Raw genomic sequence first — 57,671 nt, 5'->3', positions numbered from 1 at the left:
TATAAAAAAGGGTGTTTCCAGGTTTTTTATCAGGAAGTGCCCTTTTTTTTGATGCAAGTTACCACTGATCAGGAAACCAATGAAAAAAACATTATCCATAGTTCTTCAAATATCCCTTCTTGCAATTATTCTTGCAAATATTTACGGGTGCGGCAAAAAAGAAGAGGAGCCGGAAGCAGAGCCAGAATCTCCTGTGCACGAACTTCTTGTTGGAAGCTGGAACCGTTACAGCAACAGGGTTTACACCCTTTTGATTCTTAGAAACAATGGCAGCTGGACATCTGATCTGAGAATAGAGGGAGGTAACTCCAAAATAGTTGAAAGAAAGGGAAATGCAACGGGAACATGGGATGTTGACGGAAACACACTTACATTCACTGTTGTTGATTCCCAGATAGAAAATATATGGGGCAAAGGTCAAACTTATATCCTTGAGATTGTTGAAATTGATAAGCTCAAGGTGGTTTTGCGATATCCCAACGCACGACTTATTACCTGGAAACGTTCCCGAATTGAAAAAAATACCCAGACTGAAGGAATCCTGAATCCGGTTTTACCCATGAAACCCCTTGTGGTTAATATTAACAAACTAAGCTCCCATGACAAGGACAGATACTTGTGCCTTGCACTTGATCTTCATCTTGATGAAATACCCGCTGATGCCCCTCCAATAAAACTTCACCCAAGGGCATGGGATGCAGCGATTTTGTACTTGAGCTCACTGATTTACAATGATGTCAAGACATTTGACGAGATGAAAATCGTAAATGAAAAGCTTATTAATCTCCTTAACCCATATCTGGAAGGAAAGCTTTTCAGCATTGAGGTAAACCATGTTATGATCTCCTCCAGTATGGAGAAAGTAGAAGAATTTATTATTGAACACTCCCCGCCCCCACCACTTGAAACAACCGGGGAAGAGGGAGAAAACACCGGAGAAGAGGAAAAAAAATAATGGGTAAAACAGTTGCTGAAAAAATTTTTGATGCCCACCATGTTGACAATCCATCTGGAGATATCCAGGTAATAAGCTTAGATGCTGTTTTCTGTCACGAAATTACAACCCCCATTGCAATCAACGATCTTGTTGCCAGAGGTAAGGACAGGGTATTTGATGCATCAAAAATAAAGGCTGTAATTGACCATGTCACTCCTGCCAAGGACTCCAAAACAGCCATGCAGGGAAAAATTTTAAGAGACTGGGCAATAAGACATGGAATCATTGATTTTTTTGACATAGGCAGAAATGGTGTCTGTCATGCAATCTTTCCGGAAAAGGGCTTTGTAAGACCAGGTTATACAATTATCATGGGTGACTCCCACACATGTACACATGGAGCTTTTGGAGCCTTTGCAGCAGGTGTCGGCACCACTGATCTTGAAGTTGGAATATTGAAAGGTGTTTGCGCATTTAAAAAACCTGAATCCATAAAGGTAGAGATCTCTGGCAATCTTCCAGGGGGTGTTTATGCCAAAGATGTAATTCTATCACTTATTGGCCAAATAGGTGTAAATGGTGCAACAAACAAGGTTCTGGAGTTCTGCGGCACTGTTGTTGAATCAATGACAATGGATCAAAGGATGACACTTTGCAATATGGCAGTGGAAGCTGGTGCCACAAGTGGCATATGTGCTCCTGATATTGTTACAGTGGATTATCTGTGGCCATTTATTGAAGATGAATTCAAGACAAAAGATGCTGCAATGGAGGCATACAGTAAATTTACTCCTGATGCAGATGCTGTTTACAGTAACACAATCCAGATGGATGTTACCAATCTTCAACCAATGGTGACCTATGGATACAAACCAGATCAGGTAAAACCTGTTGCAGAGATGATTGAAACAAAAGTGGACCAGGTTTATATTGGCTCCTGCACCAATGGTCGCTTAGAAGATCTTGAGATTGCAGCATCAATTCTGAGGGATAAAAAGATTGCAGATTCTGTACGAGGCATTGTATCTCCGGCCACACCGCAAATATATTCAAAAGCTCTTGACAGAGGTTTTATTAAAATTTTCATGGATTCAGGTTTTTGTGTCACAAATCCTACATGCGGCGCATGTCTTGGCATGAGTAACGGAGTTCTTGCTGATGGAGAGGTGTGTGCAGCTACCACCAACCGCAACTTCAATGGCCGCATGGGAAAAGGCGGAATGGTACATCTTATGAGTCCGGCCACGGCTGCGGCCACGGCCATAACAGGCAAAATCACCAACTCAAGACTCTTTGAAGGATAATAATACAGATGAAATATTTTAGTGGAAAAATACTTTTTCTTGACAGATCAGACATCAATACAGATGAAATCATACCAGCAAAATACCTGACTGAGAACACCAAGGATGCCTTGAAACCATATCTGCTTGAAGATCTTGTTCTTAAGGGATTTGATGCTTCCCGTGACATAAAAGAAAAATCTGTTGTCATTACAAGGGACAATTTTGGATGTGGCTCATCCAGAGAACATGCCCCGTGGGCATTTGAGGTTAATGGAATAAACCTTGTCATTGCATCTGGGTTTGCAAGGATATTCAGACAGAATATGTTCAATTGTGGAATGATGGCTGTGGAAATGTCTCCAGAAACCATAGACTCCATCTTTGACACATTCAGCCACAGCGAAACCTCCCTTGAAACCGACATGGAAAAAATGACCTTTACAATAAAGTCAGAAAAAGATTCTCAAACCATCCCTTTTTCCATCAGTGACTTTGATATTTCGCTTGTAAAAGCTGGTGGATGGGTGGATTTTGCCGATCAAAACTATTAAACGGTCATGGCCGGCATTCAGCCACCCCCGAATATGGAAATTTGCATCTATTTCCACGGTAAAGAAGCGGCGATGTAGTAGCCTACTTTTTTGTAAATCTAGTACTGTAATTAGTAATTATTATTTTTTGTGTTTTTAGATACAATACAAATAGCAATAATGATGAACATAGTGAAAGAGAGGATCGCTGGATCACTTTTGGAACAGATGAAAACGGAATACTTCTTGTTATTTCACACACTGCACACAAAATGCCCTTAAACCAATGGAATATACGGCTCATATCAGCACGCAAGGCCACAAAGGCAGAATCAAGTCAATATGAGGAATGAGTCATATGAAAAAAGAATACGACTTTTCAAAAGGTGAACGCGGTAAGTTTTATCATCCAGATGCAGAATTTGATATACCGATTTATCTGGAATCAGATATATCTGAATATATGAAAAAAATAGCTTTAAAGAAAAATATTGATATAACTGAGGTTGTTAACGATTGGCTTAGAAAAAATATTGCATTAATACAAAGTGCTAATTAAAATTATTATTTACACTTATTGCCAAAATAGTGCTTTGTAAAAGCTAAAAATCAGGGAAAACAGCTCACTGCACAGTGAGCTGTTTAAATAGGTTGTAGCTATTCGCCACAGCAGCGAAATGGCCTTTTTTGAGATATATTTAATCTCAAAAAAGATAAAGTTAATGAGGCATCCTTCATTTGCCAGTTTACACTTTCTGGAGCCACATTCCCATTTTTAGGGAATTATCTCAAAAAAAGTGTCAACTACTTTTGATGGATTCTGAAGGATGCCGTTAATGATATATATTTCCAGAAAAATATTTTGGTATTCTCAATTCTGAAGGTCAACCACAAGGGATTGCCCCTACACTGCTTGCCAATTTAATTATCTGGATCAGTATAGTACTGTTTATGTTGTAATAATTCCAAAAGAACACTCCTTGCTTTTTAATTTCCTGTAACGCAATGTTATTTATATTTACAAATAAATAAATTATACTATTAATTCCAAAAGGGCTTGATAATGAAGATCATACAACCCTGTTTTGAAATTCTTCACATGGCTGATACAGATGAGATTTACCGTCATCTCGAACTTGCTGCACGAACCTGTTATAAATCTGAGGACAAAATAAGCTCTGGTACTGCTGCCCAGTTCTTAAAGAGAATTGTGAAATCAGGCCATGAAAGTGTGATTGAGCACATATCAATAAGTGCAAGAATTGTGTGTGATAGAGGTGTCACACATGAACTTGTAAGACACAGATTGTGCTCTTTCAGCCAGGAGAGTACTCGTTATGCAAACTACTCCAAAGAGAAATTCGGCAATGAAATCACCGTTATAAAACCATTCTTCTGGAAAGAGGATTCACAGGCTTATGAAACATGGAAGGAAGCCATGAAAGCATGTGAAAAAGCATACCTTGCTCTTATTGAAAACGGCGCAAAGGCACAGGAAGCAAGAAGTGTTTTACCCAACAGCCTTAAAACGGATATTATCATAACAGCCAATATCAGAGAGTGGAGACATATCTTTAAACTCCGCTGTTCAAAGGCATCCCATCCCCAGATGCGGGAGATAATGTTGCCGATGCTTGAAGAATTCTACAAAAGAGTTCCTGTTTTGTTTGAAACTCTTTACGAAACATACAAAACAGATATCGACAGCTTTAAATATTAACTCTTCAGCCAGAAGCTACAAAAGTGCTACCACCCATAGTATTATCAAGGCAACTAAAAACATAATTTCAATAGATTTTTTTTAAAAAACCCCAAAAATATCAGGAGTTTATAAGTAGATTTATGGATAAAATCCTGAAATGTGCAATTATAGCCAATGGAATTATTAATAATGACGTAAAGTTAATGAACATTGTTAAAGAAGCTGACATTGTTGTCTGTGCAGACGGAGGGGCAAAGCACCTTGTAAGACTTGGTCTTTTTCCTGATATTCTTATGGGTGATTTTGATTCAATTGATAAAACTATCTTGGAAAACTGCATAAAAAACAGGGTAGAGTTAATACAATACCCCACCAGCAAGGATTTTAGCGATACAGAGCTTTCTGTTATGTGGGCAATTGATCATGGTGCTTCGGAAATTATCCTTACAGGCGTAACAGGACAACGCATGGATCACACCCTTTCCAACGTTTTTTTACTTAAAAAAATACTCAAAAACGGGATTAAGGGCTATATTGTTGATGATAATAACGAGATATATCTGTTATCAAAGAGATGCTTCTCCTACGCTCCGGAGATATCTAAAGATATATGCATCAAGGGAAAGCCAGGTGATTTACTCTCCATAATACCGCTTTCAGAAACTGTAACAGGAATTACCCTGAAAGGGCTTAAGTATCCAATTGAAAATGCTTGTATGGAGATGGGAACATCAAAGGGGATAAGCAACGTTTTTACAGAAAAAAATGCCATGATATCTATTAAAGAAGGTTCTGTTCTGATTACAAAATCAATTGATTGATTTTTCGGCATGTTTCATTTCCAGCTTTACTTCTTTTAAGATTGACATGGCCTTTTTCAAAGGATTGACATCTGAAAATAGGCATCTTTCATTTGTCGTTTACACTTTTTTTGAACCATGATTTTCATGATTAAGGGATTACCTTGATTTTTAATCGTGTTAATCCTTAAATCCTTTAATCATGGTTCAGAATTTCTCGAAAAGTGTAAACTAATTTTGAACTGATATGAAGGATGTCTTATTTTGACAAGAGAATCAGAAAAACTCTTTGGCTCTGGCTTGTCCAGGTTAGGCGTTAAAAGAATGATTCCACAAGAAAAAATCAAAATGACACCGGATGAATATCTTGAACTTGAAGAGAATTCAGATACTAAGCATGAATATTTTCATGGCGAAGTGTTTGCAATGGTTGGAGCAAGAAAAAACCATAATATAATCAGCTTCAACATATCAAGGGAATTAGGAAACCAAATAAAAAAAACTCCATGTATGGGTTTTGGAAATGACCAACGCGTTAAGATAGATGCTGATAAGTATGTTTATCCTGATATTGTCGTGGCCTGTGATGAAATTATTTTTTTAGAGGATGAACTCGACTCCCTGATTAACCCTGTTCTTATAATGGAAATCCTCTCAAATTCTACCGAAATATTTGATAGAGGGGACAAGTTCCAATACTATCAATCTATTGATTCACTTAAAGAATATATCCTTGTTTCACAACATAAATGTCTCGTAGAACAATTTGTACGTAACAAAGAGAATCACACCTGGACTTACACAGCTTACCCAAATATTGACCAAACCTTAAGCCTTGAGTCTGTCAAGTGTGATTTGCCTTTGTCAGAAATATACTATAGAGTCGATTTTGATACTTTATGAAGAATTTCAGGCATCTTTCATTTGTCGGTTTACACTTTTTTTGAACCATGATTTTCATGATTAAGGGATTACCTTGATTTTTAATCGTGTTAATCCTTAAATCCTTTAATCATGGTTCAGCATTTCTCGAAAAGTGTATTTAAACAACCGGACGCGGCAACACCCCTGCCCTCTCGGCAATTTCAGGCACCATATGCTCCCACTCAATCGCCATCAGATGCACTCCGGCAATACCCTCCATCTCCTTGAACTCCTCGATCTGTTCCAGGGCAAACTTAATACCTTCCTCTGCCTGTTTACCTTTTTCTGCTCCTTTCAGGCGATCAATCAATGAATCTGGCACATCCATTCCAGGCACAAACTTTGACATAAAGTTTGCCATTCTTGCATTTTTCATTGGGGTTACCCCTGCAAGGATATAGCATTTTTCGTGAAGCCCCATATCCACAACCTGTTTCATGAATGTCCTGAATTTCTCCATATTATATATGCATTGGGTCTGAATAAAGTCTGCCCCTGCCGCAATTTTGTTGGCAAGGCGATAGACACGGTATTCAAAGGGATCTGCAAAGGGATTGCAGGCAGCTCCCACAAAAAGTTTGGGGGCAACATCAATTTTTTCGCCATTTATGAACTCCTCCTTGTCACGCATGGTGGTAACAAGGTTGATGAGCTGCATTGAATCTATGTCATGGACATTTTTGGCCTGGGGATGGTTGCCAAAGGATTGATGGTCGCCGGAAAGGCATAGCATGTTACGGATTCCAAGTGCATGTGCGCCAAGTATATCTGCTGTAATGGCAAGGCGATTTCTGTCACGGCAAACCATCTGAAAGTTTGGTTCAAGACCTTCATGGATCATGATATGCGATGCTGCAAGGCTTGACATTCTCACCACAGCGGTCTGGTTATCCGTCATGTTGACAGCGTCAACATTGCCTTTGAGATGCTTAAACTTTCCCACAAGATGCTCCACATTTGCCCCTTTTGGGGGGCCGCACTCCCCTGTGAATGCAAAGTGTCCCGCCTTAAGGACTTTTTCAAGATTGCTGCCTGATTTGAGTTCACTCATTGTTCACTCTCCTTATATATCATGTTTCATACGAATTTTTGATAAAGAATCAAAGGATAAGCTTATATTTGGTACAATAATCTATATATGCAATAAGCAGGATATTTTTAAGTAACAAGATTTAACGGGTAAGCTCCTCCCTGATACTGCGTCTCGGGCCACCGTCCCTTGCTGTTCTCCAATCCTTGGCAGGTCGTACCTTGAGAAGATCCTCAAGCCTTCCCTGCTCTATTTTTTTGGCAACAATGGCATCCCAGATGCATATGGTCTCCTTTGATATTTCGCACAATCCATTAGATGAGCCGCCACATGGTCCGTGAAGAAGACTTTTGGCACACCTTGCTATGGGGCATATTCCATCAAAATCGTGGATGATACATGTACCACATCCGGCGCATCTCTCCTCCCAGATACCATGGGATACAGCTCCCCCGAAAAAGGTGGTATTCACTGCTGGATAAAATTTTTGCTCCCTGTAGTATTCCGACAAAAACTGGGGCCCCACACCACAGGCCATGGATAAAACGGCATCGTAGTTACCTACTGTCTCTTTGAGTTGGGAGACATACTCATTATCGCACTGCCGTTCAATGGTGGTGGTATCAATTTCGATCTCGTTATTCTCTTTTTTTCTGGCAATGGTAAGGGCTGAGGCCAGAATTTCAACCTCTTTTGAGCCTCCCACATTGCAGACGGTTACACACCCCTTGCATCCCACAATCAGGAGCTTGCGATGGGGTTTTATCATTTCTTGTATTTCTTCAAGAGATTTACGGTCTGCTACTATCATGATTCACCTCTTATATATTTTATGATATCATTATGAGCATATTTCATTAATCAGTTTACAATTTCCCTATCATAAACACTATCTATATTAATATTTGTATCAATATCTCGATCTTCAGGAATTTCCATTAAACGATCATGGCTGATGATCAGCCACCCCCGACCATGGAAATTGTATCCATTTCCACGGTAAACAGAACATAAACTACTTTTATTCTAATATGAAACATGCCTCATTATGCAGCTTTTTTTTCACTTACAGGATCATTCATCCTTACAGGAGAAGGGCCAAGTTCCCTGATTTTCGCGGTCATTTCCCGGGCAATTTCTGCAAATCTTGCCCCCTGTGCCGATGATAGATTGTACATCTCCACCCTTTCAGGCTCAATGCCGATCTCCCCCAGTATTTTTTTGACATATTCAACTTTTTTTCTTGTTTTTATATTTCCTGTAAGATAGTGGCACTCTCCTTCAAGGCAACCTGCCACATAAACACCGTCAGCACCCTTTTCAACGGCATTTAACAGATGAATTATATCCACCCTTCCGGTGCAGGGCACCTGAATCACCTTTACCTCTGATGGATAGTTCAGTCTCATGGAACCTGCCAGGTCCCCGGCTGCATATGCTCAATACTGGCAGCAGAAGGCGATGATTCTGGGTTCAAAATTATCAATCATGATTTACCTCCGTATCTTTAACGCTTCATGTTCAAACTCAGGCAACCTTGAAAAGTGCATTGGTCTTTGCAATGATCTGTTCATCGGTAAAGTTATTGAGTTTAATGGCCTTGCCCGGGCATTCAGAAACGCACAGGCCGCAACCATGACACTCTGCCGCATCAATCACCGCATATCCATCCTCGTGGATATATGGAATTTCATAGGGACAGGTTCTGACACATGTAAGACACACTGCACACTTTTCAGGCTCAACAACGGCAACAACACCTCCCACCATGATTGAATCCCTGGACACAATTCTCATGGCCCTTGATACAGTGGCCTTTGCCTGGGCAATACACTCCTCAAGGGGTTTTGGATAGTGGGCACTGCCTGCCACAAAAAGCCCGTCAGATGAAAAGTCAACCGGCCTAAGTTTTGCATGTGCTTCCACAAGAAAGCCATCCTCATTTACAGGTATCTTGAATGCCTCAAACAGCTTTTTGTTGGAACTTGGTTTTATTCCGGTTGCAAGCACCAGCAGATCTGGTGCAAGGTTCACAGGCATCCTCAAAACATGATCCGTAACGATAAGTTTCAATCTGTTGCCATCTTTGACTTCAGCCTTTACAACAGGTGGGTTTTCAAGATCATAACGTATGAATATTATACCCTTTTGCCTGGCTTCCTGGTAAAGCTCTTCCCTGAAACCATATGAACGTATATCTCTGTATATGATAAAAACCTTTGATCTTGGGTTTCTTGTCTTGACCTCAATTGCACTTTTCAGGCTGTGGGTACAGCAGATCTTGCTGCAATAGGGTTTTTCACTGTTTCTGGAACCCACGCACTGTATAAAGACCACGGTTTTTGCCTTTGAAATCCTGGTGTTTCTTTTCTGCCTTCTGTCGCTAACTTTTGTATCCTCATCCTCTTGGAGAAGAGCATCCATCTCAAGATGGGTCAATACATCAGGATGGGTGCCATGGAGATACTCCCTTGGCTGATCTTCCTTTCCTCCTGTTGCAATTATGGTAGCTCCATGCTCAATGGTTACACTTCCCACAGATCTATCTGCAACTTTTTCCGGTGCATTGTCAGGAATGGCAGGAGATATGGTGGTGACAAAATTACCAAGACTTCCGGTTGTGGCTGTAACCTCTGAAGTAAGATAAACATCAATGTTTTCATGGGTTTCTACCCTGCTTATACGCTGGGCAAGCCAGGGAGTTACAGCTTCACCCTGCCAGGTTGCCCTCAAATTAAGTGCATTGCCTCCAAGAACACCGCTTTTTTCCACAAGAACAGCCTTAAATCCCTGATCTGCTATACCAAGGGCAGCTTCTATACCTGATACTCCTCCTCCCACCACAAGGACAGATTTTTTAATGGAGAGTTTCACCTGATGCAAAGGCTCAGAATATGCAGCCCTGGCAACAGCCATGCGGACAAGATCCATTGCCTTTTGTGTTGCTTTTTCAGGCTGGTTCATGTGTACCCATGTATTCTGGTCACGGATATTGGCCATCTCGAAAAGATATTTGTTAAGGCCTGCATCCCTTATTGTCTCCTGAAAAAGTGCTTCATGGGTACGCGGAGAGCATGAGGCAACAACAACACGGTTTATATCTTTTTCAATGATTGTCTCCTTTATGTGATCCTGGGCATCCTGGGAACAAGTGAAAAGATTATCCTCCACATGCACAACATAAGGAAGTTTGGAAGCATAATCCCTTACAGCCGGAACATCGGCAATACCCCCAATATTTATACCGCAGTTACATACAAAAACTCCTATGCGGGGAGCCATTCCGGAAAAATCCCTTTCAGGCGGAAGCTCCTTTGTTCTGGTTAAACTCCATCTTTTTGAAGCAAGGGTTTGGGCTGCCATTGCTGCTGAGGCAGAAGCCTCCATAACCGACATTGGAATATCCTTTGGCTCCTGGAATGCTCCACATACAAAAATTCCCTCCCTTGTTGTATTCACAGGCAAAAGGTTCCGGGTTTTTGCAAACATGTGGCGATTGAGCTCAATACCCATGGTAGTGGCAATTTCAGCAGCATCAGAACATGGGGCAAGCCCGACAGAGAGAACCACCATGTCAAATATCTCTTCTGCTGTGGAGCCGGATTCTGTGGCATAGACAAGACGCAGCCTGTCATCTTTCATGGGAAATACAGAGTGGATTCTTGAGCGAACCAAACGAACCCCGCTTTCATCCTCTGCCCTTATGCTGTATTTATCAAACTCTTTGCCGTGGGTTCTCATGTCCATGAAAAAGATGGCTGTGTCAAGCTCATGGTCACTGTGCTCCTTGGCAATAACAGCCTGTTTGTTGGCATACATGCAGCAAACCCCGGAGCAGTAACTGTGATCTCCCTTGTTGATATCACGGGAGCCGACACACTGAAGCCATGCTATTTTTCTGGGTTCCTTTTCATCTGAAGGTCTTACAAGATGCCCCTTGTATGGCCCTGATGCTGAAAGCAGGCGCTCAAACTCAATGCTTGTGACTATATTGGGATTTGAGCCATAGCCATAGGTTTCATATTGAGATGGATTAAATGGTGTAAAACCTGGAGCAAGAATAATTGCCCCCACATTTATTTCGTGGAGCTTCGGCATCATGAAGTGATCAACTGCATTTGCAAGACAGGCATCCACGCACTCCATGCACTCGGAGCAATAACCACAGTTGAGACATCGAGCCGCCTCTTTTTGGCCTTCCTGTTCTTCAAATCCAAGCTCAACTTCCTTAAAATTACCGACTCTTTGGGATAGTGGCAATTCCTGAATTCTGGAGCGTTTTGCCTTTGGGATCTCTTCTGATAACGGGGTATATTCGGGCATATAGTCCGGCGATTCCCGAAGACGTTTCTCCTGAATCAACCGGTTTTGATTCCTGCCCTGGAGCATATCCTCACCCTTGATATAGCGTACAATGGATTCAGCAGCCTCCATTCCCGCTGCAATGGCAGATATGGCAACTCCTGGGCCTGTCTGAAGATCGCCTCCGGCAAATACACCTTTTTTACTGGTTTCAAAGGTGATGGGATCAACTTCTGTGGTGCCCCAGCGGGTTATGTTGATGACGCTGGTTTTGGTATCGCCGGTCTTTATATCGCTGGTTTTATTAACGCTGGTTTTAATATCGCTGGTTTTAATATCGCTGGTTTTGATACCGCTGATTTTGGTATCGCTACTTTTAATATCATTGTTGTTGCTTGTGTCGGCTATCAGTGCTGAGATATCAGGACGTTGTCCAATGGCGGATATGAGCTGATCCACTTCAATATCGTATTCACTGCCTGGAACTGGTATGGGACGACGTCTTCCTGATGAGTCGGGTTCGCCAAGCTCCATTTTAATGCAACGAAGTTTAGATATTGCATTTGTGCTGTCTGACAGAGCTTCCTGGGGTGCAGAAAGATAGATAATCTCGACCCCTTCATCTTCGGCAGCACAGATCTCCTCTTCCCAGGCTGGCATCTCATTACGGGTTCTGCGATAGATGATGGTCACCTTTTCAGCACCGAGACGCACGGCACTTCTCGCCACATCAATGGCAACATTTCCGCCACCTATGATGGCGACCTTTTTACCGGTCTGGGTTTTACCGGTGAGGTTTAGTTCCCTTAAGTAATCAACGCCCTGGCAGACACCTTTTAGATCATCGCCGGGGATACCAAGATCAATGCCTTTGTGAGCTCCCATCCCCAGAAAGACCGCATCAAACTTCTCTTCTCCACTATTATTATCTCCACCCTCTTCTTCCGTGTTTTCCTGATTTTTAAGCAGAGAATCAATGGTTATATCTGCTCCCAAAGGAGAGTTGTATCTGATCTCCACACCAAGGTTGGTAATGACCTCAATGTCTCTGTCCAGCACTTCGGCAGGCAGACGGTGTTCCGGAATACCCACCCGAAGCATACCACCTGCCTGTGGCAATGCTTCAAAGATTGTGGCTTTCACACCCTGTTTTGCAAGATGGTATGCCGCAGAGAGTCCAGCAGGGCCTGAACCGATGATTGCTACTTTTTTCCCTGTGGGTTCTGCGCATTTAATCTTTATATCACGGGCATCAAAGCTATCTGCTGCAAGGCGCTTGAGATCCCGTATGGCTATTGGCTCGTCCACTTCGCACCGGCGGCACGCATTTTCACACTCATGGGGACAGATACGTCCCAGAACTCCTGGCAAGGGTAGCTGCTCCATGATGATCTCAAGAGCCTCTTTATATTTACCCTGTTTCACCATCTGCACATAACCCTGGACATTAAGGCCGGCCGGGCATGTGAGCTTGCAGGGTGCCCGATCTCCCTTTTCAATGGCAAAGGCACTTGGCATTGCCTGGGGATAGAGTTTAAATGCGGCCTTTCTGGTGGCAAGCCCCTCGTCAAAATTGCTTGGAAGCTCCACAGGGCAGACACTTGAACACTCACCACAGGCAGTACATTTTTCAAGGTCTATAAATCTTGGCTGTTCAAGAAGTGTAACAGTGAAATTGCCAGAAGAACCCTTAACCTCTTTTACACGGGTCATGTTTTTAAGTTCAATGTTGAGATGACGCCCTGCTTCAACAAGTTTGGGAGAGATAATACACATGGAGCAGTCGTTTGTGGGAAAGGTCTTGTCAAGCTGTGCCATGACACCACCAATGGCCGAGTTGCTGTCCACAAGGTGAACAAGATAGCCCGAGTCCGCAAGATCAAGGGATGCCTGGATTCCAGCAATACCTGCTCCCACCACCATAACAGAACCCATGACATCATTTATACCGGGGTTGCTCAGAGAGTCTTTTTTATAATTCGACATTATGACTCCTCCTTTTCTGTCAATCCAAAGTCAGCCAGATCAGGTCCTAAATAGGTGCGTTCGTTTTCACCAAGAATTCCCATGGCAAGGCACATGATTGTCCACAGATGCACGGTGTAGTATTTTCCGCCATAATGGTGACACATATCCTCTATCTGTGCATGACAGTTGTGACATGGGGTTATGACATAATCGGCTCCGGTCTCAATGATCTGGTCAAATTTTACCTTTCCGTAGGCTCTCCGCTGGTCAGTGTGACCTGCCTGAAGGGCACCTCCACCTCCGCCGCAGCAGAAGTTATTGGAGCGGTTGGGAACCATATCAACAAAATTTTCTTCACCCACAACAGCCTTGATAACAAATCGCAAGTCATCCACAATGCGGTTAGTTCCAATTTTTCGCCCGATATTACAAGGATCCTGTACAGTAAATTTTATTTTAAGATCCTTGTTCCAGTCGGAATTGATCTTCAGGGTACCATCTTTTATCCATTGTGCATAAAGTTCAATGATACTTTTAAATTCAAAGTTATGAGGGATATTGTATTTTCGCAATCCTTCCAGGATTGAATAATAGGAGTGCCCTCACTCGGTGTTAACAACCACTTTGCTCTTCAGTGTATGTTCAATGTGATGAACAAACTCCTCCATGATATATCGCCACCCTTCATCGTCAGCCAGAAACATGCAGTAGTTTTCACCTCCCCACATAACTGTGGGATAGGTCCAGTCTGCACCGGCTTTATGAAGAATTTTCCAGAGTGGACTCATTTCGTCAGGTTCAGTTACAGGTTCCCTTGAGTTCTGGTTGATGGCCATGTAGGCACCGGGGCGATCAGTTGTAATTTCAAGATCTTCAAATTCAGGCTGTTCATCTTTTATCTCCTGAGCCACATCATCAACGGTGAAGACAAAATCCTCCTTGGGAACGCCCATTGCGTTACCGGATTTGATGTGTTGGTCACAGGAACCTCTTATTCCTTTTGGTCTTTTATCCCTGGGCCAGGAAGCCCTTACATTGTATATGAATTTTGGAATCGCAATGTTCATGGGACATGCTGACTGACATCTTCCGCACATTGTGCATACCCATGCCCACGGGCTTTTAAGTATTTCATCATCCATACCAAGAAGAAGCATCCGCAAAAATTTTCGCGGATCCATATCATACTGTTCGGATGCAGGACATCCGCCGGTGCAGGTACCACAGGTGAGACACAGATCAAAATTTGCATCGGGAATGCGCTCGGCTATCTCCTCCTTGAATTCACAGATGAGTTCGTCAAGCTTGATTGGCTCTGCCATTATATGTTCCCTCCTGAAACAGCTTTTTTCAATTGTCTGATCACATACATAATACTGCTGTCAGTTCGATGGCCTTTAAATGCCTTGGTTCTCCCTTTTATGCTACTTTATTAGAAAGTCTCAATAACATACTGATATGTCATGACTTTCATGCATCGTTGTGAAGCCCTCGCAATCATGAGGGTTTATTTCAATTTTGCTGCATTTAAATATTGTGCAAGTTTATCCTCTCCACCAATTGTAATAATGTGAATTCCCTGGCAGAGGTTTTTAAGATTGTTGACTGTTTCAGCAAAAAGCTCAATGCTTGCCTTTGTCTTATCAGGTGCCTTCAGAAGCTTCTGAATAGCCCAGTCAGGTACAAGGCCGGACTTGAAATGGCGGTTTAAGAATTTGCCCATGCCGGCAGTTCTGAGAATCATCACCTCGGCAATAACTGGAACTCCAAAGGTATTTACCTGCTTCATGAATTTTTCAAACTGATCAACATCAAATATGGGGGTTGTGAGAAAGTAGCCGGTACCAACTTCCACCATCTGCTCCATCTCCTCCATCCCTTTTTTAGGAACATTTTTGCCCCATGGTGTCTCTACTCCGGAACCAAGAACAAATTCGATTTTCTTTTCCAGAGCATGCCCATCAATGGTCTCTCCCCTTTTCATGTGTTCAAGAACCGATGCAAGTTTGCCGGAATCCACATGGAAAAACATGGACTCCTGAAGGCTGTCGCCGGAGATGCGGTAATCTTCTGTAAATACAAGCAAATTTTCAACACCTGTTTCATGGGCCTGGGTGAGATCCTTTTGAAGTTGAAAACGATTTTTGTCCCTTGTGGTTGTCTGGTAAATGGCATTAAATCTGTTTTTGTTAAGAAGATCACAGGTCTGGATACTGTCTCCCACAACACCTTCAAGCTCCACATCTGATATGGCCACACCATCAACCCTGCCTCTTATTTTTTTAAGGCTCTCAACAAGCTCTTCCGGGTTGTCATCTCCCATGGGAGCCTGGATTTCCGAGGTTACTACAAATTTCTTTTTTTCCAGGGATTCTTTTAAATTCATGACATTCTCCTTTATTTAAGTTCGAGTAATGTGGCCACTTCATCCTTTAGACGGGATAGCGGCAAAGGTTTGGAAAGGCAAAGGTCTGCACCGTTGTCCTTCATCTGCTGAAATTTTTCCTCATCAAGGTAAGCAGAAAGGACAATAATCTTTATATGCTCTGTCTCTTTTGTGCTCTTTATCTTTTTACACACCTCATATCCTTTTATATCAGGCATCATGATATCAAGAATAAGAAGATCAGGCTTGAAATGGTTGACCTGAAGCCCTGCCTCAAATCCATCCGATGCTGATATGACTTCATAGTCATACTCGTCCTCCTCAAGGCACTGGACAATTGACTCAACAATAATGAGATCATCATCCACCACAAGGATCTTTTTTCTGCTTTGCTCATCAGGGTTGCCGGGAATGGGGATACCTTGATTTTCCATGAATTTTTCAAGGTCGCTTCTCTGGATTCTGCGGTGTCCGCCAACGGTTTTGTATGCCTTAATATGGCCGGCATCCACCCAGTTTATAATGGTTTTGGATGAAACATTGCAGTACTTGCTTGCGGTAAATACGGTCATGGTATCTTCCATGGATACGCCCTCCTTGTTAAAGTTAATGCCTTGCCTGAAAACTTTTTAAACAAGGCTTGAAATTAAAGGGTTGTTTTTGATTTTGAAAAGATACTAAAGCACAATTTCAGTAGAAGTGGAGAATATCAGAAGAGAGATTTTATTTATATTTATTTTATTTATTCTATTATTTTTAGGATGTCAAGAACTTTTTTTAAAACTATAATAACTAAAATAAATATAAAAACAGGACAAATCCTTTTGTTTTTGCCTTCTCTTAGTTAGAATGAATTTTAAACCATCTGAAAAGCAGTCCGCCCTAATTTTGAACACATTAGACAGAACTCATTCTCCAGTGATTTGATTAATTTATTTACACAGGCCGCCTTTAGCTATATTCTCAAAGACGACAACTATGATCTTTTGAGCTTTGTCAATACTGTCTGAATCAGGATACCCAAGATTAACAAAGATAAGGAAGGCATATCTATCCTGAACATCTTGTTTATCCTGATTATCCTGGTTATCCTGGTTATCCTGATTCAGACAAATTCAGTAAATGGAAAAAAGCAATAAAATGTCGATTTTGAGTAAGTGAAGATAAAACTATACAAAGGAAAAACTATATGGCACAAACATTTTACAAATATCTAATTATTTAAAACTGGTGACATGGACATTAACAACAGGTATGCTCCTTACAATTTGCGGTGAAAACATATGGACAAAGCACTTGAAAAGTTACTGAAAAAATCTGACAATATTGCCCATGAAAAGGCTTTGCCCCAGGCATCCGGCATCATGGATGAATTACACAAGAGAAAAAACTGCCTTATTACAATGAATGACGGGGCATATAAGATGGGTTTGCTCACCAACATTCTGGACAGATATATCAAGGAAGAAAGGACTATCTGGCTTGCCTTCTCACCTCTGACATTCTCTCAATTCAGGATTCATGGGATAATGGCAGGTTTGAGAAGCGGTTCCATGTCTGTCAGAACAGGCTTTACTGACATTGACGGCAACTCCCCTGCCACCTTGTGGTCAATGGATATATTGAGAAACAGTATCCATGATGTCTGCTCCAAAAAGATGGAACGCATCCATCCCATTGGAGAGACAGAGACACCATCTCCGGATCGGGAAGAGATGCCTGGAAGCTATTCTATAGAGATCAACAAACTTCCGGATCTGCTGGTGATTGACAATCTGGATATGCTGGATGAGCAATCCATGGGCACCTGCCTTGAACAGATACTCATTGGATTGCCCTCCGAGATTCCCATTGTTGCATTTATCTCGCCTTTACCCAACTATGGGGAGATTCTTGATTGGCTTAAAACAGTACGGGAAGGTACATGGGGGGAGCTTGTCTCTGATGCAGACAGCAACACTGTAATGGCATATCTCACCCCGGAATATGATTTGGTTCCCCTTCTCCAGAAGAAAAAAATAGCCTCCAGAGTCAAACGTACCCTAAAAGAGAACCGTCCCATAAAATATCCGGCTTCCAAGGCCTTTATTAAACCGCTCATGGAGACGCTCAAGCAGGACAATCTTACCCCGGCCATAATTATCATGCCTTCGGCTGAGCTTTGTGATCAGGCGGTACAGAGCTGTCCCAAGACCAGAGATAATGTAAATCAAATGTTATCCAATCCCCAGATCACAGCAATGTTTGACCGTTATCCTGAATTAAAGGATCGCAGCAAGGTTGTTTCAGCACTCTACAGACAGGTAGGGGCTTTTCATTGGGGCAACCACCCTGCCTGGTCAGAGATGGTTGAGATGCTGCTCTCCCTTAATTTGATAGATGCAGTTTTCAGCACTATGTATGATGCAAGGGCCATGGGTACCAGGGTAAAATCCGTTATATTCACCACATCCCTTATGATGGCACCAGGAGAAACCCAGGGAGAACAGGTATCAGGCATTGATTTTAAAAAAATATGTCAGCTTGCAGATTCTATGAACAAGGAAGATGATCAGGGATGCATAATTCTGGCAAATGGAAAGGATATGGATCTACTCCATCTAAAAGACATTCATCTGCTTCCTTCCCTTGGTGCCATCAAAAGCTCTTTTAAGTGCAATACCCAGTCAATTCTTGGGCTTGCAGGAATAACGGCAAGGGGGATTAAGGAGTCCCTCATGATGAGTCTGTGGGTGAAACAGAATCCATTTAAAGATGTTGCGCCTCTGATCGAAAAACATGCAGAACTTGCAGAATTGGTTCCCCAGGCCATGTGCGGCGGCCCTCGAAATGCCCTGAAGTTCATCCAAAGAACAGAGCAACTCAAATTTGAACTTGATCAATGTGATTTGAAAATTGAATCAGTGAAAAAATCCAGTGAGCTTCATGCCGCTAAAAAACAGCACTCCAACATCAGGTTGGCCCTTGAAAGTTTTCCCTGCAATGGATGTGCTCACAAGGGTGACTGCCAGGAGCAGCGCTATAAGAAGATCAGGGAAATTTTAAATCAATATAATGATACTCTTCACCAGATGAAAGGCAGTTCATCCATCCTTGAGTTTCATATGACAGATAATATCCAGTTTTTGCAAGATATAGAGTTTTTGGATTATAATTTGGAATTAACTCAGAAGGGGAAAATTGCACTGCAAACCGGCTGCTCCAATCCTTTTTACATCACGGAGCTGATCCTCAGACAAGAAAATTTTCCATGGCCGTCAGAGTTTACAATCCCTGTTATGGCCGGTTTCATTGAACTTACCAAGGGAGAAGTGCCCATACTTGTGGATGAATTCGCAGATGAAGAACTCCATAAGGCTTACCAGTGGATGGATTCATGTATGGAGCCAGTAAAAAAATCGTTGTTTTCACATGGAGTAATTCCATCGGAGCCATCCTTTGCCCAGTCTGCTGTGGTGAGGGCACTGGAAAATGGAATCAGGGTAGAGGCCGCAGCCGAAAGTGCTAAAATCTCCGTTGGAACTATTATTAGGCTGACAGAAAAAACCAGAACCATGGTCAGTAGATTTTTTGCAGGGAAAAAATGAAAATCCCTATACTATAACGTACATGGCGGATGCCCGCCACAATCGAAGAGATGAAATTCGTTTTAAAAACAGCCACTTACGGAGACTTTCATATAAAAATTTAAAAGGAACCGCCATACGGGTAACACGTTAATAATTCCAGATTCGACCTCTATTTGTTCTTCCTCGTTACGGGTCACTATGGTGCCTTGTGACAGATTCAACTCAGTCATCCCTTCTATAAGGGCTGTGGTTTCACGTTTTCGGGTCTCAGGATTGGCCATTGACTCACAAACCTGAACAATCATACGGGACTCTCCTTGCCTTCCGGCAATGAAATCAACCTCTCTGCCTGTTTTGGTTTTGTAATAAAAGATATCCGGCGTAATCCGACGAAGCGCAATGAATACCAAATTTTCCAACAGATGGCCTGCATTGAGAAGAATACCTGAGCTTATGGAGGTCACAAGTGCATGGTCTATGCAGTATATTTTTTTTGGATTGGTGTTGGCCCTTGATAGCGAGGCATCAAAAATACGAACTGTAAATAGAACATATGCATCTTCAAACCACTTTAGATAGTCGGAAACAGCGGATTTAGGAGCTTTATGACCCAGTGATTTTAAATAACCTGTCAGATTATTGATAGAGTACAGGGAACCTATATTGTCCACCAGCCAATGTGCAAGATCCGTGATCGCTCTGGGGTGAGATATATCATGACGCTCGACAAGGTCACGGAAGAGCATTGCTCCCCAATATTCCTGATGGATTTTGATTCTGAGCATTCGCTCAACAGAGGCAACTTCGGGAAACCCACCGGTTTCCCAGTACTCCCCGAATTCTTTTTGTATGGTCAAACGTCTTTTTGTTGAAAGCGGGCTGTCACTCTCGATCCCCTTGAAGTCAAGAAATTCCCGGAAAGAAAATGGAAAAATTTCCCATGATAGAGCCCGGCCACGCATTTGTGTTGCTATTTCGCGTGAGAGCATCTGAGCTGACGATCCGGTGATATAGACATCGCACTTTTCCGTGCGCATCACACGATCAACAAAAGGTTCCCAGCCCTGAATGACCTGAATTTCATCAAAAAAACAGTAAACCTTTTCGGTATTCTTTTTTTCAGGAAAAAGCGAAAAATATGCCTCCAGAATCAACCCCAAATTATCATACTGTAACATGTGCAAACGATCATCAAAAAAATTCATATACAGGATATTCTGACGAGAAAACCCTGCATCCAGAATACTTTTAATGATTTGAAACATAAATGTGGATTTCCCGCTGCGACGCACCCCTATACAAACTGTGGCCTTACCCGGCACAGACGATACAGGAATCAGCCTTGGCACACCTGTCTGCAACTCACTCTCTTGAAAATCAAGAATTATCTCTTTTAATATATCAATCATAAGTAAACACTTGGTGAATATTATTTCTGATTTATATAACGGCCATGGCAGACACACCTGCCACAACGAAGCATGAAAGTCCTTAGAACCTTAAAAGACGGGGACTTTCTTATAAAAAACTGGAATTTTTTTGTGTTTCTTTTTTCTTTAGAAGAATTTTTTGACGACACTCTTCTGAAAGTGTTGAGAAAATCTTCTCTCTCAAACGATCTCCCCCTAAAGCAATGCAGAGATCCCTTAATTCACTTGTAGCTTTAAGCCTCGCAGTTATTGCCTTTGGGCTCATATCAACTTTCATTGTTTATCCCCTTTAATTTTTCTATATCATCCAGGTCTTGCCCACTTGAACGCATTGATTTCAGTTTAATTAAACCTTCAGGGGATACAACCGGTATTTTTCCTTCTTCCCAGGACAAAATTTGTTTTGATTCCCAGACATCTTTAATTTCCTCTGTTAATAAGAGCATATCAAGCATCAATGGTTCAGATGAATCTGCTAAAATCTTAGTAAGGCGATAAATCTGGATAGATCCTCCGGCAAATTCCATCAATCCGGTGTCAAATTCAAAACCCAGGTAATTTGCTATTTTTTTTGTTTTTTCAAGGGTTTCCGGCTCTATCAATATATCTATATCCATAGTTGCTCGGGGAAATGCGTGTACTGCCATAGCTAACCCTCCGCAAAGGGCATATTGAAGACCTTCTTTTTCAAATTCTTTAACAAGCTTTGAAAATTCTTCTAATAATTTCATTTTAACCTCTCATGACAGATATCATCGTGTCATCCACTTCACAAATATCACCAGGCACCAGGGGAACACCTATGATCTTGTAAGCCTTGTCAAAACTGTCTGAATCAAGATTCCCAGGATTAAAAACTGTCTGAATCAAGATTTCCAGGATTAACAGGATAAGGCGGGATTATATATCCTGAACATCCTATCCATCTTGGTTATCCTGATTCAGACAAATTCAATAATTGCTGAAAAAACACTAAGATGTCGATTTTGAGTAAATCAATCATAAGCAAACATCTGGTGAATATTATTTCTGATTTATATAAAAACTGGAATTAATTATTACCAGTTACTCCATAAAATGACAATAATAATTTCCAGTAATGATGAATCTCTGAAATCACCACTTTATTTCAAATGGACGGAGTACCGGTTTTGCCAAACAAACATAAAAAAAGGGCCTGATTAAGGCCCTTTAAATCTGATGATTGTTTTAAAAACAAAATCTGCTTTCAAGTACTGCAAGGGTAACATCAAAAAACCACCCCTCTGTTGCTATTTCCCAAAAAACACTCCACAAGCCTGTCCCATTCCAATCCAGGGGCATTACCATAAATATCCTCTCCGAGATTTCCGCCATCAGCAGCCATCAAACCGGTCTCTGCCTCCAATATATCATAAAGGGTTTCGATGTGTTCATGAAGATATGCTCGGCTCTCCTCCATGAACAACATCTCCTTTATATCCTCCCGCAGTTGCTCACACTGCACCATCACCATCCAGCCGTTGCAGTAGGGACTGAGATTGGCAGCTCCCCTCTTTTTAAGAACATCTCGGTTAACTGCCGTCACCACACCGGTCACTGGTGACAAAATTGATGCACTCTTTTCTCCCCTGCAAAATCGGAGCAATTGCCCCCCTTTTACCACCTTTTTTCCTATTAGGGGAAGATCAATTCTATCTGGTGGTCCCAGCAGACGGAGCACAAAATCATCCATGCCCACCCTAACCTCCTGATCCTCTTCAAGTTTCACCCAGGCGTGTCCCCTGGTTAGATAGTATCCTGTTGGAAAGGATATCCCGTCAATGCTATGATAATTGACAGGTTCCATCACGGTATGAACCCGATATTGATCCTGGAAATACTGGTCAAATTCACAGCTTGCACAACGATAATCCAATTCACAGATCCTGTACTCAATGTAACCTTTCAAGTGGTGAATGCAGGCATTTCGGGTAAACCCTACGCTCTGCAACCGATTTTCCCACAGTGTAATTTCATTTTCATGTTCCATGGCGTCACCCTATTTTGATGCCCCTGTAAAAAGTCAAAATCTCAATAAACGCTATTAATGAATTCAGCATATTACAATATTAAACAGGCATGATTGATTACGTATCAATTACCCCCAAATATAAAAATAATAGTTATTTTCGGCATCTTTCATTTGCCTGTTTACACTTTGTCAGAACCATGATTTTCATGATTAAGGGATTATCCTGATTTTTCATCATGTTAATCTTTAAATCCTTTAATCATGGTTCAAAAATTTTCCGAAAAGTGTAAACTACTTTTGGGTTGATATGAAGGATGCCTTATTTTCACGGTAAAAAATTACTGACATTGGACTTTTGACAAGAGCATCTATTTTAAATCACCTGTTTTTAAGGAAGACCCGTGTCAACTGATGCCAGTCAAGCCCCGGAAGATTGCCGTAAATATCAGGTCTCAGGATTCCACCGTCTGTTGCCATGGGACCTGCCACCGTTTCGATCATCTCTTCCAGGCGATTTACCTCTTCTCCTGTCCAGGCCATGCTCTCTTGGTGATCCATCAAAGCTTTCATCGTCCCCTTGATATCGGAATTATGGACACTGAAGAGCCAGCCATCACCATAAGGATCTCTGTTGGCACGTCCTGGATCTCTTCTGACCTTCTCATTGACCTGAACAATAACACCGTTAACCGGAGCCAAAACATCGGCAAGATGATCCTTTCGTCTCAATCCCCATCCGGCAACATTGCGCTTAAGTTCTTTTCCGGTGAGGGGAAGATCCAGAGCATCGGCCTCTCCGAGGAGTTTTAAGGCAAAATCGTCCAGCCCCACTTTTATGGAACCGCCATTTTCAACAACCGCCCAGGTGTGGGCGTTATGAAAAAAGTATCCTTCGGGCAGATCAAACCCCTTGATGGTGTGCATGGCAAACTCCCCACGGCCTGTTCCCTGGGAAATGACATCCTCAAAATATTGATCAAAATCGCAGGAGGAGCAGTTATAGTTATAGGCACAGACACGGGGTGCAATGCGCATGGTCAGGCTGTGACGGCAAGTTCTCTCCATGCTCTCTCGTTTTCTCATGCTGTTCTGCCAGCTTATCTGCTTGCCATCTGCCACCCGTTGCTCCATGGCTGAATCATATTTGCATGATGTGCAGTCAAAATAGTTGTTGCACTGCTTTTTGGCAACTGCTCCGGATGACATCCAGATGCAGGGTTTGCTCTGGTCTTTTTTATCGGATGTCAGCGCCCATACCTGATTTCCCAACATGCCCTGAAAATCCCTATTATCTGTTGCCTGTGATGTATTTCTATGTGGTATCATGATCTCCCCCCTCCGGCTTCTATGCCGTTTTTTAAAAAAGTTGAATGGTTTTTTAAAATGCTGTTTTAAATTTGTCTTATGAGTCAAAAACTATTTAGAAACCTTAAAATGGCTAATGATTAATTCTTTTTTTGTGTTGTATGCTGTTATGATAGAGCAAGATGAGTACCACAACAGGAAAAAACCTACAAAAAAAGATAAACCAACAAGGAAGGAATTGATTTTATAGTGTTTTTAAGATTATAATCACTGCATGACCATTGCTATGGTGATAAAGCGATACTGTTGCAAAAAACCACACTCCAAATTGAATTCAATGCTGACAACCATTTTATATTAAGTGAAGAAGCCCTGCTGGCCTGTCATTGAGAGGAACCGTAGGATTTTCCAACACACTATTCTGATTTTACCACACCTTTACCATAAAAATGACTATCATTTTTATACTTGGGGGAGATTGATACATAATCATTCATGCCCGTTTACTTATATCTTGGAAATGGATAGAAATTTCCCTATTTGGATTTACTGCATTGCACTCATTTCTGTTTACCCCTTAACTTTTTAAACGATGTCAAAGGATTACAAGATGTACCTTCCAGACAATGAGATGGAGACCATTTTAAACGGTATCAAGGATTTTATCCTTATTATATCTCCGGACAAAGAGGTGATTGAAGTCAATGACGCATTTTTACGCTGTATGAACTGCACACGTGAAGATGTCATTGGTAAAAAATGCTATGAAGTCTTTAAGGAAGCGACTCGAAAAAGCAGTAACTGTGATCGCCTCTGCCCCCTTGAAAAGGTTATTCGCAATAAACGCCACTGCCAGGTGGAACTGACACGCCAAGGGCCGGACGGCAGGGAGAGGTATGCGGAGTTAGCTATTTTTCCCATCTGGAAAAAAAAGGGCGAAATCTCTAAATTTATTGAGATCAGCCGAGATATCACTAAACGCAAACGGGATGAACAGGAGATTAAAGGTCGTCTGGAAAAAATGGTGGAGGAGCGAACAAAGCAGTTGCATGCCACCCATGAAAAACTGCTCCACCAGGACAAAATGGCTTCCCTGGGTAAACTGTCGGCCTCTGTGGTGCATGAAATCAACAACCCTGTGGCCGGCATTTTGAACCTGACCTTACTTAGCAAACGGATCATTGAAGAGGGGCCTGTCCATGCAGAAGAGCTTGAACTCTTTTCCAAATATCTCAATCTCATGGAGACAGAAACCCGCAGAATCAGTCGGATTGTCTCAAATCTTCTTGTATTTGCCAGGCAGTCCAAAGTTGAACCCCAAAAATTGGATATAAACCACCTGATTGAAGAGAGCCTGTTTATCAATGCCAATCTTCTAAAAATAAATGGCACCAAACTTATTACAAAATTAGACACTTCAATCCCCCCATGCCATGCTTCCGAAGATCAGCTCAAACAGGTATTCATGAACTTCATCTCCAATGCTGCTGAAAGTATGGCAGTGACCTTGGGCGGGGTGTTGACGGTGCGCACGGAATACCAGGAGAAGAGTGACAGCGTGTTAATCCGCTTTACTGATACAGGTATCGGCATTCCCCAGGAGAACATCCCCAAATTGTTCGACCCTTTTTTCACGACTAAAAAGATGGGAAAAGGAGTGGGCTTGGGACTATCTGTAGCCTATGGAATCATTAAGGAACATGGGGGGACTATCTATGTGAACTCCCGACCTGGAGAAGGGGCTACCTTTAAAATTACCCTCCCCAGAAGACCTGCATTAGCGCTGGAAAACTAAACAATACTAATGACAGTACACTACTACTGCATTGTCAAAGCTAAAAATTAGAGTTCGTTTAATTGTAGAGACAAGGCATGCCTTGTCTCTACGTTGCAGATAACCCTAAAATTAAGTCTTGACGGTGCGCTACCTTATCAGGAGAGAGATCATGCATCAAACCAGAATCTTGATCGTGGATGATGAACTGATTATCCGGGAATCCCTGGCCGGATGGCTTGAAAGGGACGGCCATCACATCATGACCGCCGATAGCGGTGAGAAATGCCTTGAAATACTCAAAAAACAAAGTTTTGATGTGCTGCTTGTGGACATCAAAATGGACGGCATAAGCGGCGTGGATGTCCTCAAGCATGTCAAGGAGCACTATCCGGACATTGATGTGATCATGATCACGGCCTTTGGTTCCATCCCCTCATCTGTGGAGGCAATGAAGGCCGGAGCCTATGATTATCTCTTAAAACCATTTGATCCCAATGAACTTGGGGTTCTCATTGAAAAACTGATTGAACACCAGTCCCGCAAACGTGAAAACTACTACCTCAAGGAGGAGTGCAAAGAGCGAAGCCGGTTTGAAAGCATGATTGGCCAATCCCCTGCCATGCAGGAGATATTTGATCTTATTCAGGATATACGGGAGACCAAATCCACGGTATTGATCACCGGAGAGACAGGTACTGGAAAAGGCATGGCCGCAAAAGCCATCCACACCAGCAGCCCCTTGAAAGAAGGGCCATTTGTCAGTGTCAACTGCGGCTCCATTCCAGAACATATCATGGAGAGCGAGTTGTTCGGCCATCAGAAAGGGGCATTTACCGATGCCAAGGAGACCCGAAAAGGCCGCCTTGAAATGGCCTGCGGCGGCACCCTCTTTCTTGACGAAATCGGAGAAGTTCCCATGCGCATGCAAATTGATCTGCTCCATGTCCTGGAGGAGAAGATTTTTTACAAGGTAGGAGGCACCCAACCCATCTCTGCCAATTTCCGGGTTATTGCTGCCACTAACAGCAATCTTGAAAAAAATATTCAGGAGCGTACCTTTCGTGAAGATCTCTACTACCGACTCAACGTCATCGCCATGACCATGCCCCCCTTGAGAAAACGAAAAGAGGATATACCCCTTCTTGCCAACCATTTTCTCCACAAATTTGTGCAGGAGATCAATAAACCTGTCCAGCGGATCAGCAGGGAGGCCATGGATGAAATTATGCTGTATAACTGGCCGGGAAATGTCAGAGAACTCTCCAATGCCGTGGAACGGGCGGTTGTGGTGTGCAGAAGTCATACCATTGAATCAACGGATCTTCCCATTGTCACACCAGAATGCAGGGGAAAAAGTCATCCAACAGGCGGCACGCTGCACGACATTGAAAAGCATCATATCCTGAATACCCTGGTGGAAAATGACTGGAATATCTCACGATGTGCCACCCTCCTTGGCATTGATCGATCGACACTTTACAGTAAAATTAAACGCTATCATCTGAAAAAAGACCCCGCAGGGAGAGCCTGAAAAAATGAGTAAACGGGCATGATTGCGTATCAATCACCCCCAAATATAAAAATGATAGTCATTTTCACGGTAAGGGGCATGACCGCACTGCAGCCCATAAATAAAAACTTTGTATCCATTTCCACTGTAAAGGAGAGAAAGTGATGACCGATACTACAGGCGGTCTGCCATTTATTCTGGTCTCACCAACACAGGGCATCTCTTCGGAACTTGCCGGTAGGGTCGGAGAGGCAGTGGGCGATTTCTTCGGATATCCCATCAAGGTTATTCAATTACTACAACACATTGATTTTGCCTTTAATCCAGACAGAGATCAATACCATTCAACCCGGATATTGGAAGAGCTGGCCAGTCTTGCTCCGGAAAGATGCATTAAAATCCTCGCCCTCACAGACAAGGATCTTTTTATTCCCATATTGACCCATGTCTATGGAGAGGCACAGCTCAACGGCATGGCCTGCATTGTCTCCACCCACAGGCTCAACACCGACTTTCAACTTTCTGAAAAAAAGATATTTGAACGGATTGTCAAGGAGAGCATCCATGAACTGGGACACACCTTTAACTTGCGCCACTGCAAGAATCAAGGCTGCCTAATGCACTACTGTCGGAGTCTTGAGGATGTGGATTTAAAGTCCAGCCAATTCTGCCGCTACTGTGAGGTGCTTCTGTCGGATGCTTTTGTCTGATTGTCATGATTCGTCATACTATCGTATTCCAGATAATTAAATTGATAATGGAAAAGGCATCCTTTATTTGGCATCCTTCATATCAGCTCAAAAGTAGTTTACACTTTTCGGAAAATTTTGAACCATGATTAAAGGATTTAAGGATTAACATGATGAATAATCAAGAAAATCCCTTAATCATGAAAATCATGGTTCAGAAAAGTGTAAACCGATAAATGAAAGATGCCCTTTATTTCATCCAAAAATACTTTACACTTTCCAAATGTAAAGCCTTTGAAAAAGGGAATACGACTCACAAAAGTGTAAAGTTAAAAATGAAACATGCCATGGAAAAGTCTAAATATCTGTTAACTGCATTAATTTTTTTGACCAAAAAATAATTTTTTTTCTGAAAAGCTATATTACTCTTAATATATTATTATTATAAAATAGCTTTTTTAAACCATTTGCAAAATCTTTAATTTCATCAGAACGATTTGGCAAAATCACAAGAATCTTCTCAATTCCTGCGTTGCATCCCTTACGCAACCTAATGTCAAATAAATTTCCATTGAGGATGCATTTTGTAACTATTTCATAGTTACCATTCTCTTTATAATCAATTTCGAAATAAATTTTTCCATCATCCCAGCCATTTTCATCAAAGGATCTTTGCAAAAAAAAGTAATGTTGATCTTTGTCAGATTCGGTATTTGAGGCTCCGCAAGTAATGTAATCAGGTTCTTCATGCACACCAAATTCTGTAGCTTCAAATTCTATTATCATATGAGTAAATTCCCTATTAAACAGCAGAATAAATAATTATCAAGAAATGAAAGATGTCCAAATTTCCTCTTAAAATCTTTTCAGATTCCTATAACGTACATGGCGGATTCACGCCACAATCGAAGAGATGAAAGTCGTTTTAAAAACAGCCACTTACTGAGACTTTCATATAAACGTACATGGCGGATTCACGCCATAATCGAAGAGATGAAAGTCGTTTTAAAAACAGCCACTTACTGAGACTTTCATATAGACATACATGGCAGATTCCTGCCACAATCGAAGGGATGAAAGTCGGTTTTAAAACAGGCTGTTACGGGGACTTTATTATAAACCTCCATGTTTGCTGGCGCATCACAACGAAACATGAAAGTCGTTATATATCAGCATGTTATGGAGACTTTCTAATAATAAACCCTCGATTCTTCTTAAAATTCTCCGCCTGCTCAAAAATTTCCTTGTAAACCTCATCCCTGTCAATGGGCGGGTAGCCATGCTCTGCCAAAAGAATAATGAGATCCACCTTCAGCTCCGCCTTAATGTCTTCTCTCTGGCTCCAGTCGGTGTATTTGGCCTTGTCATCGACAATGATCTTCACATTTTGGGCAAGGGTGATGAGCTGATCCTCCGGGTATTCAAAGTCATACTTGATGGTAAGGGATTTCAGGATGTCATAGAAGGCTTTTTCCTCAAAATCAATGCCCATATCGACAAAGGATTCCCGCTCTTTTTTTATGGCGTGGTACAAATTAATGATCTCGTCGGTAAAATCTTCCAATACCTCACTTCTGAGAATGTCCTGCTCGCTCCGGTCGTTGTACCGCTCCACCAGTGACTTGAATTGTTTTGCAAAATCCACCCCTTTTAGCTTGTTCACCTTCTTAAATTCATCAATGGCCTTGGAAAGCAGTTGCTGGAGCATCTTGATCCTGGTGTTGGGGAGCTTGATCTTGTCGATCTTCGCCAGATAGTCCGGATCGAAGATATCCACCTCTGTGGTGTCCCCCTGGCCCATCTTGAAGATCTCTTCCACTCCATCACTTTGCAGAGCATCGGAAATTAACTGCTGTACCCTGGCGTTCATCTGAAAAACATCTGGAGCATTGCCTTTGGTGAGCTTGAAGATAATGGAGCGGACTGCCATATAAAAATGGAAAAGATCCCGCTCGTCCTGGGTGAACTCATCGCACCCGACACAGATGTCATAGGCAGCTTTCATTCTTTTGGTAAGTGCCATAAACCGCTTTTCCAGCTTGCCGGTCTGCTGAATAAATTCTGATGCCATGTTAAGGCAATGGAGCTGTTTTGTGGATTCTCCGGAAAAATAGGGGGATGTATCAAACTTATGGAAAATAGCCCGCATCAGATCCAGGTGATCCTTTACCACCACAATGGACTGCTTTATCTCTTCAAAATTGCTTGTATCTGCTTTGGAATAGTGTGCCAATGCCAGATTCATCTGTTTCTTGATGCCGATATAGTCAACAATCAACCCTTTTTCCTTTTGAAGATACTTCCTGTTTACCCTGGATATGGTCTGAATGAGGCTGTGCCTCTGGAGAGGCTTGTCAATATACATGGTGTCCAGAAAGGGGACATCAAAGCCGGTGAGCCACATATCCACCACAATGGCAATTTTGAAATTGGATTTGGCGTTTTTAAATTGCCGATCCAGCTCTTTTCGGTAATCCTTGGTTCCCAGCATTTTGTAAAGGTCTGGGGCATCATCCTGGCGACGGGTCATAACCATTTTGATGTGCTCCATGGGCATGATCTCTTTTTGTTCTTTTGCCGTTAAATTCTCCCCATCTGCACACACCTTTACTTCTGCCCATTCAGGACGCAAAGCTATCACTTCTTTATAAAATTCATAGGCAATGGGTCGGTTTTTGCTGACAAACATGGCTTTGCCGGCTATGGTTGAGCCCTCTTTTGTTCGAGCTTCATAATGATTTACAAAATCGGCTGCTAAGTCCTTCAAACGGGCAGAGTCTCCCAGGATGGCGTCCATGTGGAGATTTGCCCTTTTACTGGCATCAATGGCGTAGTCGCTTGCCCCCTCTTGCTCACACTGGGCGTAATAGGCTTCAATCTCTTCCAGCTTGCTGTTATCCAGCAGCACCTTGGCTGCCCGTCCCTCGTAAACAATGCGTACTGTGATTTCATCTACCACTGATTCTGTCATTGTGTAGGCATCCACAACTTCGCCAAAGACATCTAATGTTGCATCTATGGGTGTTCCGGTGAATCCCACATAGGTGGCGTTGGGAAGGGAGTCGTGGAGGTATTTTGCAAAACCGAAGGTGCGTTTCACTCCCTCTTTTGTTATTTTTACCTTTTGATCCAGGTTGACCTGGCTGCGGTGGGCTTCATCTGAGATGCAGATAATATTGTTTCGCTGGGTCAAAAGCTCTGTGCTTTCTGTAAACTTGTGAATTGTGGTGAGAAATACTCCACCACTGTTACGCCCCTTGAGCAGATCACGCAGGTGGTCACGGCTCTCCACGCTTATAACTGTTTCATCCCCTATATAACCCTTGGCTCCGGTAAACAGCCCTGATAATTGATCATCTAAATCTGTTCTGTCTGTAATTAGCACAATTGTGGGACTTGAGAGGGCTACACTCTTCATTAAAAGCCTTGTGAGAAAGAGCATTGTATAGCTTTTGCCACAGCCTGTGGCCCCGAAGTAGGTTCCGCCTTTGCCGTCACCCTGGGGTCTGATGTGCTCAAGAATATTGTGATAAAGTTTGGTTGCAGCGTAGTATTGGGGATATCGGCACAGGATCTTTTCTTCTTTCCTTGATGTGTCTGGCAGGAATATAAAATTGCGGATTACGTCACAGAGGCGGACGGGATGGAACAGCCCATGGATCATGGAGTAAAGGGAGTCTATGCCGTCTTTTTCTATAAGGTCGCTGCCGTCGGTTTTTCGCCAGGCATAGAAGAACTCATATGCCGCAAAGAATGAACCTGCCTTATTGTTTATGCCGTCGCTTATGATGCAGAAGGCGTTGTACTTGAACAGCTCCGGAATATCCCGCTTGTAGCGTACCGTCAATTGAGTGAAGGCATCATGGATTGTTGCCTCTTCCCGGATGGCACTCTTGAACTCGAACACCACCAGGGGCAGCCCGTTGATATAAAAAATGCCGTCTGGTATCCGCTTTTCATACCCGGTGATCTCCAATTGATTTACCATTTTGAAGATATTTACTCCGGTATCCATGCCATACCCTGACTGTTCTTCAGCCACGATCTCGGGCACCTCACCTGCTTTGGGTGTTCGGAATGCAGTCAAGGCGGAATAGTCTATGAGCTGCACATAGAGATCTTTCTGGTCACGGTCTTCCCGCTTGAGCAAAAAACCGTCGGAGATGAGCTTCATGATGGCTTTGTTGCTCTCATAGAGGTCTGCTGATGAGTAGGCTTCCAGTTGCCGGATCACCGAATCGATTTCATTGGATGTGATGCCATCTGCTGCATACTGGCGGGAGAGAAATGCCCGTAGATCAGCCTTGATCAACACCTCTTCCGGCTGCCGGTGGATGGTTTCTCCAAGGATATGAGGGTATCCCATTTCTCCGAGAAGTTCGATGATGGCGACTTCGAGTTGGGATTCGGTGAATTTTTTGAATTCTGAATGATGAGGGATGAATGATGAATTATTTTTGAATTCTGAGTTATAAATTCTGGATGCTGAATTGTTTTTGAATGATGATGTTTTATTTGCCATTCTTTTTACCTGTTTGAGCGGTTTTGACGATGCTTGTTAGGATACGGACAAGTTCATCGGCTTCCTTAATGAGTTCGGTTAGTCTGCTTTCTGGGATTGTTTCACTCTCTACAAGCAACCTCAGCCAATAAAGCGTTTCTCGGGCTTCTTTTCGTGAAATGGACATTTTGGCTGTAAAGTCCGCCTTGCTTTGTCCTGCTTGAGCTTCTTCAATATTGGCACCAATTGACGTCCCGGAACGCAACAATTGATTCGCCAATGTGCGTGACACATTCCCCTGACGCTCCAAAACGCGACACAGATTTACAATCCTCACAGCAAATGCAAAACTACGTTCCGTTATATCCACTCCAAAATTCATCATCCATTATCCATCCTTCACAATTTTAAATTCAGCATTCATAATTCATAATTTTAGAGTGGATTGATAACCGACCAGAGTACGCCATGGGAAGCCCATCTATCCAAATCCTTCAAAAGGATCGTTTCTAAATGACTCACCCCACCGGGCAGTCTGGCTTGCTGTTTTGCAGGTAGAGAATGCCATAATTCATCGGGAACAATGATGTAGTTTTCAATGCAATATCTCGGTAGAATCCAAAGGTTTGAAAATTTTTTTTGATACTCATCAATGACTTCCTTTTGCCACTCATCTTTATCAACAATCCCTATCCATGTCGTTTCCTGCTTCAAAATCTCAATTACTCTTAATTTCTTTTCAGCTTTTTCAACGACCCAACTCTGTTCCCATTGAGGATTTTTTTTAAAAAGAAAAGATTTTAAGGCAAGTTCATCATCCTTCCCTTCCACGATCAATGCCCGCTTTGAACTCGCACCAATTTTCTCTTGCTTTATTTGAGTAATGACTTTTTGTATATTTGAAGCCATTATTCCTCCCCCTGGAGCTTGAGCTCCTGACGCATTCCGAAATTATCATACCGGTTCCAGACATCGACTGAATGGGAAGTCATGAGTAGTTGACCATCTTGTTCACTGATCAAGTGTTCCAGGGTAGAGAGAAAAGAATCAACTAATGACGGATGAAGATAAAGATCCGGCTCGTCAATGAGAACGATACCTCCCGGTTGCTGCCACCTGCTGATGAGATAGATCAAAATTAAAACCTGATGTTCTCCGGCACTGAGATCATCCAGGGAGTGATATCCGCCCCGTTTGTTTTTGAGTCTGACTCTCAGACGACCTTCTCCCGGTTTGATATCCGGGTCAATTTCCTTGCCGATAAGAAAACTGTTCAGATTACGAATAATTTTATGATAGCGATGAAGTTGGGTGGTTTTAAGGGTTATCAGTGAGGCTTCAAGCTGGCCTTTCCAATCTTCAGAAACCAAATATTTTGTCAGCCAGCGCTGTGACAGAACATCAGGCTGAGGTTCCGAGATATTTCTTTTAGGCTGCACCCACCGCCGCTCTTCGGCATCCAGATAAATGACGTTGGGGCAGTCAACTTTATCGTGGGACAGAATCATTTTTTTCCGCTGTTCACTCCACTCTTCCAGCCATTTTTCCTGGGGAAGAATAAGTTCCCGTTTGGGCTGGCCGGGTTTTCCTGTCCGGGCAACGGCTTCACCGATCCACACCACAGAGGAGTACCTTTCCCGTAATTCATTAGCCCACTCTAATGTTCCGAACAATACTCCAACCGGAGTCGCATAAAAAGGCAATATCCTATCAAGGATTAAGGCAAACCCGGTCCACTGTTGCAGCCAGATTTTTGCTTCGTGCTTCATGGGAAGCGATTTTCTGTGATCCAGCCAGTACCCTACGGCATCCCATAATAATGCCATGCCGCGTAAAAGTGTCGATTTTCCGCAGCCATTTGGACCGGTGAAGAGAACCTTTGTTTCCAACTCCCCAGACCAGTTGTTTTCCAATATGATCGGCTCATTCATGAGCGGGCCGACGTCTTGTGCAATTATTTCTCTTATTTTCATTACAATTTCACCTGTTTCACAATGGCCTGCCTCCGAATCCCACCGGAGTTTGCCATCCCTTTCCCTTTCCCTAATCCTTCATTGTGTCAATTTATCCAAATCAGCTTCAATTTCTTCAATAGTAGGTAAGCTGCCCTTTAAATCTTCAGGTAAATTTTCGGTCAAGGTAAACTCACTGACCCCCATGGGCTTGTTGATGTCCCGCAGGGCAAATTCCGTTTCGATCTTGTTCTTGTCCCTGCAGAGCAGTATCCCGATGGTTTGGTTGTCTGATTCTGATTTGAGTAAGCTGTCCACTGCGGATAGATAAAAATTGAGCTTCCCGGCATATTCAGGGATGAACTTTGTGTTTTTCAGCTCAACCACGACGTAACACTTTAATTTGATGTGATAAAATAACAGATCCAGATAGTAGTCACTCTCTCCGACTACCAGATGATACTGCCGTCCGACAAAGGCAAATCCTTTTCCCAACTCCAACAGAAATTTTGTGATATGGGTAATGAGCTGTTTTTCGATATCCCGCTCATTGTAGGGGGATGTGAGGGTCAGAAAGTCAAAGCTGTAGGGATCTTTGATCGTCTGCTGTGCCAGATCGGATTGAGGTTCCGGGAGGGTTGTCTTAAAGTTGGTAATCGCATGGCCTTGACGGGAGTAGAGATTTGATTTGATCTGCAAGGCTAAGACATCCCGACTCCAGCCGTTTTCAATGGTTTCCTGGATGTAGAAGAGGGCTTCCTGTCGATCCTTTACCTTGCCGATCAACAATTTGATATGGCCCCATGGAATCTGCCTGATGTGTTGATAGATCCCATCTTTTGCCAGAATATCTGTTTCGTCCCCAAGCTGGGGACTAATTGCAACGTACTTATGAAACAGGCGGCAATATTTCAGATTAGTGACAGAGAACCCCTGAATATCAGGAAATTCTTTTCTCAAATCTTTAGACAGGCTCTCCAGAAAGCGGGAACCCCAAACCGCATCTTTTTCACAGATCATTCTACCGAGATCACAATAGAAATCAATCACAGCAGAGTTGACCGCCATCGCAGCCTTGATCTGTGCGGATCTGATTTTTGATTTCAGCCTGACAAGCCAATCTTTGTATTCGGGAGTGATATTCAAATTGCTCATACCAGGGCTTCCTCTGTGAGTTTTTCGGCTTCGGGGATGCGGATTTCTCCGGAGATTAGTTTGGGGAGTAGGGTATCGCGGAGGTTGGTTAGATTTATTGTTTGGCTTTCATTGTCGGCTATTTTTTCATCTAATGAGATAACCAGATTCTGTCCCCACGGAATTTTCACCAATTGCGCAATCAATTGTTCAAAATAGAGGGCATTCGGCATATTCTCAATAGTGGAACAAGCTGTTCCACTATTACTGACCCTCTCCACGTAAAAGAGATGCCACCTGCGAATATACTGCAAATTGGCTAAAGAAAAGCCCTTGATGGTTGGAAACTCATTCATTAAATCATGGCTCAACTGTTTGAGGAAACCACTGCCCCACTTGCTTTGTTTCTGCTTTTCAACAATATCCGCCCCCAACTCCCAGTAAAATTCCAGCAGTGTCGTGTTCACTGCTACGGCTGCTTTAAGTTGGGATTGCCGGACTTTGTTTTTAAATGTTTTCAGCCACTCCAGATAATCACCGTTTTGTGCCAGGTCACTACCCATAATTCAGCACCTCCAAATTCTCCCGAATCACCCCATCCAGCTTTGCCGATTTTTTCAAAGAAGAGCCTCCAAACCTTTTCGTTCCATAATATCCAATAATTTTCTTGATGCCCCAGCAGGTTTTTTGTTGCCCTGTTCCCACTTCTGAACAGTTGATGGGCTTATATTGAAAACACTTGCCAAAGCAGCTTGACTCAACCTGAACCGTTTTCTGATGGAAATAATTTTTGCAGGAGGATAATCCTTGATTTCAGGGAGGCAGAGTTTTTCAATATTTTTCAAGGTAATATCATCTACCACCCCACTTCTGTTTAAATCCTTGACTGTTTTTGTGATTGATTCTGCAATGGATTTTCTCATTCTCTTACCTCAATAAAATCTCCGTTTTGAATTGCAATTTCAATTTCGCTTTGCGAAAGTTTGATTATGATTCGGGAGAACTCTTTCATGGCATGAAGCTCTTTGGGTGATAAATTTGATTTTTCATTTTTGGCAAAACCGTGAATAAAGATCGCTCGATCATCCTTTTTGTAGCATATGATTGTTCTCCCGCTACCACTTTTACCTTTCCCTTCAAAGCGAACTCTTTTTTTATACAAATATCCTCCTAAATTAGCCTCAAATTGTCCTGATTCCAATTCTGAGAGAGCTATTTTAAGATCTTCATCGGATATCTTCTGCTTTGATATCCATTTTGAAAAGTTTTTTGTCATCAGTCGTTTCATAATTCATATTACATAGCACTAAGTGATATGCACATCAACTTAAAAAGAGTGATTCGTTCATAGAGTCCGATTTCTATATTTTTTAGCTCGCTTAACCACTCCATATAGTCACCCCGTCCTGCCTAAGCTCACTTCCCATAACCCAGCACCTCCAAATTCTCCCGAATCACCGCATACAGCTTTGCCGACTCTGTAATCTGTAGATTCAGATAATTGCACAGCAAGCTGCTTCGCAGATTAAGCATCATTGCTTTCTTTCAAGGTAACTTCCCAATGTCCACGGGTGCCCCCGATGCGTTTCAAAACCCCCTTCTTTTTCAGAACATTCATGTGTTTTTCAAGCGCGGATTTATTGATGGAGAGCATTTCAACAATTGCCCGATAGCTTACAGTTGGATTCGCTTTTATGATAGACAGAACCTCTTTTTGACGTTGGGTTAATTCGATTGTCCCACCTATTGTCCCACCCATTGTCCCACTTATTGGGGTATCATCTGCATCTTTTTCTTCCGTGGCTTCCCGTTTTACCTCATCTTCCAATGCCAGAGCTTCAGGCGATATGGGAAACGTGGTACGGACAAAATAGCTGGAAAAGGTATAAGATTCTCGGGGGTAAGCCTTTAAAATTCGGGGTATTCCGGATCCGAGAAATTCCACCATCTCTAAATCCTTAAATACACGCATGATCGCTTTATTACGAGGCATGGAATAACCAGCAAAAAAGTATTCCTGCTCCTGTCCCGGATGTATGGATGCTGCGGAAGTTATTTCCAGCCTGTCGGTGAAAATTTCAAATTTAGGCACAAGTTCAGTGGCATAGTCATTGTGAATGATGGCATTGATGACCGCCTCACGGAGTGCTACTGTATCCCAATATGAACGGTTGATCCGCTCGCGTGGTGTGATTTGGTTAATTACCCGGTTCTCAACCGCCTCCAGTTTATCCAAAATCATTTTACATGTCTTGACCAGACAACAGAAGCCATAATCCTTGCTTTCAAGAAGATCCACCCGATCAGTTCCAGCATATTTTGCCACCTGCACGGTATTTCCGTTCTGATCGGCCATTAAGTAACCGTTATAGTTGTAAAAGCCATCTTCTGTTAGTAGCTCCAAATTGGCGGCAAACTTATCGTTCAGGGTCAATCCCGCTTCCTGATAATAGATTCTGAGCTGTTCAAAGCTTAAATCCTGCCGAATCGACCGAATACGTGAAAGGGAGTTCCTGGTTCGCTGGGAAAAGAGATCTTCGATCATGCGGGTCGGCATGGGCTCACTGGCACTGCCGATGCGGATAAAACATCCCTTTTCCGACATGCCGTATTTACGGAGGTGATAGGGCTTTTCTGAACCACTGGCCACAATGATTTTGATCAGGTCTTTGCCGTCCCGGTTCTCGTGGATGACATCAAACAGACCCAGTGCCGAAGGGAGAATGTTGTGTTTTAATCGGTCTTTGACGGCAAGCTGCACCTTGTCCACGTTGGAAATTCCGTAGGGACTACCATCATCATTCACGCCGATGTAGATAATACCGCCATCTGGATAGTTCAGAAAAGCAACGACCTCTTTTTCCAGGGAATCGGTAAGTTGCTGCTTATATTCAATGCGATTTGATTCAGCCATAATTTTTTCGACATCCTTCATATCAGCTTAAAAGTAGTTTACACTTTCCTTTAATTGTCTGAATCACGGATTGCCACAGATTACGCAGATTACACAGATTTTTTCAATCAGTGTAATCTTTTAATCCGTTTAATCCGTTTAATCCGTGATTCAGACAAAAGAATAAGCCTCAAAAAGTTTAAACCGATCAATGAAAGACGCCATTTTTTCCATAACCCAACACCTCCAGATTCTTCCGAATCACCCCATCCAGCTTTGCCGAATCTTCCATCTGTGCGTAAAGGGTCTGGCTCATCTCGGTCATCTTGGTTTCAAAGGGGATGCCGTCATCTTCCATGGGCGGTGCTCCCACGTAACGCCCAGGGGTCAGGACATAATCGTTTTTCCTGATCTCTTCGGTGGTGGCGGATTTACAATATCCGGCCTGGTCTTCATAATCGCTGTTTTCCGTTTCACTTCGCCAGTCATGATAGGTTTTGGCAATGGCTTCAATATCTTCATCGGTGAGTTCTTTTTGCTTCCGGCTGATCATCTCCCCGATTTTCCGGGCATCAATGAAGAGAGTCTCCCCCTCACGGTTGCGGAACCCCCGTTCGCTGTGGGCTTTTTTGGATTTGGTGAGAAACCAGAGAGAGACCGGAATCTGGGTGGTGTAGAAGAGCTGACCCGGAAGTGCCACCATGCAATCCACAAGATCATTTTCCACAAGCTTCTGACGGATTGCCCCTTCACCCGATGTATTGGTGGACATGGAGCCATTGGCAAGAACAAAGCCTGCCACACCATGCTCGGAGAGCTTGGAGACCATGTGGAGAATCCAGGCATAGTTGGCATTGCCCACAGGTGGGGTTTCGTATCCATCCCACCTTGAATCGTCGGTGAGTTCATTGGCTGCCCGCCATGCCTTCATATTAAAGGGCGGATTTGCCATGATGTAATCTGCCTTTAAATCCGGATGCTGGTCTTTGAAGAAGGTGTCGACGGGGACTTCTCCAAGATTTGCAGAGATTCCACGCACTGCCAGATTCATCTTTGCCAGCTTGTATGTTGTAGCGGTGTATTCCTGCCCATAGACTGAAATATTTTTTGTATTACCGTGATGACTTTTCACAAACTTGAGGGACTGAACGAACATACCGCCGGAGCCGCAGCATGGGTCATAAATTTTGCCTTTGTAAGGCTCTATCATCTCGGCAATGAGATTGACCACACACTTGGGGGTGTAGAACTCGCCACCCAGCTTACCTTCGGAAGCTGCAAATTTGCCAAGAAAATACTCATAGACCCGGCCCACCACGTCCTCTTTTTTATCCTGAACAGTGTCGATGTTGTTGATGGCATCTATGAGGGCGGAGAGTTTGCTGCCATCCAACCCCAGACGGGAGAAATAGTTATCCGGCAATGCCCCTTTGAGCGAGGTGTTGCTTTTTTCCACCGCTGTAAGGGCTGAGTCGATCTTGATGGCTATGTCATCCTGCTTGGATTGCTGTTGGATATAGCTCCAGCGGGAGGTTTCCGGTAGATAGAAGATGTTTTTCATGGTGTAAAACTCCACCATGTCAATGTATTTTTCCTGCCCCTCTGCCATGAGTTCCGCCCGGCGCTCTTCAAATTTGTCGGAAACAAACTTGAGAAAGATTAAACTCAGGACAACGTGCTTGTATTCCGAGGATTCCACGCTACCACGTAAACGGTTTGCTGAGTCCCACAGGGATTCTTCAAAGCTTTTATTGTTTTTTGATGTTGATTTTGTCTTTACCATTGTGATCCTTGAAATTTTAGTGAGGAACATCATTGCCAATACATTTTGACAGCAGCTCATGAACGTTTGTCCATCCGCTATACACAAACGTCAAAAGGTCTAACATTATTTTTTATAAAATGCACTAATATTCTAAAAAATATACTGTATTTGCTTTTGATTTCACACTAACTGACCACCTCTAAATACAAATGCCATATATTCAAAATCGAAACCTATGATCTTTTAAGCCTTGTCAACACTGTCTGAATCAGGATAACCAGTATAACCAGGATGTTCAGGATACTTAATCCTGCCTTATCCTGTTAATCCAGGGTATCCTGATTCAGACAATTTATAGAAGTTAACAAAGTAGAACTAAAATCATAAAATTAAAAAGAGGAATCAATGAATAGTATATCAGTAAGAGGAATTGATGAAGATTTAGCTGTGTTGTTGAAACAGGAGGCAGCTAATGCAAAAATGAGCGTGAACCAGTTTGTTCTTGATACATTAAAAAAAAGGGTAGGCCTAAAAAAAGAGCTGCGTTTTACAAAAGAGTATTCTGATTTAGATCACCTTTTTGGAAAATGGACACAAGATGAGTTTGACTCAATTCAGCAAAAACTATAGTTTGATTTTAAATGGACTCAAAGGAAAAGGTACTCCTATACCCACGAATGATATCTGGATTGCCGCTGTTGCCCTACAGCACGGATTAAAGCTTTATTGATTAGATAAGCATTTTAGTAATATTGAAGGTTTGTTGCTTGTTTCCCGCTGTTAGCCCTGTTTTAACAATGGCTATCTTAGAGCAACCTATGTAAAGTTCATTACTTGATATTTCAAATCCAAATACAGGCTTTCCCCACTTAATTTTATTCTCTCCAAATATCAGCTACGGCACGTTAATCGGTCTTTGAGGGCAAGCTGCACCTTATCCACGTTGGGCATGCCGTAAGGACTGCCATCCTCATTCATTCAAATTCAGTAAATGGAAAAAAACAATAAGATGTCGATTCTGAGTATCTATTTCACCTCCCCAATTATGATCTACTATAACAAAAATGACTGATTATTTACACTTGCATCCAAACACGTTCACAAGAAAAATTACTGTTCACTAATTGAATTTTGTTGACCTAAAGCTCTTTTTTCTGTTTAAGAATAATAACATTTTGCATTAGGCATCATTGCCCATTTTATTTTCGCATAAAAATATTATATAACCCATATATTACATAAAATATATTTAAAGAGGGAAATAATGAAAAATATTGATACATCCAGACTTAAAAGTATCGTAGGAGAGGAGAATATAAAAACCGATCCAGCCGATCTGTTTATTTATGGGTCAGACTCATCTGTTCATTCTGCCAGCCCCTGGGTGGTAGCAAGACCTGCAAACACTGAGCAGGTACAAAAGATAATGGCCTATGCAAACCAGGATAAAATTCCTGTAGTAACAAGGGGCTCTGGTTCTGGTATGTGCGGACAGACTGTGCCTGTAAAAGGCGGCATAACCCTTGACATGAAAAAGATGAACAAAATACTTGAAATCAATCCTTCAGATGTATTCTGTCGTGTTGAACCAGGAGTTGTAGATGATGATCTCAATCAGGCACTGAAACCTTTTGGGGTCTTTTATCCCCCCACACCTGCTTCAAGCAGAATAGCAACAATAGGTGGTGAAATCGGCAACAACGCAAGTGGAGTACGTTCTGTTAAATATGGTGCAACCCGTGACAGCGTACTTGGCCTTAAGGTAGTTCTTGCAGATGGCTCCCTTGTAAATCTTGGTGCAAGGACAAGGGTAGAGGCAACAGGATACCAGCTCCACAAACTAATTGTAGGGTCAGAAGGAACACTTGGAGTAGTTGTTGAAGCAACTCTGGGATTTGTTCCCATTCCAAAGTTCAGATGCCTTGGCATAGCCAATTTTGATCAACTTGAGGATGCAGGAAAGACTGTTGCAGATATCATGGGATCTGGAATTGTCCCCTCAATGCTGGAACTTGTGGACAACGTTGCCATAAAGGCTGTAAACAAAACCATGAACCTTGGTCTTCCAGATGTACAGGCCGCTCTTCTTTATGAGGCAGACGGGATGGTCAAAGAGGCAGTTGATTACGAAATTGAAGCCATGCAAGAGGTTTGTCGTAAAAACAATGGTTTTGGTCTTGTAAGCAGCTATGATGCAGAGGAGAGAGCAAAAATTTTCCTTGGCAGAAAAAAGCTTTTTCCAGCACTGTCAAAATTCAGTGATCTGCTCTCCAGCACATCACTTGCCGATGACATGGCTGTGCCCTACTCCAAGATGGCTGAGACTGCAAGAAAAATCCATGAAATTGCCAAAAGAAACAATATTATCATGACAGCTTACGGCCATTGCGGTTCCGGCTGCATGCATACCAAGATTCTCATGGAACCCAACCGTCAAGATCAGTGGGAATCAGCAAAAAAGGCGGTCTCAGAAATCTATGAATATGTCCGGTCGGTAAATGGTACCACATCGGCGGAACACGGTATCGGAATTTCAAAAGCTTCGGCATTTAAGCTGGAAAAAAGCGACAGTCTCAATCTAATGTCCAATATCAAGCGGGCATTTGATCCCAATAACATACTCAATCCTGGAAAATTAATGGATGCCCATGACGACTGGGTAACAGCCACTGACTTAAGATACATGGTTGCCTGATTACATGCTTGCCTGATTAGAGACCCTTTATTACACCCGATATTGACATTGAATAAAACTGATGGAGCCGGATATATGGAAACAAGACCATTTGAGCCAAAACATCTTGATAAATGGAAATCAAACTTAGACAGTTGCATACGATGCGGATACTGCTATGAACATTGTCCTGTATTTAAACACACCCGATGGGAATCTGACTCTCCACGGGCAAAGTTAATTATTTTATATGGCTTACTTGCCGGCAAACTTGAACCGTCAACTTATATTGCAGATAAAATTTTTTCCTGCTTTCACTGCGGTCGATGCGTAGCTGCCTGCTCAAGCGGAGTGCCTCTTATTGAAGTATTTACCGATGCAAAACGAGATTTTAAGGGTACAGCATTTGAAGTTTCTGGAACCACTTCCATTACCAATAGTGATTGCGCTGCCTGCCTGACCTGCGTCAGAGCCTGCCCCCATGAAGCTCGGGATTTTATTAATGGCAAAATAGTCACAGATACTGTTAAATGCCAAAGCTGCGGAATCTGTATTGATATCTGTCCTAACAATGCAGCATCATCCTGCCTGAGTTACGGAACAAACAGCTCTGCACTTAAAAATGAGATAGGAAATTTTCTTGAAAAAGATACATCAAAGGCAATTGTCTTTGGCTGCAACTGGTCATATTACCCTGATTTTCAATCTTCAAAAATGGATAGAGCTCCATCTGAATATAAAATTCTCATCAACATGTGCGGAGGAAGGCTTGAAAAAACCCTGATCCTTGAACCGCTACTCCAAAACGGATGGGGAGTTCTTGTGGCCTGCTGCCCTGATGGAGATTGCGAACATGACGGCAATGTAAAGGCAAAACTCCATGTAAAAGCTCTAAGAGACCTTCTTGGACAGATGGATATAAATCCGGAGAGACTTCAGCTTGTACAGATAAAGCATGGAGACAAGGCAGGATTTCAAAAGGCTATTGATACATTTATGGAGACCATCAATAAACTTGGCCCCCTGAAACAATAAGGAAAGAGTCATGCAGATAAAAGTACCTTACGGACGAAACGGTCAAGAGACAGCAATCATAAGCGATGAACTTGACATAAAATTTTTAGAGGCAAACGACGTTGAGATAAAACCATTTGAAAGCCTTATGGAACAGGCACTGAGCAACCCTGTCAACAGTCCTGATTTGACAGATTTTATAGCTGATGCAAAAGATATTCTTGTAATTGTAAATGACGCTACCCGACCAACCCCCACACGAAAGGTTATGGACTTCATCTATAACAGGATAAATCAGGTTCCTGTGAAATTCATAATTGCCACAGGAGCGCACAGAGGGCCAAGCCATGAGGAGTACATCCAGATTTTTGGAGATCATTACGAAAAGATAAAAGAGGATATAATCGTCCACGATGCCAAAAAGTCCGAAGATATGGTCTTTCTTGGAAAAAGCAGCAACGGAACCGAGATGTACGTGAACCGTGCAGGAGTTGATGCCCACAAGATCATCATCATAGGCTCAGTTGAACCCCACTACTTTGCAGGCTATACCGGCGGAAGAAAATCATTTTTGCCCGGAATTGCAGGATTCAACACCATAGAGCAGAACCATAAACTTGCCCTTGTCCCAGAGGCAAAAGCACTTGCCCTTGAGGGTAATCCAGTCCATGAAGATATGGTTGATGCCCTTTCAGTTGTTAAAAAAGATATTTTTGCCATCATGACCGTGCTTGATAAGGATCATAATGTTTATGCTGTAACAGCCGGTGAAATCCATGACTCTTTCATGGAGGCAACAGATAGAGCAAACGAGGTATTTGCGGCACACATAAAAGAAAAAGCAGATATCGTTGTATCTGTTGTAAAATTCCCCCAGGACATTGACCTATATCAGGCCCAAAAAGGCATAGATAATGCAAAACTTGCCCTTAACGAAAACGGCATCATGATACTTGTGGCAAAATGCCGTTGCGGAATAGGCGGCAAGGCATTTGCCGATCTTCTCGGAAGCTGTGAAACCCCACAGGATGTTCTTGATACCATTGAAAAAGGGTATAAACTGGGCTATCACAAAGCAGGCAAAATGGCTGAAATAGGCATATGGGCTGAAATGTGGGGAGTTACCGATATTGAAGACAAGGTGATTGAACCACTTTTTATAAGGCCGTTTCACTCCCTTCAGGAAGCCCTTGATAAGGCCATAGAGAAAAAGGGAAATTCCGCAAAAATTCTTTTTCTCATGGATGGTGGCCTTACTGTTCCTCTATATGAAGGATAAGGTACCCCAATATACTCAAAGTCGACATTTATAATCTATTGAGCCTTGTCAATACTGTCTGAATCAGGATGTCCATGATTAACACTCAAAATCGACACCTATGATATTTTGAGCCTTGTTGATACTGTCTGAATCAGGATGCCCATGATTAACACTCAAAATCGACACCTATGATATTTTGAGCCTTGTTGATACTGTCTGAATCAGGATGCCCAAGATTAACAAGATAAGGCAGGATTATCTATCCTGAATATCCTGAATATCCTGTTAATCCTGGTTATCATGGTTATCATGATTCAGACAAATTCAGTAACTGCAAAAAAAGCAATAAGATGTCTATTTTGAGCATATAACCTATATGGCGGATAGCCACCACAATCGAATAAGAGAGTTCATAAGAAACAATTTACCTCAGTGTTCTTTCAAGGTATAGCTGACGGGTAATCAATCTCCCCCTCTCCAGCCATGAAGAGGGGGCAGGTTCGTGGTAAATTTATTTTCGCTCTTTTCCCTAATTGTGTTAAAATGGCTGCCATGGAAAATATCAACATCACATTTGCGCTGGCTATTCTACTTGCAACCGGCTTTGCTGCTGCAAGGGCAGGCACCCTTGTGGGCCTTCCGTCGGTCACCGGCTATATTCTTGCGGGCATTGCCCTTGGTCCTTCAGGGCTTGACCTGATACCCCATGAGACAGTGAACAGCCAGTTAAAACACTTCACAGAAATCGCACTGATGCTCATAGCCTTTGGTATTGGTGAACACCTTGAGATCATGCGACTTCGTTCCCGTGCCAAAAGTGTCATCACCATTGGAATAAGCGAAATTCTCGGGGCCTTTATATGTGTAATGACAGGTACTTTCCTTGTGGCTCGTCTGCTTGATGTAGGAGGAGCAGATTGGAATAACTACGATTATCTCCTGCTGGCAACACTTTTTGGGGCTGTTTCCGTGGCAACCGCTCCTGCTGCAACCCTCCATGTTATGCGGGAAATCGGTGCTTCAGGCCCCTTTACCACAACACTCATGGCAGTGGTGGCCATAGACAACGGTCTTGCAATCATGCTGTTCGGTATTGCTGTTTCCATTACCCATCATGTCATAACATCAGAAGGTGCTTCCATCTGGGTTGCACTAAGTGCGGGTCTCCTTGAAATATGCGGCTCACTGACCATGGGAATTGTAACGGGAATGCTCATGGATAGTGTTGCCAACCGGTTGAAAAACCCTGGAGAAATTCTCACTGCCGGCCTTGCAGCACTTTTGCTTTGCGGAGAAATTGCCACACTTCTCAACTTTTCACCCCTGCTTGCCGGTATTGCCGCAGGTTTCACCATCGTCAACCGCGATTACCGCGACATTCGCCTTTTTCGCCATCTTAATGCTTTTGAGCCTCCTATTTACGTTCTTTTTTTTACCCTTGCCGGTATCCACCTGAATCTTAAAGCTCTTGCTGTGGCAGGCTGGCTGGGAATTGCCTATTTTTTGTTCAGGATCATAGGCAAGATAGCCGGTGCTGCCCTGGGAAGCCGTGCTGCGAGAACATCCAAATCCATCCGAAACTATCTTGGCCTTGGCTTGACACCCCAGGCAGGCGTGGCCATCGGCCTTGTTTTTTTGATTAACGGTGACCCTGTAATCCAGAAATTCTCCGTAATAATCGCCCCTGTGGTTCTTGCCGGAGTGCTTCTCTCCGAGCTGATCGGCCCTCTTTGTACAAGAAAAGCCATTGAACTTGCAGGTGAAAATCGTGAATCCCTTTTAAATACAAATGATCTTAAGCAGCTTCGTCAGGGGAAAACCGAAACTGCCCCAACCTCACCCGCAATTGAGATTCTGTCAGAACCCAAAGGGGTTCCCATGGTACCCTGGACATGGAAAAAGCTAACTCATGACAACCCATGGAACAGTCGGAATTCAGAACCGGACGGTGCTGTTGTTTTTGAAGCAGAAGCCCTTGGAATCACACCGGCTCTGGCGCGGATGTCTGCCATATTTGCCCACCACTTCAAAGCTGTGGCAACTGCCAGCCATTTCCTGCCGGAAAAAGCAGATGTGGCAGAGAAAGATAAAGAACGATCGGAACAGTTGCTACAGGCCGCAAAAGCAGAGCTGACCATAATGGGTGCAAGGCTCCAAATTGCAACCCATTCAAAACCTTCAAGGGCAAAGGGAATCCTCACCGTTGCGAGACAACAGAAAACACATGCCATTGTCCTTGGCCATACCCATGCAAGGCTCCCTTCCTCTTTTCAAAGACTCATTGAGGAGATTGTTGAGAATGCATCCTGCAATACAGTGGTTTTTCGTTTCTTAGGAGTATTGCATACAGAAAGGATTCTTGTGGTCATTGTGAGCATGGGAGATCTGATGCAACTAAAGGAGATCATCTGCGCCCTTGCCGCAGTAGGTCCACACCGGCTTACAATCTTACGTCTTTTACCTTCCTACAAAAACCAAAAAGAGCAGCTCAGGGCAAAAAACATACTTACAGGCTGGATTCAGAAAGAGAACCTGTCACAATTTGCAGAAGGTGTCATAGAGGCAACAGAAGCCCGTGTTGAGACAATAATGACCTGTGCTGAAAACAATGACCTTATTGTTATGAGCGCTCCTGAAACCAACGGCCTTCAAAAGCTCTTTTTCGGCTCCCTTGTGGAACGGGTCTCCAATAGTGTTGAAAAAAACATGATCATGCTCTACCCACCTGCAATTTAATCCATCACTCCATTCAATCCACGCAAAATCGACATTTCATATAACGTACATGGCGGATAGCCGCCACAATCGAAGTGTTGAAAGTCTTTATAAAAACAGCCACTTACTGAGACTTTCATATAAACGTACATGGCTGATGACCGCCACAATCGAAGGGATGAAAGTCTTTATAAAAACAGCCATTTGCGGGGACTTTCATATAACGGCCATGGCAGTTCCATCTGCCACAACGAAGCATGAAAGTCCTTAAAAAAACCTTTAACCACGGGGACTTTCTTATAAAAATGAAAGATGCCAAAAATGATTATTAAAAAAAAATTATTGACAGAATTTTGCATATTGAATATTGTATTCAAAATACAATATTCAATATGCAAAAGAGAGAGAAAGGGGCTATATGAAAAATTTGGGTATTGATTATGAAAATCTGGATCAGAAAGTTTACCAGGTTATAAAAAATATGATTGAAGAGAGAAAGTTACTCCCCGGCGAAAAAATTCCCCAGGAGAAACTTGCCAAAGAACTTGGTATCAGTCGAACCCCTTTAATAAGTGCCCTAAAATTTCTGGAGCATGAAAAGCTGGTACAGGCAAAACCGAGAAGAGGATATTTTGTCCGTCTTTTCACCACAGACGAGATGATATCAATATTTGAGATCAGGGAGCTTCTCGAAGGTCTTTCAGCCCGTAGAGCTGCCCTTTCCATAAAAAAGGAAGATGCCGAGTTGCTACAGGGGATCTTTAAACCTTTTCTTAATAAAGATAAAATTACAGATTATCAGGCATATTCCCGAGCTGACAGAAAATTCCACACAATTATTGCTCAAATAGGTTCCAAGGAGTTCCTTACCGCCATCCTTCAAACCCTTAACATCATTACCCTTGCTTACCAGAATATCACCAGTGAAGGACTTATCAGGGAACCAAATGACACAATTGATGATCACCTGAAAATTACAGAAGCAATTTGCAGCCACGACTCAGAAAAAGCTGAAATGCTTATGCGTGAACACCTGCAAGGCTCAATTAAACAGATGAAAACCATGCTTAAAAAGGAGGAAAAATAATCAGACACTGCGAGCATTTCGCTACCCCAACAATGGAAATAATATATTAATTTCCACAATAAGCTGTCATGGCCGGAGTCCGGCCCCCCCCGATCATGGAAATAATGTATCTATTTCCACGGTAAAAAACTCTTAACAAATACAACAAAAAACTGGAGATGGAAAAATGAAGAAAATTTTAGCGGTTTCCTTAATTGTCTTTTTGTCATTAACAGCAGGAGCATTTGCAGGCAAAGATTTTCCCAAAAGAAATATAACAAACGTTGTGGTCTGGGGTGCAGGTGGAGGAACAGATACCTGTAACAGAGTTGTCTGTGCTGAAATGGCAAACTTTCTTGGTGTAAATATTAATGTAATAAACAAAACCGGTGGTGTTGCAGGTTCTGTTGGAATGAGCCATGCCTATTCACAGAAACACGACGGTTACACTCTGTGCGGCCTTTCTGAGTCTAACGTAACGGCTGGAGTTCAAGGCGGATGGGATAAAAAGTTTGATGTTTGGGATACCTTTATTGTTGGAGGTTCTCCTGATGTTATTTCTGTTACACCAGATACTCCATATAAGACTCTTAAAGATCTCATTGAAGCTGCAAAAGCAAATCCAAAATCAATTAAAGCAGCAGCAGGCGGTGCCGGTTCTATACATCATCTAAACCTTTTAGCTGTTGAAAAAGGCTCTGGTGCCCAGTTCAATTTTATTCCCTACAAAGGCTCAAGCCCAAGCCAGAATGCAGCAATGACCGGAGAAGTCAGCGTAGTTGTTACATCTCTTGCAGAACAGCAGCAGCTTCTAAGGGGCGGAAAATTAAGAGCCCTTGGCATGCTGATACCTGAATCCTTTGATGTGGAAGGACTTGGAACCATACCATCATCATTTGATTCCTATGAAGGTCTTTCCCAATATCTTCCCATATCACAGGCAATCGGCTTTGCTGTTCCTGCTGATGTTCCGGAAGAGGTAAAACCGGTTCTTGTGGATGCCTTTAAAAAAGCCATGGATACAGACAAGGTAAAAACCTGGGCTAAAGAGAACTATTATCTGCTTTCCGGAAAAACCGGTGCAGAGTCAAAAGCTGTTTTTGATGCCCTTGAATCCAATTTTGCTTGGACTCTGTGGGAACTCGGTGCTGCCAAGATTAATCCTGAAACCCTTGGCATAACCAAGCCATAAGTTTTAATTGTTACCCTACCCTCATGGTTACGAGGATATCACAACGACAGATGAAAGTCGTTAATTATGAGTATGTTAAGGAGACTCTCAAATAAACCCTCATGATTAAGAGGATATCATAACAATGCATGAAAGTCTTTATATATCAACACTTTATGGAGACTTTCAAATAAAAACAAATAGAGGGGCAACCAGCTTGCAGTTGCCCCTTCTTGAAAAGCCATTAGAATTGGGAATTTATCACCAATGATGAAAACAGAAGATTTGCGGAAAGCTGACTTTTTCTCAGGTTCAGCAATTACCTTGCTTGGCCTTTTAATTTCAGGCGGAGCGCTTCAGATGCCAATGAAAGATTCCTGGGGCGGAGTACAGAATGTCTGGTATGTATCCCCTGCAATTTTTCCTCTTTTTGTTGGTACAATACTCACTTTATTAGGACTTTTTCTTGTACGTATTTCCATAAAAAATGTGGGAAAAGAAGGCATTAAATCAACTCTTGAATATCTTTTTGGCAAATCCTTTATATTATATGCTTTTTCAGAAACAACCATAAGATTTTACGCCATACTTTTTAACCTTCTTCTATTTGTCTTTGTTATGGTGCCAAGAATTGACTTTTTTCCAGCTTCAATAATGTTCCTTCTTGTGCTGTTTCTTATGTTTTATTATAGCGACCATTCCCATCTAATATCTATTTTTAAAAAGCTTGCCTGGTTTTCCTTATTGCTTTTCATTGTGATTGTAAACAGATGGGATTCTTTTTTAGAGCCGATTATTCCATATGCAAAAGATTGGATGGTTATAGGATTCATACTCTTTTTGATCTTTCATTCTGCAAAAAGCATTAACAATGACACTGATAAAAAGAGACGTTTTCGCATATGCCTTATCATCGGCATAACAGCTCCCTTTGTCATCGGTATTATATTCAAATACTTTCTTCTGGTTCCAATGCCCTTTGAAGGTCTTGTTGTTTCCCTTTTAGACAGTATCTGGTACGCAGAAATATGGTCATCCTGATGTGCTTTTTATTAAAATTTACAAAAAAATATCATAACTTCAGGAGAAGTGAAAGTTTTAAAAGCTCTCACCAAAGTACGAAACACAAAAGTGCGCAAATGGTTAAGTGATTTAAGGCGAATTCCTTAAAGCCGCAATGGAGATATAAACAATTATGCTTCTTGAAAGACTTGGTGTGTTTTTCGATATAATCGGAAAAATGATTTTTGATCCAGTATCCCTTGCCATACTTTTTGGCTCAGTGGTTCTTGGGATTTTATTCGGTGCCATGCCCGGCCTTACATCCACACTTGGTGTAGCTCTTCTTACGGCACTGACTTACAGCATGGACACAGCAACTGCCATGATCTGTCTTCTTGCCATTTACGTAGGAGGCACCTATGGTGGTTCCTATGCATCAATTCTTATAAACATCCCTGGCACTGCCGCAGCCGCAGCAACAGCAATGGATGGTTATCCCCTGGCCTGCAAGGGAGAGGGCGGACGTGCCATCGGCCTTACCACAACATCTTCTGCAATTGGTACCATAATAAGTATGCTGTTTGTGGTGAGCATCTCCCCCATTATTTCAAAATTTGCCCTGGAGTTTACATCCTTTGAATTCTTTCTCCTGGCATTTTTCGGTATCCTCATTTCAGGGACACTCACAAGCCCAGATCTTGTAATAAAAGGATGGATATCTGGATTTTTAGGTCTTTTTCTGGCCTGTGTAGGCAGGGATCAGCTCCAGTTTTACCCAAGATTTACCTTTGGCATTCCTGAGCTTGACAGCGGCATTGAAGTTGTTCCTGTGCTAATCGGTGCATTTGGAATTCCACAGATTATAGGAGTTCTTACCAATCCCACCGAGATGGCCAAGGCCCAAAAGCTACAGCGTATTCTGCCGGAGATTGGAACAGTTGTGCGAAACTTTCCTGCCATTGTCAGATCAGCTCTTATAGGAGTTGGGATAGGTTCTGTTCCGGGTATTGGTGAAGATATTGCAGGCTGGGTATCCTACGGCACAGCCAAAAATACATCAAAGCATCCGGAAACCTTTGGCAAAGGAGAACTTCAAGGTGTTCTTGCCAGTGAAACAGCCAACAATGCCTGCGTAGGCGGTGCCATGATTCCTTTGTTAAATCTTGGTATCCCGGGAAGCCCTCCTGCTGCAATGCTTCTCGGTGCTCTTATGCTCCATGGCGTAAACCCAGGACCGATGATAACCTTTGAACATCCGTTTTTTATCCTTGAGGTTGCAGCAATACTTCTTCTGGCATCCATTGCAATGTGGATTGCAGGAATGATTCTGGCAAAACAGGTGGTCAAGGTATTAAACATCCCGACTGAACTTTTCATGCCAATCATAGGGGTGCTTTGCATTATAGGGTCATACTCACTGGGACTCAATATTTTCAACCTGTACCTTATGCTGCCTGTGGGAATAATCTGTTTGTTTCTTACAAACATGGGCTATCCCATTGCCCCTCTTGTAATAGGAGTCATTTTAGGCCCAATGGCCGACGAAAGTTTAAGACGTGCCTTAATGGTATCCCAGGGAAGTTTCATGCCTGTATTTCATAGGCCGGTATCCCTCATTCTATTTATAATCATAGTCTGGACAATATGCAGCCAGTTTGCCTGGTATAAAAATATTGTTGCATCCTTAAAACAGCGGATTTTACTGTTATTAAAATAAAACGCAAAAAACCGGAGAATATAATAATGTTAAAAATGGCCATTATTACGGGATTTCTATCCCAGACAAAGGACAGGTTCCACCAGTATAATAACCCCCTTACACTGGAAGAAAAATTTGCAGTGATGGAAACCATCAATGGGTATAATGGTGTGGAAATAGTATATCCATATGAAGTCAATGATGTTACAGAAACAGTTAATCTTCTTGAGAAATATAACCTCTCTGTTGCTGCCGTTAACGTCAATGTAAAGGCTGAACCTGAATTTAAAAATGGGGGACTTACATCCACTGATCCTGAAATACGTGCAATGGCTGTTCAGTTCATAAAAGATGCAAAGGATTTTGCAGCAAGTATAGGTGGGGACAAGGTAACATGCTGTCCCTTAGGTGATGGTTATGAATTCTCATTTCAATATGATTATGCAGCTTCCTGGAAAAATCTTGTGGAAACATTTGGCGAAGCAGGAGCCTACAGGCAGGACATTCCGCTTTTTATAGAGTATAAACCAAGTGAAACACGGGGACGCTGCTTTATTGATACTGCATCAAAAACTCTCTGCCTTTTAAATGATATCAAAGTACCATCAATGGGAGTTACCTTAGATTTTGGCCACTCCATGTATGGCAATGAAAATCCGGCTGAAGCTGTCTCTCTGATTGAGGCAAGTCCCTACAGCTATTACATACATATCAATGACAATGACGGCAAATGGGACTGGGACTACTTCTGTGGTACCCGTCACTTTCTGGAGTATGTCGAATTCCTATATTATCTGAAAAAATATAACTACAGTGATTTTCTGACATCAGACACATCTCCTACCAGGTGGGATATAAAAGGTACCTTTGAAGCCAACAGCCGTATTACCTTTAAAATCTGGAATCTTCTGGAAAAGATTGACACAGGCAAGCTGGAAAAGCTCATGAATGCAGGAGATTATCTTAAAACCTGGCAATTCATTGAAGAGAACATTTTTGCACTCAAGGCTTAACCACTCCTCATTGATAACTTCTCTGAGTGCTTCTTTAAGTTTAAACTGTCGGGTGACTTTTAAGGCTTTTCAAAGGTTCAAGGTATTTTCTACCCAACAATCAAACCTTGAAAGAACAATGAGTTACAACCATTTATGGTGTTTTCCATGAACGAAAATATTATTGAAAAAACTAAGCTCTTTACATCACTGCCACCTGAATGGCCGGAAGAGCTTCTGCCTGAAATAAAGAACAAAGTGGAAAAAGCAGCTGCTTCCTGTAAAGTTGTTATCATGGATGACGATCCCACAGGCACCCAGACCACAAGGGATCTTCCAGTTCTTACCCACTGGGATCAAAATTCCCTGGAAAAAGAGCTGACAGGTAGCTGCCCTGCCTTTTTCATACTGACCAACAGCCGAAGCCTTATACCTGATGAGGCCTGCAAACTTGCCATGGAAATAGGAGTTGCACTTAAAAATGCTGAAAAAAAAACCGCCATACGTACAACAGTTATAAGCAGGTCAGACTCCACTTTAAGGGGGCATTTTCCCATTGAGGTTGATGCAATGGCTCAGGCAATGGGAAAAAAGGATTTACCATATCTGATTATTCCTTTTTTCCTTGAAGGCGGGCGATATACAATAAACGATGTACACTATGTCCAGGAAAAGGAATCTCTTGTTCCTGCCTCCCTGACCCCATTTGCAAAAGATAAAGCTTTTGGTTTCTCCCATTCCAATCTTAAAAAATGGGTTGAAGAAAAAAGCAACGGAAGCATTGGGGCAAAAGAGGTTATCTCGGTGGGCATTGATGATATAAGAGTGGGTGGCCCAGCGAAAGTGAGGGATATACTTGAATCTGTCCCTGAAAAAAGTGCCTGCATTGTAAACGCTGTCTCATATCGGGATATGGAGGTCGTGACATCTGCCCTTCTGCTTCTGGAGTCTGAAAAAAGTGGAAAGGAATTTTTATACAGGACAGCAGCTTCCTTTGTACGTACAAGGACAGGTTTAGATAACCTATATCCACTTTTAGATAAAAACAAACTTGCCAGCTCTGTTCCCCATGGTGGACTTTTTATAATTGGTTCATATGTGGAAAAGACATCTTCACAGCTAAGTCACCTTCTACAAAATACAAATATAAAATACGTTGAAGTTGATGTTGCAAATTTGCTGAACCAACAAAGTAGAAATATTGAGATTGAGCGAGCTGCTTCAAAGGCTTACGCCTTCCTTAAAGCAGGAAAAGATTGTGCTGTTTTCACAAGCAGAGATCTTGTCACCGGTGAAGATGCAGAAGAAAGCCTTGGTATCGGCAGAATTGTAAGCGACAGCCTTATTGATATTGTCAGAAGCATTAAAGTACAGCCACGTTATTTAGTTGCAAAGGGCGGTATAACCTCCAGCGATGTGGCAACCATGGCATTGGGGGTAAAACGGGCAATGGTACTTGGTCAGGCACTGCCTGGTGTTCCTGTATGGAAACTCGGAGATGAATCCAGATATCCTGGAATGGCATACATCATCTTTCCAGGAAACGTTGGGGATGAAACAGCACTCACCACCATACAGAAAAAACTTTCAATGGATAAGCAAGATGAATAGGAAATTTGAAATCCTCCTTAAAAATGCCGGTGAAGGTAATTATGCAATACCTTCCTTCAACATTTACAACCTGGAGGGTGCAACTGCCGTTATCAAGGCAGCCGAAGAGTTGAAAAGTCCTGTTATTCTTCAAATTTTACCAACTGCACTTGAAACAGGGGGCGCTCCCCTGGTTCAGATGTGTCTGGAAATTGTGAAGCGCAGCAAAGTTCCGGCAACGGTTCATTTAGATCATTGCAGTGACCCTGATATTATATTCACGGCAATGGCCTGGGGCATAAACTCCATCATGGTGGATGGCTCCGGCATGTCATGTGAAGAGAATCTGCAATTTACAAGAGAGATGACACTTAAAATCAAGGCAGCAGGCGGAAGCGTTGAGGCAGAACTTGGTAAAATGACAGGAGAAGAGGACGGGCAGACACTCTCTTCCCAAGAAGAGCTTATGACAGACCCGGATAAGGCAGCAGATTTTGTAGATCAAACAGGCATATCAGCCCTTGCCGTATGTATAGGCAATATACATGGTAAATACAAAAATCCTCCGGTGCTTGATTTTAAACGCCTGAAGGAGATCAGAAAGCGTGTATCTGTGCCACTTGTACTACATGGAACATCAGGACTTCCAGAGGAGATGATTCAGATGGCCATGGATGCAGGTATCTCAAAATTTAATGTAAATACAGAACTCCGAAGCATCTACCTGAAAACCATGGCCTCCTGCTTTAGCTCAGACCCTGGCGTTGAACTTGTCACCATAATGAAAAAATCCATTACAGCAATGAAAGAAGCAGCAAAGGATAAGATAAGGCTTTTCAGATCAATTGACAAAGCTTAAAATACCATAGTGCCACTTTTGTTTAAATAATACAAAACCACATATTTAAGGAGAATTTTGTGAAACATACAGTTAAAACCATCCAGAAAATGAGAAATGAAAATCAACCCATAACCATGCTGACAGCATATGATTTTCCAACAGCCAAAAAGATAAATGATGCTGGCATTGACATGATCCTTGTTGGAGATTCCTGTGCCATGGTGGTTCATGGTCACCCTGACACCCTGACAGCAACAATGGATATGATGCTTCTACACTGCGGAACCGTTGCCCGTGCCTGTGACCGTACCATGGTTGTGGCTGATATGCCATTTGGTTCATTCCAGTATGGTGTTGAAGAGACAATGAGAAATGCAGCAAGATTTGTCACTGAAGCCCGTGTTGATGCCGTAAAATTTGAAGCAACCCACAATCACATAGCAAAAACAAAAGCCATTGTTGAGATGGGCATAGCTGTTGTGGGGCATGTGGGGCTACATCCCCAGGCTGTTGGTGCTCTTGGTGGGCTTAAGGTTCAGGGAAAGGATATGGACAGCGCCCGTAAAGTTGTTTCCGAGGCTCTTGCACTACAGGAAGCAGGTGTATTTGCTATCATTTTTGAAGCTGTCCCGGCAAAGCTTTCTGCATATGTCACCAAAAAGCTTGATATCCCCACCATAAGCATAGGAGGAGGCCCAGGATGTTCAGGGCAGCTTCTGGTCACACCCGATGTTCTGGGTCTATACGATAACTTCACTCCCTCATTTGCCAAACAGTATCAAAAGTTTGGAGCAATAATGTTAGATACATTCAAGCAGTACAAAGAGGAGGTTATTTCAGGGGAATTTCCTGGTGAGGCACACAGTTACAAGATGTCAGATGAAGTGCTGGAAGCCATAGAAAAAGAGTTTGGATAACACGTAAATACTCATGCCTGCGTATCAATCATCCCCAAGTATAAAAATAATAGTCATTTTCATGGTAAACAGGCATGATTGATTACCTATTAATCACCCAAAAAAATAAAAATGATAGCCATTTTAACGGTAAACTCCCATGGCCAAATGAAATTTCTGCCACCCCCGAATATGAAAATATGTATCCATTTTCACGCTAAAAAAACACATTGGGTAGATGGTTTATTTTCTGCTCAATGTGGGATAATTTATTAGACATTTTATATGAAAGTCTCTATAACTGACTGTTTTTTAAACGATTTTCATTTCTTCGATTGTGGCGGTCATCAGCCATGTACGTTTATAT

Annotated in this window: 48 protein-coding genes; 25 read left to right on the top strand and 23 right to left on the bottom strand. The window is 42.4% G+C overall.

What is annotated here, in order from left to right; genetic code table 11:
- Positions 1-79: 79 nt before the first annotated feature.
- The 8 genes from MTBBW1_RS10745 to MTBBW1_RS10710 all read left to right on the top strand — a co-directional run bounded on the left by MTBBW1_RS10745 (position 80) and on the right by MTBBW1_RS10710 (position 6,158).
- Positions 80-955, top strand: coding sequence for a flagellar basal body-associated FliL family protein (locus tag MTBBW1_RS10745; RefSeq protein ID WP_080803194.1), 876 nt, complete (start codon positions 80-82; stop codon positions 953-955).
- The gene (locus MTBBW1_RS10740) at positions 955-2,241 is read left to right on the top strand and encodes a 3-isopropylmalate dehydratase large subunit (RefSeq protein ID WP_080803192.1); all 1,287 of its coding nucleotides are present in this window, start codon (positions 955-957) and stop codon (positions 2,239-2,241) included. Before MTBBW1_RS10745 ends, MTBBW1_RS10740 begins: the two co-directional genes overlap by 1 nt.
- Before the next feature lie 8 nt (positions 2,242-2,249).
- A complete protein-coding gene (locus tag MTBBW1_RS10735; protein WP_080803189.1) occupies positions 2,250-2,774 on the top strand; it encodes a 3-isopropylmalate dehydratase small subunit in 525 nt (174 codons plus the stop codon).
- A 116-nt stretch (positions 2,775-2,890) separates the two neighbouring features.
- The gene (locus MTBBW1_RS30330; RefSeq protein WP_080803186.1) at positions 2,891-3,106 is read left to right on the top strand and encodes a BrnT family toxin; all 216 of its coding nucleotides are present in this window, start codon (positions 2,891-2,893) and stop codon (positions 3,104-3,106) included.
- A 5-nt stretch (positions 3,107-3,111) separates the two neighbouring features.
- Positions 3,112-3,312 carry a hypothetical protein gene (locus MTBBW1_RS10725; RefSeq protein ID WP_080803183.1) on the top strand — a complete coding sequence of 67 codons (201 nt, stop codon included), beginning with the start codon at positions 3,112-3,114 and terminating at the stop codon, positions 3,310-3,312.
- 504 nt (positions 3,313-3,816) lie between these two features.
- Complete coding sequence (gene thyX, locus MTBBW1_RS10720) at positions 3,817-4,473, top strand: FAD-dependent thymidylate synthase (protein WP_080803180.1); 657 nt, start codon at positions 3,817-3,819, stop codon at positions 4,471-4,473.
- Positions 4,474-4,595: 122 nt separating this feature from the next.
- Positions 4,596-5,276 carry a thiamine diphosphokinase gene (locus MTBBW1_RS10715; protein WP_080803177.1) on the top strand — a complete coding sequence of 227 codons (681 nt, stop codon included), beginning with the start codon at positions 4,596-4,598 and terminating at the stop codon, positions 5,274-5,276.
- 243 nt (positions 5,277-5,519) lie between these two features.
- Positions 5,520-6,158 (top strand): Uma2 family endonuclease, encoded by a 639-nt coding sequence (locus MTBBW1_RS10710; RefSeq protein ID WP_342743891.1) that lies wholly within the window; start codon positions 5,520-5,522, stop codon positions 6,156-6,158.
- Between the two features lie 139 nt (positions 6,159-6,297).
- Here the strand turns inward: MTBBW1_RS10710 and MTBBW1_RS10705 are convergent, their stop codons facing one another.
- From MTBBW1_RS10705 to MTBBW1_RS10675, 7 genes are all read right to left on the bottom strand, one after another.
- Positions 6,298-7,230 carry a methylenetetrahydrofolate reductase gene (locus tag MTBBW1_RS10705; protein WP_080803173.1) on the bottom strand — a complete coding sequence of 311 codons (933 nt, stop codon included), beginning with the start codon at positions 7,228-7,230 and terminating at the stop codon, positions 6,298-6,300.
- A gap of 121 nt (positions 7,231-7,351) precedes the next feature.
- A complete protein-coding gene (locus tag MTBBW1_RS10700) occupies positions 7,352-8,020 on the bottom strand; it encodes a methylenetetrahydrofolate reductase C-terminal domain-containing protein (RefSeq protein WP_080803170.1) in 669 nt (222 codons plus the stop codon).
- Positions 8,021-8,255: 235 nt separating this feature from the next.
- Entirely contained in the window at positions 8,256-8,699 is a 444-nt protein-coding gene (locus MTBBW1_RS10695) for a hydrogenase iron-sulfur subunit (RefSeq protein WP_281255632.1), read from the bottom strand.
- 37 nt (positions 8,700-8,736) lie between these two features.
- On the bottom strand, positions 8,737-13,497 hold the full coding sequence (locus MTBBW1_RS10690; RefSeq protein WP_080803165.1) for an FAD-dependent oxidoreductase: 4,761 nt from the start codon (positions 13,495-13,497) through the stop codon (positions 8,737-8,739).
- A complete protein-coding gene (locus MTBBW1_RS10685; RefSeq protein ID WP_080803162.1) occupies positions 13,497-14,801 on the bottom strand; it encodes a (Fe-S)-binding protein in 1,305 nt (434 codons plus the stop codon). Before MTBBW1_RS10685 ends, MTBBW1_RS10690 begins: the two co-directional genes overlap by 1 nt.
- A gap of 185 nt (positions 14,802-14,986) precedes the next feature.
- Positions 14,987-15,865, bottom strand: a complete 879-nt coding sequence (locus MTBBW1_RS10680; protein ID WP_080803158.1) for a methylenetetrahydrofolate reductase — start codon at positions 15,863-15,865, stop codon at positions 14,987-14,989.
- A gap of 11 nt (positions 15,866-15,876) precedes the next feature.
- Positions 15,877-16,449 carry a response regulator gene (locus MTBBW1_RS10675; RefSeq protein WP_080803154.1) on the bottom strand — a complete coding sequence of 191 codons (573 nt, stop codon included), beginning with the start codon at positions 16,447-16,449 and terminating at the stop codon, positions 15,877-15,879.
- Between the two features lie 699 nt (positions 16,450-17,148).
- Between MTBBW1_RS10675 and MTBBW1_RS10670 the strand changes: the two genes are divergently transcribed.
- Positions 17,149-19,452 carry a DEAD/DEAH box helicase gene (locus MTBBW1_RS10670; RefSeq protein ID WP_080803151.1) on the top strand — a complete coding sequence of 768 codons (2,304 nt, stop codon included), beginning with the start codon at positions 17,149-17,151 and terminating at the stop codon, positions 19,450-19,452.
- Positions 19,453-19,514: 62 nt separating this feature from the next.
- On the opposite strand, the gene MTBBW1_RS10665 is transcribed toward MTBBW1_RS10670, so the two are convergent.
- The 5 genes from MTBBW1_RS10665 to MTBBW1_RS10645 form a co-directional block, all read right to left on the bottom strand.
- A complete protein-coding gene (locus MTBBW1_RS10665; protein ID WP_080803148.1) occupies positions 19,515-20,843 on the bottom strand; it encodes an ATP-binding protein in 1,329 nt (442 codons plus the stop codon).
- Positions 20,844-20,952: 109 nt separating this feature from the next.
- Entirely contained in the window at positions 20,953-21,141 is a 189-nt protein-coding gene (locus tag MTBBW1_RS10660; protein WP_080803146.1) for a hypothetical protein, read from the bottom strand.
- Entirely contained in the window at positions 21,131-21,595 is a 465-nt protein-coding gene (locus MTBBW1_RS10655; protein WP_080803143.1) for a nucleotidyltransferase family protein, read from the bottom strand. The genes MTBBW1_RS10660 and MTBBW1_RS10655 overlap by 11 nt, the downstream gene beginning before the upstream one ends.
- A gap of 518 nt (positions 21,596-22,113) precedes the next feature.
- Entirely contained in the window at positions 22,114-22,875 is a 762-nt protein-coding gene (locus tag MTBBW1_RS10650; protein WP_080803141.1) for a glycine cleavage system protein H, read from the bottom strand.
- A 360-nt stretch (positions 22,876-23,235) separates the two neighbouring features.
- Positions 23,236-24,183 (bottom strand): glycine cleavage system protein H, encoded by a 948-nt coding sequence (locus MTBBW1_RS10645; protein WP_080803138.1) that lies wholly within the window; start codon positions 24,181-24,183, stop codon positions 23,236-23,238.
- Positions 24,184-24,772: 589 nt separating this feature from the next.
- On the opposite strand from MTBBW1_RS10645, the gene MTBBW1_RS10640 reads away from it, so the two are divergent.
- The 3 genes from MTBBW1_RS10640 (at position 24,773) to MTBBW1_RS10630 (ending at position 28,159) form a co-directional block, all read left to right on the top strand.
- Entirely contained in the window at positions 24,773-25,957 is a 1,185-nt protein-coding gene (locus tag MTBBW1_RS10640; RefSeq protein ID WP_186441206.1) for a two-component system sensor histidine kinase NtrB, read from the top strand.
- A gap of 151 nt (positions 25,958-26,108) precedes the next feature.
- Complete coding sequence (locus MTBBW1_RS10635; RefSeq protein ID WP_080803132.1) at positions 26,109-27,470, top strand: sigma-54-dependent transcriptional regulator; 1,362 nt, start codon at positions 26,109-26,111, stop codon at positions 27,468-27,470.
- A gap of 143 nt (positions 27,471-27,613) precedes the next feature.
- Positions 27,614-28,159 carry an archaemetzincin family Zn-dependent metalloprotease gene (locus MTBBW1_RS10630; protein WP_080803129.1) on the top strand — a complete coding sequence of 182 codons (546 nt, stop codon included), beginning with the start codon at positions 27,614-27,616 and terminating at the stop codon, positions 28,157-28,159.
- A 396-nt stretch (positions 28,160-28,555) separates the two neighbouring features.
- Here MTBBW1_RS10630 and MTBBW1_RS10625 read toward each other — a convergent pair whose 3' ends face one another.
- From MTBBW1_RS10625 to MTBBW1_RS10575, 11 genes are all read right to left on the bottom strand, one after another.
- Complete coding sequence (locus MTBBW1_RS10625; RefSeq protein ID WP_080803126.1) at positions 28,556-28,924, bottom strand: hypothetical protein; 369 nt, start codon at positions 28,922-28,924, stop codon at positions 28,556-28,558.
- Between the two features lie 391 nt (positions 28,925-29,315).
- Positions 29,316-32,660 (bottom strand): type I restriction endonuclease subunit R, encoded by a 3,345-nt coding sequence (locus tag MTBBW1_RS10620; protein WP_080803122.1) that lies wholly within the window; start codon positions 32,658-32,660, stop codon positions 29,316-29,318.
- Positions 32,650-33,024 (bottom strand): four helix bundle protein, encoded by a 375-nt coding sequence (locus tag MTBBW1_RS10615; protein WP_087881753.1) that lies wholly within the window; start codon positions 33,022-33,024, stop codon positions 32,650-32,652. Before MTBBW1_RS10615 ends, MTBBW1_RS10620 begins: the two co-directional genes overlap by 11 nt.
- Before the next feature lie 50 nt (positions 33,025-33,074).
- The gene (locus MTBBW1_RS10610; protein ID WP_080803119.1) at positions 33,075-33,548 is read right to left on the bottom strand and encodes a DUF4435 domain-containing protein; all 474 of its coding nucleotides are present in this window, start codon (positions 33,546-33,548) and stop codon (positions 33,075-33,077) included.
- Positions 33,548-34,612: an ATP-binding protein gene (locus MTBBW1_RS10605; RefSeq protein WP_080803116.1), complete on the bottom strand. Its 1,065-nt coding sequence runs from the start codon at positions 34,610-34,612 to the stop codon at positions 33,548-33,550. Before MTBBW1_RS10605 ends, MTBBW1_RS10610 begins: the two co-directional genes overlap by 1 nt.
- 78 nt (positions 34,613-34,690) lie before the next feature.
- Positions 34,691-35,746: a PDDEXK nuclease domain-containing protein gene (locus tag MTBBW1_RS10600; RefSeq protein WP_080803113.1), complete on the bottom strand. Its 1,056-nt coding sequence runs from the start codon at positions 35,744-35,746 to the stop codon at positions 34,691-34,693.
- Positions 35,743-36,288 carry a DUF1016 N-terminal domain-containing protein gene (locus MTBBW1_RS10595; protein WP_080803110.1) on the bottom strand — a complete coding sequence of 182 codons (546 nt, stop codon included), beginning with the start codon at positions 36,286-36,288 and terminating at the stop codon, positions 35,743-35,745. Before MTBBW1_RS10595 ends, MTBBW1_RS10600 begins: the two co-directional genes overlap by 4 nt.
- Positions 36,289-36,342: 54 nt before the next feature.
- Positions 36,343-36,648, bottom strand: coding sequence for a helix-turn-helix domain-containing protein (locus tag MTBBW1_RS10590; RefSeq protein ID WP_080803106.1), 306 nt, complete (start codon positions 36,646-36,648; stop codon positions 36,343-36,345).
- Positions 36,645-37,001, bottom strand: a complete 357-nt coding sequence (locus MTBBW1_RS10585) for a type II toxin-antitoxin system RelE/ParE family toxin (RefSeq protein ID WP_222424036.1) — start codon at positions 36,999-37,001, stop codon at positions 36,645-36,647. The genes MTBBW1_RS10590 and MTBBW1_RS10585 overlap by 4 nt, the downstream gene beginning before the upstream one ends.
- Before the next feature lie 249 nt (positions 37,002-37,250).
- Positions 37,251-38,639 (bottom strand): RNA-binding domain-containing protein, encoded by a 1,389-nt coding sequence (locus tag MTBBW1_RS10580; protein ID WP_080803748.1) that lies wholly within the window; start codon positions 38,637-38,639, stop codon positions 37,251-37,253.
- 187 nt (positions 38,640-38,826) lie between these two features.
- On the bottom strand, positions 38,827-40,401 hold the full coding sequence (locus MTBBW1_RS10575; protein WP_080803100.1) for a type I restriction-modification system subunit M: 1,575 nt from the start codon (positions 40,399-40,401) through the stop codon (positions 38,827-38,829).
- 387 nt (positions 40,402-40,788) lie between these two features.
- Here MTBBW1_RS10575 and MTBBW1_RS10570 point away from each other — a divergent pair, with 387 nt between their 5' ends.
- The 13 genes from MTBBW1_RS10570 to panB all read left to right on the top strand — a co-directional run bounded on the left by MTBBW1_RS10570 (position 40,789) and on the right by panB (position 57,325).
- The gene (locus tag MTBBW1_RS10570) at positions 40,789-41,013 is read left to right on the top strand and encodes a hypothetical protein (RefSeq protein WP_080803097.1); all 225 of its coding nucleotides are present in this window, start codon (positions 40,789-40,791) and stop codon (positions 41,011-41,013) included.
- A gap of 634 nt (positions 41,014-41,647) precedes the next feature.
- The gene (locus MTBBW1_RS10565) at positions 41,648-43,078 is read left to right on the top strand and encodes an FAD-binding oxidoreductase (RefSeq protein ID WP_080803093.1); all 1,431 of its coding nucleotides are present in this window, start codon (positions 41,648-41,650) and stop codon (positions 43,076-43,078) included.
- Positions 43,079-43,153: 75 nt separating this feature from the next.
- Positions 43,154-44,092 carry a hydrogenase iron-sulfur subunit gene (locus tag MTBBW1_RS10560; protein ID WP_080803090.1) on the top strand — a complete coding sequence of 313 codons (939 nt, stop codon included), beginning with the start codon at positions 43,154-43,156 and terminating at the stop codon, positions 44,090-44,092.
- Positions 44,093-44,102: 10 nt separating this feature from the next.
- Positions 44,103-45,350 carry a lactate racemase domain-containing protein gene (locus tag MTBBW1_RS10555; RefSeq protein WP_080803087.1) on the top strand — a complete coding sequence of 416 codons (1,248 nt, stop codon included), beginning with the start codon at positions 44,103-44,105 and terminating at the stop codon, positions 45,348-45,350.
- A gap of 525 nt (positions 45,351-45,875) precedes the next feature.
- Positions 45,876-48,068: a cation:proton antiporter gene (locus tag MTBBW1_RS10550; protein ID WP_186441205.1), complete on the top strand. Its 2,193-nt coding sequence runs from the start codon at positions 45,876-45,878 to the stop codon at positions 48,066-48,068.
- A 397-nt stretch (positions 48,069-48,465) separates the two neighbouring features.
- A complete protein-coding gene (locus MTBBW1_RS10545) occupies positions 48,466-49,134 on the top strand; it encodes a GntR family transcriptional regulator (RefSeq protein WP_080803081.1) in 669 nt (222 codons plus the stop codon).
- Between the two features lie 166 nt (positions 49,135-49,300).
- A complete protein-coding gene (locus MTBBW1_RS10540) occupies positions 49,301-50,305 on the top strand; it encodes a Bug family tripartite tricarboxylate transporter substrate binding protein (protein WP_080803078.1) in 1,005 nt (334 codons plus the stop codon).
- A gap of 246 nt (positions 50,306-50,551) precedes the next feature.
- Positions 50,552-51,325, top strand: a complete 774-nt coding sequence (locus MTBBW1_RS10535; RefSeq protein ID WP_080803075.1) for a hypothetical protein — start codon at positions 50,552-50,554, stop codon at positions 51,323-51,325.
- Between the two features lie 154 nt (positions 51,326-51,479).
- Positions 51,480-53,003: a tripartite tricarboxylate transporter permease gene (locus tag MTBBW1_RS10530; RefSeq protein ID WP_080803072.1), complete on the top strand. Its 1,524-nt coding sequence runs from the start codon at positions 51,480-51,482 to the stop codon at positions 53,001-53,003.
- A gap of 26 nt (positions 53,004-53,029) precedes the next feature.
- Positions 53,030-53,998, top strand: coding sequence for a sugar phosphate isomerase/epimerase family protein (locus MTBBW1_RS10525; RefSeq protein WP_080803069.1), 969 nt, complete (start codon positions 53,030-53,032; stop codon positions 53,996-53,998).
- A gap of 147 nt (positions 53,999-54,145) precedes the next feature.
- Entirely contained in the window at positions 54,146-55,588 is a 1,443-nt protein-coding gene (locus MTBBW1_RS10520) for a four-carbon acid sugar kinase family protein (protein WP_186441204.1), read from the top strand.
- A complete protein-coding gene (locus tag MTBBW1_RS10515) occupies positions 55,581-56,426 on the top strand; it encodes a class II fructose-bisphosphate aldolase (RefSeq protein WP_080803064.1) in 846 nt (281 codons plus the stop codon). Before MTBBW1_RS10520 ends, MTBBW1_RS10515 begins: the two co-directional genes overlap by 8 nt.
- Before the next feature lie 59 nt (positions 56,427-56,485).
- Positions 56,486-57,325, top strand: coding sequence for a 3-methyl-2-oxobutanoate hydroxymethyltransferase (gene panB, locus MTBBW1_RS10510; RefSeq protein WP_222424035.1), 840 nt, complete (start codon positions 56,486-56,488; stop codon positions 57,323-57,325).
- Positions 57,326-57,671 lie beyond the last annotated feature (346 nt).

The sequence above is a fragment of the Desulfamplus magnetovallimortis genome (genome assembly GCF_900170035.1).
Taxonomy (GTDB): Bacteria; Desulfobacterota; Desulfobacteria; order Desulfobacterales; family Desulfobacteraceae; genus Desulfamplus; species Desulfamplus magnetovallimortis.
The sequence above is the reverse complement of the archived record's forward strand: the minus strand, read 5'-3'. Positions and strand labels throughout refer to the sequence as shown.

What these genes read in the sequence shown, in the direction of transcription:
- MTBBW1_RS10745 (WP_080803194.1), top strand. Translation starts at nt 80, where the DNA reads ATGAAAAAAACATTATCCATAGTTCTTCAAATATCCCTTCTTGCAATT.
- MTBBW1_RS10740 (WP_080803192.1), top strand. Translation starts at nt 955, where the DNA reads ATGGGTAAAACAGTTGCTGAAAAAATTTTTGATGCCCACCATGTTGAC.
- MTBBW1_RS10735 (WP_080803189.1), top strand. Translation starts at nt 2,250, where the DNA reads ATGAAATATTTTAGTGGAAAAATACTTTTTCTTGACAGATCAGACATC.
- MTBBW1_RS10725 (WP_080803183.1), top strand. Translation starts at nt 3,112, where the DNA reads ATGAAAAAAGAATACGACTTTTCAAAAGGTGAACGCGGTAAGTTTTAT.
- thyX (WP_080803180.1), top strand. Translation starts at nt 3,817, where the DNA reads ATGAAGATCATACAACCCTGTTTTGAAATTCTTCACATGGCTGATACA.
- MTBBW1_RS10715 (WP_080803177.1), top strand. Translation starts at nt 4,596, where the DNA reads ATGGATAAAATCCTGAAATGTGCAATTATAGCCAATGGAATTATTAAT.
- MTBBW1_RS10705 (WP_080803173.1), bottom strand. Translation starts at nt 7,230, where the DNA reads ATGAGTGAACTCAAATCAGGCAGCAATCTTGAAAAAGTCCTTAAGGCG.
- MTBBW1_RS10700 (WP_080803170.1), bottom strand. Translation starts at nt 8,020, where the DNA reads ATGATAGTAGCAGACCGTAAATCTCTTGAAGAAATACAAGAAATGATA.
- MTBBW1_RS10690 (WP_080803165.1), bottom strand. Translation starts at nt 13,497, where the DNA reads ATGTCGAATTATAAAAAAGACTCTCTGAGCAACCCCGGTATAAATGAT.
- MTBBW1_RS10680 (WP_080803158.1), bottom strand. Translation starts at nt 15,865, where the DNA reads ATGAATTTAAAAGAATCCCTGGAAAAAAAGAAATTTGTAGTAACCTCG.
- MTBBW1_RS10675 (WP_080803154.1), bottom strand. Translation starts at nt 16,449, where the DNA reads ATGGAAGATACCATGACCGTATTTACCGCAAGCAAGTACTGCAATGTT.
- MTBBW1_RS10670 (WP_080803151.1), top strand. Translation starts at nt 17,149, where the DNA reads ATGGACAAAGCACTTGAAAAGTTACTGAAAAAATCTGACAATATTGCC.
- MTBBW1_RS10665 (WP_080803148.1), bottom strand. Translation starts at nt 20,843, where the DNA reads ATGATTGATATATTAAAAGAGATAATTCTTGATTTTCAAGAGAGTGAG.
- MTBBW1_RS10660 (WP_080803146.1), bottom strand. Translation starts at nt 21,141, where the DNA reads ATGAAAGTTGATATGAGCCCAAAGGCAATAACTGCGAGGCTTAAAGCT.
- MTBBW1_RS10655 (WP_080803143.1), bottom strand. Translation starts at nt 21,595, where the DNA reads ATGAAATTATTAGAAGAATTTTCAAAGCTTGTTAAAGAATTTGAAAAA.
- MTBBW1_RS10650 (WP_080803141.1), bottom strand. Translation starts at nt 22,875, where the DNA reads ATGGAACATGAAAATGAAATTACACTGTGGGAAAATCGGTTGCAGAGC.
- MTBBW1_RS10645 (WP_080803138.1), bottom strand. Translation starts at nt 24,183, where the DNA reads ATGATACCACATAGAAATACATCACAGGCAACAGATAATAGGGATTTT.
- MTBBW1_RS10640 (WP_186441206.1), top strand. Translation starts at nt 24,773, where the DNA reads ATGTACCTTCCAGACAATGAGATGGAGACCATTTTAAACGGTATCAAG.
- MTBBW1_RS10635 (WP_080803132.1), top strand. Translation starts at nt 26,109, where the DNA reads ATGCATCAAACCAGAATCTTGATCGTGGATGATGAACTGATTATCCGG.
- MTBBW1_RS10630 (WP_080803129.1), top strand. Translation starts at nt 27,614, where the DNA reads ATGACCGATACTACAGGCGGTCTGCCATTTATTCTGGTCTCACCAACA.
- MTBBW1_RS10625 (WP_080803126.1), bottom strand. Translation starts at nt 28,924, where the DNA reads ATGATAATAGAATTTGAAGCTACAGAATTTGGTGTGCATGAAGAACCT.
- MTBBW1_RS10620 (WP_080803122.1), bottom strand. Translation starts at nt 32,660, where the DNA reads ATGGCAAATAAAACATCATCATTCAAAAACAATTCAGCATCCAGAATT.
- MTBBW1_RS10615 (WP_087881753.1), bottom strand. Translation starts at nt 33,024, where the DNA reads ATGATGAATTTTGGAGTGGATATAACGGAACGTAGTTTTGCATTTGCT.
- MTBBW1_RS10610 (WP_080803119.1), bottom strand. Translation starts at nt 33,548, where the DNA reads ATGGCTTCAAATATACAAAAAGTCATTACTCAAATAAAGCAAGAGAAA.
- MTBBW1_RS10605 (WP_080803116.1), bottom strand. Translation starts at nt 34,612, where the DNA reads ATGAAAATAAGAGAAATAATTGCACAAGACGTCGGCCCGCTCATGAAT.
- MTBBW1_RS10600 (WP_080803113.1), bottom strand. Translation starts at nt 35,746, where the DNA reads ATGAGCAATTTGAATATCACTCCCGAATACAAAGATTGGCTTGTCAGG.
- MTBBW1_RS10595 (WP_080803110.1), bottom strand. Translation starts at nt 36,288, where the DNA reads ATGGGTAGTGACCTGGCACAAAACGGTGATTATCTGGAGTGGCTGAAA.
- MTBBW1_RS10590 (WP_080803106.1), bottom strand. Translation starts at nt 36,648, where the DNA reads ATGAGAAAATCCATTGCAGAATCAATCACAAAAACAGTCAAGGATTTA.
- MTBBW1_RS10585 (WP_222424036.1), bottom strand. Translation starts at nt 37,001, where the DNA reads ATGACAAAAAACTTTTCAAAATGGATATCAAAGCAGAAGATATCCGAT.
- MTBBW1_RS10580 (WP_080803748.1), bottom strand. Translation starts at nt 38,639, where the DNA reads ATGGCTGAATCAAATCGCATTGAATATAAGCAGCAACTTACCGATTCC.
- MTBBW1_RS10575 (WP_080803100.1), bottom strand. Translation starts at nt 40,401, where the DNA reads ATGGTAAAGACAAAATCAACATCAAAAAACAATAAAAGCTTTGAAGAA.
- MTBBW1_RS10570 (WP_080803097.1), top strand. Translation starts at nt 40,789, where the DNA reads ATGAATAGTATATCAGTAAGAGGAATTGATGAAGATTTAGCTGTGTTG.
- MTBBW1_RS10565 (WP_080803093.1), top strand. Translation starts at nt 41,648, where the DNA reads ATGAAAAATATTGATACATCCAGACTTAAAAGTATCGTAGGAGAGGAG.
- MTBBW1_RS10560 (WP_080803090.1), top strand. Translation starts at nt 43,154, where the DNA reads ATGGAAACAAGACCATTTGAGCCAAAACATCTTGATAAATGGAAATCA.
- MTBBW1_RS10555 (WP_080803087.1), top strand. Translation starts at nt 44,103, where the DNA reads ATGCAGATAAAAGTACCTTACGGACGAAACGGTCAAGAGACAGCAATC.
- MTBBW1_RS10550 (WP_186441205.1), top strand. Translation starts at nt 45,876, where the DNA reads ATGGCTGCCATGGAAAATATCAACATCACATTTGCGCTGGCTATTCTA.
- MTBBW1_RS10545 (WP_080803081.1), top strand. Translation starts at nt 48,466, where the DNA reads ATGAAAAATTTGGGTATTGATTATGAAAATCTGGATCAGAAAGTTTAC.
- MTBBW1_RS10540 (WP_080803078.1), top strand. Translation starts at nt 49,301, where the DNA reads ATGAAGAAAATTTTAGCGGTTTCCTTAATTGTCTTTTTGTCATTAACA.
- MTBBW1_RS10535 (WP_080803075.1), top strand. Translation starts at nt 50,552, where the DNA reads ATGATGAAAACAGAAGATTTGCGGAAAGCTGACTTTTTCTCAGGTTCA.
- MTBBW1_RS10530 (WP_080803072.1), top strand. Translation starts at nt 51,480, where the DNA reads ATGCTTCTTGAAAGACTTGGTGTGTTTTTCGATATAATCGGAAAAATG.
- MTBBW1_RS10525 (WP_080803069.1), top strand. Translation starts at nt 53,030, where the DNA reads ATGTTAAAAATGGCCATTATTACGGGATTTCTATCCCAGACAAAGGAC.
- MTBBW1_RS10520 (WP_186441204.1), top strand. Translation starts at nt 54,146, where the DNA reads ATGAACGAAAATATTATTGAAAAAACTAAGCTCTTTACATCACTGCCA.
- MTBBW1_RS10515 (WP_080803064.1), top strand. Translation starts at nt 55,581, where the DNA reads ATGAATAGGAAATTTGAAATCCTCCTTAAAAATGCCGGTGAAGGTAAT.